This is a genomic window from Fervidobacterium pennivorans (assembly GCF_001644665.1).
Taxonomy (GTDB): domain Bacteria; phylum Thermotogota; class Thermotogae; order Thermotogales; family Fervidobacteriaceae; genus Fervidobacterium; species Fervidobacterium ngatamarikiense.
In genome coordinates this window covers 228,117-285,787 of sequence record NZ_CP011393.1, presented here as the reverse complement: position 1 = coordinate 285,787, position 57,671 = coordinate 228,117, and the positions used below count along the sequence as shown (strand labels likewise).

51 protein-coding genes, 2 tRNA genes, 1 pseudogene and 1 riboswitch (2 of these 55 cut by a window edge) are annotated in these 57,671 nt (G+C 39.5%); of the genes and pseudogenes, 26 read left to right on the top strand and 28 right to left on the bottom strand.

Annotated elements, in window-relative coordinates; translation table 11 throughout:
* The 10 genes and pseudogenes from rsxE to nth form a co-directional block, all read left to right on the top strand.
* Positions 1-328: the end of an electron transport complex subunit RsxE gene (gene rsxE / locus JM64_RS01340; protein WP_064011170.1), read on the top strand. The gene continues 353 nt to the left of window position 1, outside the view; 328 of the gene's 681 nt are visible here — the last part of the coding sequence; its start codon lies off the left edge, out of view; the stop codon is at positions 326-328.
* Positions 325-897: an electron transport complex protein RnfA gene (locus JM64_RS01335; RefSeq protein ID WP_064011169.1), complete on the top strand. Its 573-nt coding sequence runs from the start codon at positions 325-327 to the stop codon at positions 895-897. Before rsxE ends, JM64_RS01335 begins: the two co-directional genes overlap by 4 nt.
* Positions 898-1,064: 167 nt before the next feature.
* On the top strand, positions 1,065-3,149 hold the full coding sequence (locus JM64_RS01330) for a polyribonucleotide nucleotidyltransferase (RefSeq protein WP_064011168.1): 2,085 nt from the start codon (positions 1,065-1,067) through the stop codon (positions 3,147-3,149).
* Positions 3,139-4,374: a M16 family metallopeptidase gene (locus JM64_RS01325; RefSeq protein ID WP_231882414.1), complete on the top strand. Its 1,236-nt coding sequence runs from the start codon at positions 3,139-3,141 to the stop codon at positions 4,372-4,374. Before JM64_RS01330 ends, JM64_RS01325 begins: the two co-directional genes overlap by 11 nt.
* A gap of 24 nt (positions 4,375-4,398) precedes the next feature.
* Positions 4,399-5,799: an ATP-dependent protease ATPase subunit HslU gene (gene hslU / locus JM64_RS01320; RefSeq protein ID WP_064011166.1), complete on the top strand. Its 1,401-nt coding sequence runs from the start codon at positions 4,399-4,401 to the stop codon at positions 5,797-5,799.
* A gap of 42 nt (positions 5,800-5,841) precedes the next feature.
* Positions 5,842-7,156, top strand: a pseudogene (locus tag JM64_RS01315) (carbohydrate ABC transporter permease).
* A 21-nt stretch (positions 7,157-7,177) separates the two neighbouring features.
* Positions 7,178-9,337, top strand: coding sequence for a carbohydrate ABC transporter permease (locus JM64_RS01310; protein ID WP_082868231.1), 2,160 nt, complete (start codon positions 7,178-7,180; stop codon positions 9,335-9,337).
* Between the two features lie 139 nt (positions 9,338-9,476).
* On the top strand, positions 9,477-10,814 hold the full coding sequence (locus tag JM64_RS01305; RefSeq protein WP_231882411.1) for an MFS transporter: 1,338 nt from the start codon (positions 9,477-9,479) through the stop codon (positions 10,812-10,814).
* A gap of 31 nt (positions 10,815-10,845) precedes the next feature.
* On the top strand, positions 10,846-11,784 hold the full coding sequence (gene ribF / locus JM64_RS01300; protein ID WP_064011165.1) for a riboflavin biosynthesis protein RibF: 939 nt from the start codon (positions 10,846-10,848) through the stop codon (positions 11,782-11,784).
* Positions 11,747-12,409, top strand: coding sequence for an endonuclease III (gene nth, locus JM64_RS01295; protein WP_064011164.1), 663 nt, complete (start codon positions 11,747-11,749; stop codon positions 12,407-12,409). Before ribF ends, nth begins: the two co-directional genes overlap by 38 nt.
* Position 12,410: 1 nt before the next feature.
* Here nth and fliD read toward each other — a convergent pair whose 3' ends face one another.
* From fliD to JM64_RS01230, 13 genes are read right to left on the bottom strand one after another with little or no spacing between them, the layout of a single operon-like run.
* Positions 12,411-14,201, bottom strand: coding sequence for a flagellar filament capping protein FliD (gene fliD / locus JM64_RS01290; RefSeq protein WP_064011163.1), 1,791 nt, complete (start codon positions 14,199-14,201; stop codon positions 12,411-12,413).
* A 4-nt stretch (positions 14,202-14,205) separates the two neighbouring features.
* Positions 14,206-14,592, bottom strand: coding sequence for a flagellar protein FlaG (locus tag JM64_RS01285; RefSeq protein WP_064011162.1), 387 nt, complete (start codon positions 14,590-14,592; stop codon positions 14,206-14,208).
* A gap of 37 nt (positions 14,593-14,629) precedes the next feature.
* Complete coding sequence (rbfA, locus tag JM64_RS01280) at positions 14,630-15,007, bottom strand: 30S ribosome-binding factor RbfA (RefSeq protein WP_064011161.1); 378 nt, start codon at positions 15,005-15,007, stop codon at positions 14,630-14,632.
* On the bottom strand, positions 14,985-15,854 hold the full coding sequence (locus JM64_RS01275; RefSeq protein ID WP_064011160.1) for an HDOD domain-containing protein: 870 nt from the start codon (positions 15,852-15,854) through the stop codon (positions 14,985-14,987). The genes rbfA and JM64_RS01275 overlap by 23 nt, the downstream gene beginning before the upstream one ends.
* Before the next feature lie 33 nt (positions 15,855-15,887).
* Complete coding sequence (locus tag JM64_RS01270) at positions 15,888-17,294, bottom strand: sensor histidine kinase (protein WP_064011159.1); 1,407 nt, start codon at positions 17,292-17,294, stop codon at positions 15,888-15,890.
* 48 nt (positions 17,295-17,342) lie between these two features.
* Positions 17,343-18,971: an arginine--tRNA ligase gene (argS, locus tag JM64_RS01265; protein WP_064011158.1), complete on the bottom strand. Its 1,629-nt coding sequence runs from the start codon at positions 18,969-18,971 to the stop codon at positions 17,343-17,345.
* Positions 18,972-19,009: 38 nt separating this feature from the next.
* A complete protein-coding gene (gene yihA / locus JM64_RS01260; RefSeq protein WP_409417948.1) occupies positions 19,010-19,639 on the bottom strand; it encodes a ribosome biogenesis GTP-binding protein YihA/YsxC in 630 nt (209 codons plus the stop codon).
* Positions 19,554-22,022, bottom strand: a complete 2,469-nt coding sequence (gene lon / locus JM64_RS01255) for an endopeptidase La (protein WP_064011157.1) — start codon at positions 22,020-22,022, stop codon at positions 19,554-19,556. Before lon ends, yihA begins: the two co-directional genes overlap by 86 nt.
* Entirely contained in the window at positions 22,015-22,497 is a 483-nt protein-coding gene (tsaE, locus tag JM64_RS01250; protein ID WP_064011156.1) for a tRNA (adenosine(37)-N6)-threonylcarbamoyltransferase complex ATPase subunit type 1 TsaE, read from the bottom strand. Before tsaE ends, lon begins: the two co-directional genes overlap by 8 nt.
* Positions 22,455-23,900 (bottom strand): glycerol kinase GlpK, encoded by a 1,446-nt coding sequence (gene glpK / locus JM64_RS01245; RefSeq protein ID WP_064011155.1) that lies wholly within the window; start codon positions 23,898-23,900, stop codon positions 22,455-22,457. Before glpK ends, tsaE begins: the two co-directional genes overlap by 43 nt.
* 42 nt (positions 23,901-23,942) lie before the next feature.
* The gene (locus JM64_RS01240) at positions 23,943-24,101 is read right to left on the bottom strand and encodes a DUF2905 domain-containing protein (RefSeq protein ID WP_231882404.1); all 159 of its coding nucleotides are present in this window, start codon (positions 24,099-24,101) and stop codon (positions 23,943-23,945) included.
* Positions 24,076-24,972 carry a PSP1 domain-containing protein gene (locus JM64_RS01235; RefSeq protein ID WP_064011154.1) on the bottom strand — a complete coding sequence of 299 codons (897 nt, stop codon included), beginning with the start codon at positions 24,970-24,972 and terminating at the stop codon, positions 24,076-24,078. The genes JM64_RS01240 and JM64_RS01235 overlap by 26 nt, the downstream gene beginning before the upstream one ends.
* Positions 24,969-25,805, bottom strand: a complete 837-nt coding sequence (locus JM64_RS01230) for a hypothetical protein (protein WP_064011153.1) — start codon at positions 25,803-25,805, stop codon at positions 24,969-24,971. The genes JM64_RS01235 and JM64_RS01230 overlap by 4 nt, the downstream gene beginning before the upstream one ends.
* A 218-nt stretch (positions 25,806-26,023) precedes the next feature.
* Here JM64_RS01230 and JM64_RS01225 point away from each other — a divergent pair, with 218 nt between their 5' ends.
* Genes JM64_RS01225 through JM64_RS01215 form a run of 3 tightly spaced genes read left to right on the top strand, consistent with a single transcriptional unit; the run spans position 26,024 to position 29,903 of the window.
* Positions 26,024-27,106 (top strand): polyprenyl synthetase family protein, encoded by a 1,083-nt coding sequence (locus JM64_RS01225; protein WP_064011152.1) that lies wholly within the window; start codon positions 26,024-26,026, stop codon positions 27,104-27,106.
* Between the two features lie 22 nt (positions 27,107-27,128).
* Complete coding sequence (gene glgX / locus JM64_RS01220; protein ID WP_064011151.1) at positions 27,129-29,291, top strand: glycogen debranching protein GlgX; 2,163 nt, start codon at positions 27,129-27,131, stop codon at positions 29,289-29,291.
* 33 nt (positions 29,292-29,324) lie between these two features.
* Positions 29,325-29,903 (top strand): hypothetical protein, encoded by a 579-nt coding sequence (locus JM64_RS01215; protein WP_064011150.1) that lies wholly within the window; start codon positions 29,325-29,327, stop codon positions 29,901-29,903.
* A gap of 3 nt (positions 29,904-29,906) precedes the next feature.
* On the opposite strand, the gene JM64_RS01210 is transcribed toward JM64_RS01215, so the two are convergent.
* The 3 genes from JM64_RS01210 to JM64_RS01200 all read right to left on the bottom strand — a co-directional run bounded on the left by JM64_RS01210 (position 29,907) and on the right by JM64_RS01200 (position 32,389).
* The gene (locus JM64_RS01210) at positions 29,907-30,290 is read right to left on the bottom strand and encodes a Rid family detoxifying hydrolase (protein ID WP_064011149.1); all 384 of its coding nucleotides are present in this window, start codon (positions 30,288-30,290) and stop codon (positions 29,907-29,909) included.
* Between the two features lie 16 nt (positions 30,291-30,306).
* Positions 30,307-31,011, bottom strand: a complete 705-nt coding sequence (locus JM64_RS01205) for an energy-coupling factor ABC transporter ATP-binding protein (protein WP_082868230.1) — start codon at positions 31,009-31,011, stop codon at positions 30,307-30,309.
* A gap of 229 nt (positions 31,012-31,240) precedes the next feature.
* Entirely contained in the window at positions 31,241-32,389 is a 1,149-nt protein-coding gene (locus JM64_RS01200; RefSeq protein WP_011994508.1) for an IS110 family RNA-guided transposase, read from the bottom strand.
* 239 nt (positions 32,390-32,628) lie between these two features.
* On the opposite strand from JM64_RS01200, the gene JM64_RS01195 reads away from it, so the two are divergent.
* Positions 32,629-33,513: a YitT family protein gene (locus tag JM64_RS01195; protein ID WP_082868229.1), complete on the top strand. Its 885-nt coding sequence runs from the start codon at positions 32,629-32,631 to the stop codon at positions 33,511-33,513.
* A gap of 64 nt (positions 33,514-33,577) precedes the next feature.
* On the opposite strand, the gene JM64_RS01190 is transcribed toward JM64_RS01195, so the two are convergent.
* Positions 33,578-35,563 carry a methyl-accepting chemotaxis protein gene (locus tag JM64_RS01190; RefSeq protein WP_064011148.1) on the bottom strand — a complete coding sequence of 662 codons (1,986 nt, stop codon included), beginning with the start codon at positions 35,561-35,563 and terminating at the stop codon, positions 33,578-33,580.
* Between the two features lie 347 nt (positions 35,564-35,910).
* Between JM64_RS01190 and JM64_RS01185 the strand changes: the two genes are divergently transcribed.
* Both JM64_RS01185 and JM64_RS01180 read left to right on the top strand, forming a co-directional pair.
* The gene (locus JM64_RS01185; RefSeq protein ID WP_064011147.1) at positions 35,911-37,113 is read left to right on the top strand and encodes an acetyl-CoA C-acetyltransferase; all 1,203 of its coding nucleotides are present in this window, start codon (positions 35,911-35,913) and stop codon (positions 37,111-37,113) included.
* 26 nt (positions 37,114-37,139) lie between these two features.
* Complete coding sequence (locus JM64_RS01180) at positions 37,140-37,859, top strand: beta-ketoacyl-ACP reductase (protein ID WP_064011146.1); 720 nt, start codon at positions 37,140-37,142, stop codon at positions 37,857-37,859.
* A 71-nt stretch (positions 37,860-37,930) separates the two neighbouring features.
* Here the strand turns inward: JM64_RS01180 and JM64_RS01175 are convergent, their stop codons facing one another.
* Both JM64_RS01175 and JM64_RS01170 read right to left on the bottom strand, forming a co-directional pair.
* Positions 37,931-38,656 carry a substrate-binding periplasmic protein gene (locus JM64_RS01175; protein WP_064011145.1) on the bottom strand — a complete coding sequence of 242 codons (726 nt, stop codon included), beginning with the start codon at positions 38,654-38,656 and terminating at the stop codon, positions 37,931-37,933.
* 194 nt (positions 38,657-38,850) lie between these two features.
* Complete coding sequence (locus JM64_RS01170) at positions 38,851-39,834, bottom strand: thiamine ABC transporter substrate-binding protein (RefSeq protein WP_082868228.1); 984 nt, start codon at positions 39,832-39,834, stop codon at positions 38,851-38,853.
* A 125-nt stretch (positions 39,835-39,959) separates the two neighbouring features.
* On the opposite strand from JM64_RS01170, the gene JM64_RS09905 reads away from it, so the two are divergent.
* From JM64_RS09905 to JM64_RS01155, 3 genes are all read left to right on the top strand, one after another.
* On the top strand, positions 39,960-40,910 hold the full coding sequence (locus tag JM64_RS09905; protein ID WP_064011144.1) for a DDE-type integrase/transposase/recombinase: 951 nt from the start codon (positions 39,960-39,962) through the stop codon (positions 40,908-40,910).
* Between the two features lie 103 nt (positions 40,911-41,013).
* A riboswitch (TPP riboswitch) is annotated at positions 41,014-41,125 on the bottom strand.
* Positions 41,126-41,242: 117 nt separating this feature from the next.
* Positions 41,243-41,812: a polysaccharide deacetylase family protein gene (locus JM64_RS01160; protein WP_082868227.1), complete on the top strand. Its 570-nt coding sequence runs from the start codon at positions 41,243-41,245 to the stop codon at positions 41,810-41,812.
* A gap of 32 nt (positions 41,813-41,844) precedes the next feature.
* Positions 41,845-43,044 (top strand): MFS transporter, encoded by a 1,200-nt coding sequence (locus JM64_RS01155; protein ID WP_064011142.1) that lies wholly within the window; start codon positions 41,845-41,847, stop codon positions 43,042-43,044.
* On the opposite strand, the gene JM64_RS01150 is transcribed toward JM64_RS01155, so the two are convergent.
* Both JM64_RS01150 and JM64_RS01145 read right to left on the bottom strand, forming a co-directional pair.
* Positions 43,037-44,440 (bottom strand): MATE family efflux transporter, encoded by a 1,404-nt coding sequence (locus JM64_RS01150; protein ID WP_231882402.1) that lies wholly within the window; start codon positions 44,438-44,440, stop codon positions 43,037-43,039. The two genes, JM64_RS01155 and JM64_RS01150, sit on opposite strands and share 8 nt — an antisense overlap.
* Before the next feature lie 33 nt (positions 44,441-44,473).
* Positions 44,474-45,679 (bottom strand): MFS transporter, encoded by a 1,206-nt coding sequence (locus JM64_RS01145; protein WP_064011141.1) that lies wholly within the window; start codon positions 45,677-45,679, stop codon positions 44,474-44,476.
* Between the two features lie 244 nt (positions 45,680-45,923).
* Here JM64_RS01145 and JM64_RS01140 point away from each other — a divergent pair, with 244 nt between their 5' ends.
* From JM64_RS01140 to JM64_RS01110, 7 genes are all read left to right on the top strand, one after another.
* The gene (locus tag JM64_RS01140; RefSeq protein ID WP_064011140.1) at positions 45,924-48,143 is read left to right on the top strand and encodes an ATP-dependent Clp protease ATP-binding subunit; all 2,220 of its coding nucleotides are present in this window, start codon (positions 45,924-45,926) and stop codon (positions 48,141-48,143) included.
* A gap of 149 nt (positions 48,144-48,292) precedes the next feature.
* Positions 48,293-48,369, top strand: a tRNA-Cys gene (locus JM64_RS01135).
* Positions 48,370-48,376: 7 nt separating this feature from the next.
* Positions 48,377-48,452: transfer RNA gene (locus JM64_RS01130), tRNA-Ile, on the top strand.
* A 131-nt stretch (positions 48,453-48,583) separates the two neighbouring features.
* Positions 48,584-48,973, top strand: a complete 390-nt coding sequence (rpsF, locus tag JM64_RS01125; RefSeq protein ID WP_064011139.1) for a 30S ribosomal protein S6 — start codon at positions 48,584-48,586, stop codon at positions 48,971-48,973.
* Positions 48,973-49,383 carry a single-stranded DNA-binding protein gene (locus JM64_RS01120; protein WP_064011138.1) on the top strand — a complete coding sequence of 137 codons (411 nt, stop codon included), beginning with the start codon at positions 48,973-48,975 and terminating at the stop codon, positions 49,381-49,383. Before rpsF ends, JM64_RS01120 begins: the two co-directional genes overlap by 1 nt.
* Positions 49,384-49,420: 37 nt before the next feature.
* Positions 49,421-49,651 (top strand): 30S ribosomal protein S18, encoded by a 231-nt coding sequence (rpsR, locus tag JM64_RS01115; protein ID WP_064011137.1) that lies wholly within the window; start codon positions 49,421-49,423, stop codon positions 49,649-49,651.
* An 86-nt stretch (positions 49,652-49,737) separates the two neighbouring features.
* Complete coding sequence (locus JM64_RS01110) at positions 49,738-50,646, top strand: endo alpha-1,4 polygalactosaminidase (RefSeq protein ID WP_064011136.1); 909 nt, start codon at positions 49,738-49,740, stop codon at positions 50,644-50,646.
* 12 nt (positions 50,647-50,658) lie between these two features.
* Here JM64_RS01110 and era read toward each other — a convergent pair whose 3' ends face one another.
* The 7 genes in view from era to JM64_RS01075 are tightly spaced (at most 52 nt apart) and all read right to left on the bottom strand, a layout consistent with a single transcriptional unit that may run on beyond the window.
* Positions 50,659-51,555, bottom strand: a complete 897-nt coding sequence (era, locus tag JM64_RS01105; protein ID WP_064011135.1) for a GTPase Era — start codon at positions 51,553-51,555, stop codon at positions 50,659-50,661.
* A 52-nt stretch (positions 51,556-51,607) separates the two neighbouring features.
* On the bottom strand, positions 51,608-52,624 hold the full coding sequence (locus JM64_RS01100) for a DNA polymerase III subunit delta (RefSeq protein ID WP_064011134.1): 1,017 nt from the start codon (positions 52,622-52,624) through the stop codon (positions 51,608-51,610).
* Between the two features lie 21 nt (positions 52,625-52,645).
* Complete coding sequence (locus JM64_RS01095) at positions 52,646-53,362, bottom strand: ABC transporter ATP-binding protein (protein ID WP_156487871.1); 717 nt, start codon at positions 53,360-53,362, stop codon at positions 52,646-52,648.
* Positions 53,363-53,371: 9 nt separating this feature from the next.
* Positions 53,372-53,857: a pantetheine-phosphate adenylyltransferase gene (gene coaD, locus JM64_RS01090; protein WP_064011133.1), complete on the bottom strand. Its 486-nt coding sequence runs from the start codon at positions 53,855-53,857 to the stop codon at positions 53,372-53,374.
* Positions 53,858-53,900: 43 nt separating this feature from the next.
* Positions 53,901-55,247, bottom strand: a complete 1,347-nt coding sequence (dnaB, locus tag JM64_RS01085) for a replicative DNA helicase (protein ID WP_064011132.1) — start codon at positions 55,245-55,247, stop codon at positions 53,901-53,903.
* Positions 55,248-55,298: 51 nt separating this feature from the next.
* Entirely contained in the window at positions 55,299-56,774 is a 1,476-nt protein-coding gene (gene lnt, locus JM64_RS01080; protein WP_064011131.1) for an apolipoprotein N-acyltransferase, read from the bottom strand.
* A gap of 28 nt (positions 56,775-56,802) precedes the next feature.
* Positions 56,803-57,671, bottom strand: partial view of a DegT/DnrJ/EryC1/StrS family aminotransferase gene (locus tag JM64_RS01075; RefSeq protein WP_064011130.1) — the 3' portion only. The gene runs 292 nt beyond the window's last position; 869 of the gene's 1,161 nt are visible here — the last part of the coding sequence; the start codon falls outside the window, past its right edge — the gene reads right to left on this strand; its stop codon occupies positions 56,803-56,805.

Genomic DNA, 57,671 nt, shown 5'->3' with positions numbered 1-57,671 from the left:
CGCTTCCAAACACTCAGTTGTTGATTCTTTGCTCGATGGCTTGGGTATGGGGGTTGGTTTCACACTTAGCCTCACGCTTCTTGGCAGTATAAGGGAACTTTTTGGGAACGGGACGATTTTTGATATCAAAGTCTGGGGCAAGGCGTTCAATATGTTCGTTATGATTCTTCCACCAGGTGCTTATCTGACTCTCGGACTCTTAGCAGCACTCTTTGCCGCAATTTCAATTAATCGCCAAGAAAAGGCAAAGAAAATAGCCCAAGCACAACAATCACAACAAACTCAACAGGTTCAACAGACTCAGCAAAGGGTGGGTGAGGCGAAATGAAATTATTCTTGATTTTGCTATCCGCAATGCTTGTCAATAATTACGTGTTTGTTAGGTTCTTAGGGATTTGTCCATTCTTAGGTGTTTCGAAGAAAACCTCAACTGCCATTGGAATGGGACTTGCAGTTATATTCGTATTGGTTATGTCTTCCGCTATTTCTTGGGGACTCGATTTGTTACTCATAAAACTCCAATTGGAGTTTCTAAGGACTATAGTTTTCATACTTGTTATTGCAACGTTTGTTCAGTTCGTTGAAGCGTTCCTGAAAAAGAATAACCCTTCACTTTACGAAGCATTGGGTATTTACCTACCTTTGATAACAACAAACTGTATCATCTTGGGTATCGCAATAGTGAATAGCTTGTCAAAATATACTTTCTTTGAGGCTATTTTTAACGCACTTGGAGCAGGTCTTGGATTTTTGCTGGCGCTGGTTATCTTTTCAGGTATCAGGGAAAGACTAGAACTTTACGATGTGCCAAGGCCGTTCCTTAATCTTCCGATATCGATGATAACAGCTTCTCTACTTTCACTTGCTTTTATGGGATTCCAAGGTATGATAAAATAAAAACAACTTTGAAATTGAGTAACAAAGAAAGAAGTTCCGGTTTCACGGGACTTCTTTCTTTTGTTTGGGTGTGTTTTATGATTCAAAAATTTTTAAATCTGTGATAAAATAATATGATTGAAAGAAAAATTGAAAATATGAATAGAGAAAAAACCGGAGGTGGAGCTATGTCAGTTCGAGAGTGGCGAAAGGTATTATTTGGAAAGGAGTGGGTGTTTCAACACGGAAAGGTAGCGAAGCAATCAGCAGGTTCAATTTGGGCAAGATTTGGTGATAGTGTTGTCCTTGCAACAGCAAACGTTTCGGACAACGTAGTTGAAGGTATCGATTTTGTCCCGTTAACAGTAGAGTATATGGAGAAGTTCTACGCAGCAGGTAAGATTCCTGGTGGTTTTATCAAACGAGAAGGTAAACCTTCGGAAAGCGGGATACTTTCCTCAAGACTTATAGACAGACCAATAAGACCCCTCTTCCCAAAAACGCTAAGAAATGAAGTTCAAGTTATTGTGACGGTGCTTTCGGTAGACCCGGATTGTCCAACTGATGTGCTTGGTATATCTGCTGCGTCGTTGGCTTTGAATATTTCAAAAATACCGTTCGATGGCATTGTTGCAGGTGTCCAGGTTGGTTACGTGGATGGGCAGTTCATTGTCTTTCCAACAGCTGAACAACTTGAAAGAAGTAAGATAGATATAGTTGTTGCGGGTACAAAAGACGCGATTACCATGGTCGAAGGTGAAGCGAAAGAAGTTACCGAAGATGAGATGCTACAAGCTCTCATGGTTGCCCATGAAGCTATCAAAGAAATTGTAGCGTTCCAGGAAGAAATTATCAAGGAATTCAATGTGGAGAAAATGCCTTTACCAGAGCCAAAGTACAATGTTGAACTTGTTGAAAAATTTGCGGAATATGTGGATATGAACGAATTAGAAAAGAGGATTTTCGCACGTGGTAAGCAAGAACGTGTGGAGTTGGCTGATGAATACTATGAAAGCATCGTGCAAAAATTCTTTGAGGAGAACAACATAAGCGAGGAAGAACAAGAAGAATACAAACTGCCGTTGAAGGAAAAATATGATGAGCTATCCAAAAAGCTTATGAGAAAGATAATAATCGAGCGTGGTCTTAGGGCTGATGGAAGAGGACCAAAGGATATAAGACCCATCAGTTGTGAGGTAGGGCTACTTCCAAGAACACACGGTTCCGCACTCTTCACAAGGGGTGAGACCCAAAGCCTTGGTATTGTGACACTCGGTTCGCCAGCGGAAGAACAAATAATTGACACTTTGATTGAAGAAGGCACGAAGAGGTTTATGCTGCATTATAACTTCCCACCGTTTTCCACAGGTGAAGTGAAACCGTTGAGACTGAGCAGAAGAGAAATAGGTCACGGGCACCTTGCAGAAAGGGCGGTTAAAGCTGTTATACCTTCGGAAGACGAATTTCCGTACGTTATAAGGGTTGTTTCGGAAATCCTTGAATCCAACGGCTCTTCGTCGATGGCAACAGTATGTTCTGCTTCGCTTGCCTTGATGGATGCCGGGGTTCCTATCAAAAAGCACGTTGCAGGTGTTGCGATGGGTTTGATTCTTGAAGGAGATAAATCGGTCATATTAACAGATATTATAGGACTTGAGGACCACTGGGGTGATATGGACTTCAAGGTCGCAGGAACAAGAGATGGAATAACGGCATTCCAAATGGATTGTAAGGTTTCCGGCGTTAGCGAAGACTTACTTAGAGCAGCACTTTACCAGGCAAAAGAGGCAAGGATGTTCATACTTGATAAGCTATACGAGACGATTTCTGAACCACGAAAAGAACTCTCACCTTATGCACCAAGGATTAAATGGTTCTACATTGACCCAACCAGGAGTGGTGAACTTATAGGACCTGGTGGAAAAGTGATTAAGTCCATTATAAAGATGTTCGATGTTGAGATATCTATAGATGATGAAACAGGAAAGGTCACAGTCAGCGGTGTAGATCCAGAAAAGGTGCAGGGAGCAATTGATTACATCCAAAATATGTTCCGTGATATCTCGGTTGGGGATATTTACGATGGTAAGATAACAAGAGTTGAGAATTACGGCATCTTCGTAGAAATCGCACCAGGTAAGATAGGTTTGGCACATGCCTCTAAATTGGGGAATGTGAAGCCTACATCTTTCAAAGTTGGAGATAGGGTGAAAGTAGAAGTTATAAGCATAGACGAAATTGGAAGGTTCCAACTTAGGAGGGTTGAAGAATAGGCATATGGTTAAACTCGGAGAAAACATCTACTATTACGAAATACCAGGTGTTAGGTCAGCGACAATTGCTTTTATCGTTGGAAGTGGTCCGGTCTATGAACCGGACCATTTACTCGGAATTTCCCATTTTATTGAACATACGGTCTTCCGTAAGACAAAGAAAAGGACATTAAAAGAAATAAAATTCCCCATAGAGCAGGTTGGCGGGCTGTTAAATGCCTGGACTGACAAAGAGGATACGGTTTATTATGCAAAGGTTCCTTCTTCATTTTTCAAAACCGCATTCAATATACTAAGGGAAATTGTTTTTGAACCGGAGTTCACAGAGAGAAACGTTGAACTTGAAAGAAAGATAATCCTTCAGGAATACTACTCCGACTTGGAAATACCAGAACAGAGGTTGTTTAACAAATTCTTCGAAGAACTTATCGATGGTCCGCATTCTAAATCTATAATTGGAACGGAAGAAACGATAAAGAATATCAAAAAGGAAGACTTGGAACAGTTTCACGCGGAGATGTATTCACCGTACAATGTGAAACTTGTCATTGCTGGTCATGTTGACGAAAAGGATTTAAAAGTTGTTAAAGGGATGAATTTAGTAGAAGGCTTCAAGACAGCAAAGCAAAGTTCAAAGCTCAAAACAGGTATTGTTTGTGACAAATTCAAAGAAACGCAGCAAGTTCATCTTCTATTTGCTCACGATGGGATACCATTGGTCGATGAGGAGAATATTTACGCATCGATGGTTCTTAAGACATTACTTGGTAGCGGTATGAGTTCTGTTTTGTTTGAACAAATAAGAGAAAGAAAGGCTCTTGTTTATGATATCAGCGTATCGCATTTGCAGGGCAAAGAATGGGGAGTTTTCTTGATATATGCAGCGACTTCTTTTGAGAATGTTCTAAGACTAGTTGATGAACTCTACTCACTCTTTAAGAATTTCAAACTCACGAAAAAGGTTTTTGACTATGGGAAAAAGCGTTTACTTGGATATCTTGAACTTTTGACTGAGAGCACGTCATCACTTATCTCACTTTACACCCAGTATTTGGCAAATGACATTCCAGTTAAGAGTGTAGATGAAATTATAGAACGTGTAAGGGCAGTTAGTGAGAAAGACGTGGAGCGAGTTTTCGAAAAGATGATTTCAGGTCAATGGTCACTTGCGTATGTAACCCCTGAAGAGGAATTGGAAGTTGAACTACAAAACATTTATGTTTAATCACTATCATTGGAGGTGCTTTCAATGAGCAACTTTTCAAATCAGACAAGTTTTGACAATCTGACGCCCCGCCAAATTGTTGCAGAACTTGATAAGTACATCATAGGACAGTATGAAGCAAAAAAGGCAGTTGCTATAGCAATAAGAAACAGAATTAGAAGACAAAAGTTACCTGAAGAATGGAGAAAGGAGGTAATACCAAAAAATATCTTGCTCATAGGACCAACAGGTGTTGGTAAGACAGAGATTGCAAGAAGGTTAGCACAATTATCTGGTTCACCGTTTTTAAAAGTCGAAGCGACAAAGTTCACGGAAGTTGGTTACGTTGGTAAGAACGTAGATTCAATGATAAGGGATTTGGTCGAAATAGCTGTTAATATGGTCAAACAGGAAAAGATAAAAGAAGTTGAACCAAAGGTGAAAGATTTGGTTGAGGAGCGGATATTGGAAGCTTTGGTTCCGAGTAAAAAACAAAATATACCCTTTGCAAATATATTCGGTTTTCAAGCGGCATTCCAAGGTCAGCAAGAACAACCGGAAGAAGTTGATATTCGCAGAAAGCGAGCAGAATTAAGGGAAAAGCTTAGAAACGGTGAATTGGAAGACATGGAAATAGAAATAGACGTTGAGGTCAGCCAGCCAGGTGTTGGGTTTATCGGCATGCCAGATATGGAGGACATGGGTATCGATTTTTCTCAGATTCTTGGAAACATACTACCAAAGCAGAAGAAAAAGAGAAGAATGAAGATTTCAGAAGCAAGAAGAATACTCACCCCTATAGAATCCGAAAAACTCATCGATATGGATGAGGTCATTCAAAAAGCACTCACGTTGGCGCAAGAAAGAGGAATCATATTCATCGACGAACTTGATAAGATAGCGGCAACAGGCCAAGGGCACGGACCAGATGTATCAAGGCAAGGGGTTCAAAGAGACTTACTTCCAATTGTTGAGGGAACAACTGTTACAACAAGGTACGGACCAGTTAGAACGGATTACATTCTTTTCATAGGTGCTGGTGCGTTTCATATGTCCAAACCTTCAGATTTGATTCCTGAACTTCAGGGTAGGTTCCCGATAAGGGTAGAACTGGAACCTCTCAAAGAAGAAGATTTCGTAAGAATACTCACAGAGCCAGAAAACGCTCTATTAAAACAATATAAAGCGCTTCTTTATACGGAAGGAGTAGAGCTTGATTTTACTGACGATGCAATAAGTGAGATTGCAAAGATAGCATACAAACTGAACGAGAAGATGGAGAATATAGGAGCAAGAAGGCTTTACACGGTAGTTGAAAAGCTTTTGGAAGATATCATGTTTGAAGCACCTGAAGTAGAAAAGAGGATAGTCATAGACAAAGATTACGTTACCAAAAAGCTTGGAAGTATAGTGGAAGACGAAAACGCAGCTGCGTACATTCTCTAATGCTAAATTTAGATATTTGAGGGGTGGAGTTTGATGGTGCGTGTGAAACCAAGCCGTGTTAGGGAGAGTTTGTTAGCGTATTTATTTTTACTACCCTCGCTGATAGTGCTAAGTATCTTCACGTTCTGGCCCATCGGTTTTTCTTTTGTCTTAAGCTTTTTTAAGTGGGACTTTAGGAACATGAAGAACCCATACTTTTATGGACTTGGCAACTACAAGGAGATTTTGAAATTCGATTATCCCGTGAAGTTCCCATTTTACAAAGGGGTGATTTACAGTGCACTTTACATTTTATTATCTGTCCTGTTGTTACTTGTAATATTTACTATAGCTGAGATGTTGGGAAAAAGGAAACTGGACCGGAAAAAAGTGATTTTCGTTGCTGTGTATGGAATATTGCTTGTTGCTTATGGAATTTCAAAGGCTGATCTTAATATGGGTAAATTGTTGATTTTTCTTTTAGTCTCAGCTGGACTTCTTACTTGGGTCTGGCGCGGTAAGATAGTTAGTTCTAAGTTGCTATCAGACCACGCATGGCTTGGCTTTGCCATATGGCTTGTTACTTATGTTCTTTTTGAATTTAGATTCACAGCGGGGGTTAATGGTCAAAGCTATGGAATTGTTGATTTTCTCATCGATGCGTCGGAGAAGAATTTGTTCTTTAAAGCTTTAGTGAACACTACTTACTACGTGATTCTCACGGTTCCTATTGGTTTGAGTCTGGCTCTGCTTATCGCACTTCTTTTGAACAGTATAGAGAAGTTCAAAGCTTTCTTCAGAACGGTTTTTTTCATACCATTTGTCACCTCAGTTGTTGCAGTCTCACTTATCTGGAAATGGATTTTTAACGATGAGGTGGGGTTACTCAATTACATACTTGTCTCTATGGGCTTACAACCCGTAAAGTGGTTAAAAGATGCGAAATGGACAATACCAACGGTTAGTATAGTCTCAATATGGCGACATGTCGGATACAATGCCATGATTTTTTTTGGCTGGTTTACAGAATATCGATACGTTCTATTATGAAGCTGCGGAAGTTGATGGGGCGAACAGTATGCAAAAGTTCTTGAAGATTACTTGGCCACTGCTCTCGCCAACAACATTCTTCCTGTTGATAGTTTCTGTCATAGGTGCGTTCAAGGTCTTCCAAGAGGTCTTCACTTTGTACGATGGATTACCTGGACCATACGGAAACAGTGGTATGACGATGGTTTATTACGTCTTCGATTTGTTCTATCGTCAACAAAGGATGGGTATCGCAAGTGCGGCGGCATATCTGTTATTCTTGGTAATTCTGGTCTTCACATTCATCCAATACAGAGTCGGCGACAAGGTCGTCGAATACGTTAGTTGACGCGATGAGGGGGAGCAGAATATGAAAGAATTGAAAAAGCTCTTAATTTACGTGCTTTTAGCGATTGGCTCAATTATCATGATAGCTCCGTTTGCATGGATGATAGTAACTTCTTTTAAATTACCGTCGGAAGTTAATTCGTGGCCCCCGAAGTGGACTACCAGGTCCTTTGCATTTAGTAGAGATGTAAAGGTTATTCCTTCAACTGGAACTGTATCGACCGTGAAAGGCTTGAGTTTAAGGGAAGCTTTAGCATTCATTGCAAAGAAGAGCGCAGGATTGAATTTAAACGTTAACGATGACCCGTTTTACAGAGGGACCTTGACGATTCCGTTTAAGGGTGCGAAGTATTCAAAAGGAGTATCTCAAGAGGAATTTAGTAGTTTCCTTTCGCAGGTATCAATTCCAAGTGATTTCAATGCTGATACAAGTAACCCTGAGCAGTTTTTTGAAAATGTCTTTTTGTTTTATAAAACCGGTGCTAATCCGTTCTTTAGGAGAGATGTTTTTGTCGAAGGTCTGGTAGGTTCACTTGAATCACTATCTGATACAATAGACACGATTTCTACCTTTGGAATTGACAGAATTACTGACGAAACCGAAAAATCAACATTTGAAAAGTTCTTAGAGGATGTTGTGAAGAATATCGAGATGGTTAAGGCAGAGATTAACAAATATAAGGCAGGGACAGAAATAGTTCTTAGTGATGAGGAAATTAACGCGATAAGAGACATTTTGAGCAGATACAACTTTGTTTATTCTGGGACTAATGAGGTAAGTGAGAATTACAATACCACTGTTAAGAACACCATAGGAAAATACTTAGAAAACATAGATTTCTATGTGAAAGTTAAGGCGTACTTTTCCGAAATTCAAGATGAGCAAGCTGAAACTGACATAGTTGCCGTTCCTCTTAGTAAGCAAGAGCGTATTAATTTGCTGATAAACCGCGTTCAGGACTTTAAAGATAAAGATTTGCTTGTCGAAATAGTAAAGAACACATCGTTAAAGGACGTTGTGGAAGAATTTGCTAAGAGGCTTGATGATGAAGTCGTAAAGAAATTCAAGATAAATACACAGGATTTGGCATCTCTTAAGACACTTCTGGGCAACTTGATAAATATCGCTGGAGAAAACGGCTTGGATTCACAAACTTTGCTAAATGATTCTTACGACGCTTTCATCAAAGCAATAGAGTCCAAAGTAGGCTTTAACCTTTCTTATTCAGCTACAAGGTCAAAGCTTGATGCGTATGCCGAAGAAATTCAAAATGCTAAAGAAGTTTTCAGAACGATTGCACTTAACTCTCTAGAATTACAATCTTTGAGAGCTATATATGAACAGACAGTTTATGCTTGGCGGGTTGTATCAGCTCCAAGTTTTGTTAAAGACGTGTTGGTGAAGGAAGGTAAGACGATAGAAATCCTTCTTGAGGATGTTCACCCAGTGTACTTTGTTGACGATGGAATCAAAACTGTTCATGTTAAGTTCAGCACTGGTGATGTGTTCAAAAATGTATTTCAGAATTACGTGAATGCTTGGAACGCTGCTCCGTTTGGAAGGTACTACTTCAACACTGTTTTTATTGCAACAGTAACGACCATTTTGGAAATCGTAATTTCTGCAATGGCAGCGTATGCGTTTTCTTGGATGAACTTTCCAGGAAAAGGTCTGTTATTTAGTATATTCCTTGCAACGATGATGGTGCCAGGTGAAGTCTTGCTTGTTCCAAACTTTATCACGATAACAAAATTTGGATGGATAGATACATACTACGCACTTATAGTTCCGTGGGTCGTTAGTGTCTTTTCGATATTCTTGATGCGGCAACATTTCATGAGTATACCATCGGAACTATTTGATGCTGCGAAAATCGATGGCTCATCACATTGGAGATTTTTGTGGCAGATAGTTGTTCCTCTCAGCAAACCTGTGATTATAACAAGTGCCCTCTTAAAATTTGTTGGTAGCTGGAACGCGTTTTTGTGGGTACTAATTGTTACGAACAGCCCGAAGTACAGAACACTCACAGTTGGATTGCAATCGTTCAGCTCGGAAGTTGGAACACTCTACAACTTACTTATGGCAGCAGCAACGTTCAGTATACTCCCAGTTGTGATTATATTCCTCTTTGCACAAAAATACTTCGTCAGAGGTATTGCAAGAACCGGTTTAAAATAATTTTCAGGCAAACAAAAATAATCGAAAATTCAAAAACAACAAACATGCCCCAGGTGTAAGCTGCCTGGGGCGTATTTTAAAATGGATAGTTCAAAAAGCGAACAAATCGTGGTAGGATTTTATGAAAGGATGTGGTTAGGTGTTTTCAGAAGGAGGAGTAGTTGGTTATATGTCGTCAGGTAATTTGAGTAGTATGAGTAGTTCAAAGAAGGACTATACAAGAACGATGAGATTATCAGTTATAGAAGGTGCGCTTTACACACTTGCGTTTAATGCAACGCAGGGTTTTGTTTACTCTACACTTGCACTATATTTTAATTTTGACCCGGTTCTTGTATCGGTTCTTGCAGTCTTGCCTGCTTCCTCTCAATTGGTTCAGTTTTTCTCCCCAGTGATTTACAAAATCATTCCTTCGAGAAAAAAGGCAATATTTTGGATCGCGTTTATTGCAAGGGCAAGTTTTGTGATTATTCCACTTTCACTAGTAACGGGTGCTAAGAACAAGTTTATTGTAGCGATACCGTTCATAGTCTTTAGTATTCTCAACAGTTTGGTTGGCAGTCTTTGGACGTCAGCGATGAAAGACATCGTTCCTGAAGATAGAAGAAATAAATATTTCGGAATGAGAAACACAGTAGCTACATTTGCAGGTCTTATTGCATGGGTTTCTTATTCAATGATTCTTCAATACCTTGACCGCGTAACGGCTCTTTTGCTTATTTACCTTATCTGTTCTTTGGTTTTTATCTATACTGCATATTTACTTTATTTGCACGATATCCCAGAGACAAAAGTCGTCGAATACGGATTAACGACGCCATTTAGAACTCTGAAGAATAAGAAGTTCAGGAATTTTGTATTATTCGTCTTCATTTGGAACTTTGCCATACAGTTTGCTGGTCCGTTCTTCAGTTACTTTGAAGTATCGCAACTTAAAGTTCCGTACTCATTCCTTGGAATACTGAACATTATAAACTCGCTGCTTGCGATGTTTTTCTACACGTTTTACGGGAAAGTTGCCGAGCGTGTTGGGGAAAAGAATATGATTAGATACGGGATTACTTTGGCGCTAGCTATCCCATTTCTTTATTCAATGATGACGCCAAATAATTATAGATATCTACTTATTATCGACGTAGTTATAGCAGCGATGGCGTGGAGTGCTATAAACCTTGCGTATTTTACTTTACTTTTGAAGATTGTCGAAGAACCAAGCGAAATATACATCTCCATCCACGCACTTGTCGCTGGAATTTCTTCACTGCTCGCATCATACGCAGGTGGAGTTACTTTAAATGCAATTAAGGATTGGCGGTTCTTTGGACTTACGGGATATAACGTCATGTTCATGATTGCCTTTGCTTTAAGGATAGGTGCTTTGATTTCATTTACAAAGCTAGATTTTGGCACAGAGGGACATAGGCCTTTGAAATTTGTGGAGATTGGTCAAATATTGTTGAAAAGGTCAAGGGATTAATGCAAAAAGCAATTGCAAGAGGTGGAATGATATGACATACTTAGAAGGTTCAAAAGGTATTGAGTATGTTGACAGTGTATTCATTACAATCGGTGTCTTTGATGGCGTGCATAAGGGCCACACAAAGATTCTTTCAAAACTTTTACAACTTTCTGAGGAGAATAACGGTCAAGCAAGAATCTACACTATCTTGTATCCCATGGATTATTATTTGGGAGAGTTTGATGGTTTGATTACATCCGTTGAAGATAGATTAGATTTGCTTTCTGTCTATGGAGATGTAAAGATACTCGAGCTACCACAAATCAAAAACCTAACGGCCGAGGAATTTTTCGAGTGGATTTCCAAAGGGGTAAGAGGTATTGTTGTTGGTCACGATTTCAAATTTGGCAAGGGTGGAACCGGTGATGTTCACTTGCTTGAAAAGCTTTGCGAACGAAAGGGTATAAAGCTCGAGGTAGTTCCACCTGTTGTCGTGGATGGTATTAGAGTGAGCAGTAGTCATATCAGAAAGATGATAAAAAACGGTCAAGTGAAGGATGTAAAGAGATTTTTAGGTAGGAACTATTCTATACATGGTGTAGTTTACAAAGATAAACAGATTGGAAGAAAATTAGGTTTCCCCACTGCCAATGTGAAAAGGCCTGACCTTTACCTTGTTGAACCAGCTACTGGTGTGTATTTTGTAAAGGTCTATACACCGAAACAGTACTATGGATTGATGAACGTGGGATTTCGTCCAACGATAGAACACTCGCGAAAGATAAAATACGAAGTTTATATAATTGACTTCTCAGGGGATTTGTATGGCAAAGAGATACGTGTAGAGTTCCTTGAATACCTAAGACCTGAAATTAAATTCGATACTATAACTCAATTGGTAGAACAAATGAACGATGATTTGAAAAACGCAAGGAGGTTAATTGAAGAGTATGAGAAATTCGAGCCGAAAGACTCAAAACAGATCTGAAGTAAATTGCGATAATATTAATGAGCTCGCTAGAATGATAGTAGAAAAGTTTCCACGTGAACACGAGGAAAAAGACCCTTTCAAAGTACTTATCACCACAATTCTCAGCCAAAGAAGTCGCGATGAGAACACGGAAGTATCTGCAAGAAATCTTTTTAATGTCTATGAAAATGCCGAGCAATTAGCTCGTGCAAAACCAGAAGAATTATACGAGTTGATTAAACCATCTGGACTTTACAAAGAGAAAGCTGAGAGGATAATCGCTGTTTCGAAAATAATATTAGAAAAGTACGGGGGGAAGGTTCCGAGTAACTTGGAGGAACTTCTTTCATTACCTGGTGTAGGTCGCAAAACCGCAAATATTGTTTTGCATGTGAGTTTCGGGCAGCAAGCACTTGCGGTAGATACACACGTTCACAGGATATCGAATAGATTGGGGTGGGTAAATACGAAAACTCCGGAACAAACGGAAGAAGAATTGAAAAAAATACTGGACCCCAACCTTTGGGGTCCAGTCAACGGTTCTATGGTTGAATTCGGAAAACAGATTTGCCGTCCAATTTCGCCTAAATGTGAGACGTGCTTTTTAACAGCATGCTGCAAGTACTTTAAAGAGAAGAGATAAACTATTTCTTTTGCACAAATGCTTGAGCCATAAATGCACCTTGAGCTTGTAATTTTGCCAAGGCACTTTCGAGAGCCGAATACTTTGCCCAGAGCTGTTGTTCTTTCTTTTGGAGATACTCCATCATTGTGACCATGCGTTTTGAAAGAATCCGTTTTTCTCTCTCAAGTCTTCCGTTTACCCCGGCAACCGTGTCGATTTCACCGTTGAACTTTGTTAAGTTCCAGCTATATTCCTTGATTTGAATTGCTAATCCTTTATAGGATTCACTGTTTCCGAAGAATTCCCACACCGCGTTAGGACCGTTGTCATCTATGAATTTTCTTAGTCTGTCTTCGTCTAAAGTAATCTTGCCTTTCATCGTGTTTTGGAAACCTCTACCTGTTTCACCGGAAGAAATACCTAAATCTCCTAGAGTTTTTCCATTCACATTTGCTGTCAAGAAACTTCTAAATCTATCAAAGATACGTCTTAAGAATGCATCATTTTTCAACAAACCTTGGAGCTTCTCATCTTCGTTCATCTGGTCTTCTGACTTGCCTTTGACTTTATCTTCAGTTAGTTTTTTATAGAGAAAATCGGTAATTTCGTTCCATTTGTTAACAAAATCTTTTACACGTTCAACGATTTTGTCTCTATCAGTTCCAACTGTAACGACGGCACTACCTAAAGCTGAAAGGTTCAAAGTAAGACCGTTATAGGTCAATGTGTTAGTTTTTGATGACATTTCTTCAGTAACACCGTTGAATGTCACCCTAACTTGAGCCAACTCTCCAAGGACAAAAGTGGAATTAGCATTATCAAGCCTTAAAGAAGTCAATACCGCGTTATCTCCCTCAACCGATATGATGTTATCTCCCGTCGTTTTGCTTGTGAGCACAATTTGACCTGATTTGTCATCGTACTTTGCGTACACATCACTGACGGTGCTGTTAATTTTTTGAATCATACTTTGTAGCGTGTCAGAAGTTTTAAGGGCGATTTCTTTTCCGTTTATTTTTATTGTAGTATCTGAACTGATACCAAGACTCGATAGCGTTTTGAATGTTGAGTAAACACCGATATCTCCTGAGCTTTCAAGTGTAAAGGTCGTACTTGACTGTTTTAAACTCGCATCATTTAGCCTGAAGACAAATGTGAAGTTACCCGAGACGTTTGAGATTTGGAATGCTTTGTTCGACTCAATTTTCATTTTACCATTTTGGAACGTTATATTGGCAGTCACTCCTAAATCTGTAAACGCTTGCTGTAGTTTTGATATAATATCGTTTATTGTGTCGCTATGAGATACGGTGATTTGCTGTTCTTGCGAACCGATCTTGATTTTCACTGTTGAATTATCGACAGGAGTGTATCGCGTATCGAGACTCGCATACGTATCAGTTGTCTGAATTTCTCTTCCAAGTTTGCCACTTTTAAAAACGCTGTTTGTTGCAAGAGTTAGTACATCAATGTTGTAAGTGCCGTCAAGTGCCGATGGTGCAGCACTTACCGAGAGCACGTTGGTAGCTGATGAAGTTGCTGTCTTTGGTATTAGGGTTGCTTGTAGGGAAAAGTTGCTAATGTAATCGTAAAAGTCTCTTATCTTTTCTGAGACCTTTTTGTACGCTTTTTGGAGGTTTGTGTATTGCGTATACTTATCGTTTAGTCTCTGGAGGGGTAGAGACTCGATTTCCAAAAGCTTTTCTATGATACTCTGCGTATCAAGACCACTTACGGCACCACCAATCTGCATTCTTGACGATTGTTGGTACCGGTAATTGATGTTGTTAGCTATGTTGGAAAGGTCCATAGCATCACACCCTTTCGTCCATCAATACCCCCAGAAGCTCTTGGATGTTCTTGGCAAGTTTAATTGCAAGCTCTGGAGGTATCTGTCTGATAACCTCCCCTGTTTCAGGGTCCTTAATCTTAATAACTATCATTTTTGTATCTTTATCAATACGGAACTCGGCCTCTCCTCTAAATATTTTCTTTAGCTTCTCGAAGTTTTCCTTAAATATTTCCAGGTCTTCATCTTTCTGTTTGCCCAAAATATTTTTCAGTTCACCGTTTACCGAAGACTGTTCTCTTACAACGTTTTCAACGGGACCACCTTGTTCGTTTTGTGCTAAATGACTTTTGTTGAGTAATTCTGGTTCAACGACATCGCTTTTGATTCCAATACCTTTCACTCCGTCCATGGCTACCCCTCCATGAAAAGTCGGATTAGACCTATCCTTATTTATTATCGTCACTTTTTTCTTTTTCTTTAATTGAATCCAATAACTGAGCTATTCTTACGGTAGCCTCAATACCTTTGTCTTCCTTAAACCTAAGTTCAGGTGCGACGTACATTCTTATGTTCTTGGCAACGTAAGTCCTAAAATACCCCTTCTTTGATTCCAAATATTCAACGACCTCTTTTCTTTTGTTTTCGTCACCAAGAACACTAACAAAGATGTCGGCGTATCTTTTATCCTTTGAAACTTCCACCCTTGAAAATGTGATGAGCGACCTTACCGTATCTATGTAAGGGTCCTTCATCTCCATTAATGCTTCAGCTAAAACTTTTCTTAGTTCGGATTCGAGCATCTTAAGTTTGTATTCCTGCTTCATCTTTAACACCTCCATAAATCATATCTTTTGATTTTTCAAACACTCTTTCGAGTTCGTGGAACAGTATTTTCAAGTTACTAGGTTTAATCCCGAGAACACTGAAAACCAAAGGATCCAAGTAAGGTGGACCATAAGACAAAGAATAACCGGGCAAAAAGATATTTGAAAAAACATTCGCCAAATGAACAATAGAAATCATCTCTATATGTTGTGAATCGGGGTTGAGTGAAGGTTTCTCATGATACCGGGCAACAGAAACGTATTCGTCGGGAAACTTCCATAGTTTTAAAAGCTCACCGCCTAACTCCATATGGTCTTCGACTTGACATTTGTATTCGATTAAAAACATTGGTATTTGTTTTTCCTCGCTAAATTTTGCAAGTTCATACATGTACGTTGGAAAAACCAAATCTATCGCTATTTTTCCAACATCGTGCATCATCCCTGCAAGAAAAACTTCTTCTCTGTTCATGAATCCGATATTCTTTGCAATATGTTCTGCGAAAATAGCGGTTGTCATAAAGTGGGACCACAGTTTGTCGTGGTCAATAAATGTATGTTTTGCATGTAACGCAGAATACGTAAAAACGCTGAGCGCAAGATTACGCACAGTTTTGAAACCAACTATAACGATGGCTTCACTCAATTTTGTAATTTTTCTTGGCAAACCATAGTATGCTGAATTGACAAGGCGAAGTATCTTTGTCGAAAGTCCAACATCCAAAGAAATGACCTTTTCAAGGTCCTTTGCACTCGCATTTGGATTTGATGCAGTTGAAATAATTTGTTGAACAACAATATCTGGAGTTGGTATTTCAGAAATCGTTCCGAGCAGTTCTTTCATCATTTACACTCTCTCCAGTGTAGAATTTCACCGATTTTAAACATTTTTTCTTTTTGGAAGAGTTATCTCAAAGATACTTCCTTGACCGACTTCTGATTTAACTTGAATTTCTCCGCCGTGCATTTCCACAATTTCTTTTACTATTGCCAAGCCAAGTCCTGTACCTGGTATTGCGTAAGTCAGTTCGTTATCTACGCGATAGAACTTGTCAAATATCTTGTCAAGTTTATCCTCTGGGATGCCTATACCGTTGTCTTCAACGGCTATCCTAATTTTCTCTCCTTCATCTGTTACTGTGACTCTGACGTATTTGCTGTCTTTCTGCGGATCAGAAAATTTTATTGCGTTGCTTAAAAGATTTACAATCACCTGCTCAATTCTCCGATGGTCACATTCAATTGTAGTTGGTAAGCATTCACTCTCAATCTTCACTTTCTTTTCTTCGGCAAATGCTTGAACTGCACTTACTGCACGTTCAATGATGTCGCAAATATCGGAGGGTTCTACTACTATGCGCATGGTTCCAGATTCCAGCTGAGAGAAGTCGAGCAAATCGTTTAAGAGCTGTTCAAGTCTTAAGGATTGCTCGTGAACTATATTGAGAAATTCTTGTATTTCTTCGTAACTCATATGCATACTCAGTATCGTTTCAACGTACGCCTTTATCGCAGCGAGTGGTGTTCTTAATTCGTGAGAGATGTTTGCAATGAAGTTCGTCTTTATTTTATCTACTTCTTTTAACTTCTGAATCTCTTTCTCGGTGGTGATATTTCTAACATTTACAAGTATCCTATCTTCACCGAAAAGTTTAATTTCTTTGAGCGATACACTAAAGAAAGAGTTCGCTTCCTCGAACTCAAAAAACTCCGTCCCGTTTTCTATATTTTTCAAAATCTCATCCAATAATCTGTTGTGCTCGTTGAGTATTTGCTCTGCTTTTATGTTTTTGAACTCAACCTCGTGGTCTTTAAAGACAATAATGCCATCGTTTGAAACATTTATTATGGTTTCATAGTACTGGCGAGAATCGTCAACAATCTTAAATAGCCTCAGGTTTTCAAGCGTGATGCCTGAAAGATAGGCGATCAGTTGTAGATAGTCTATAACCTCAGCAGTGGGTTCGTTAGTTGTTAGAATTACTATAAGTGATAGTACATTACTCCCTTTGAAAATAGGAATGAGTCCAACGTAAATATCCTCAAAAGGAAGAAAGGTTGGATGGAGCCTTTCTTCTACCCATGCAAGGTAATCGGCATAGTATTCTTTGGCTATAGTTACGTCCCAAGGTTCTGAATATATGAGCTCTTTATCTTTCAAGACATTTAGAACCTGAAAATCAAGAATACGTTTTAAAATACCAACCAAAGCGCTGTAAAGTTTGTTCTCATCGTCTACCTTTGATATTTCAAGCATGTATTTTGAAAGGAGTTGTTGAATTTCCATCGACAGTCACCTTCTCAATGGATTTGTGTTTTCCAGCTTTAATCGTCTTTACATCTTTTCAGGAGCACTTACACCAAGTAATTTCAAACCTTCTGAAATGATAATCTTAACACCAAGTGCAAGATTGAGACGTGCATTTGAAAGTTCTGGGTTTTCCGTGTCTACTATCTTGTAGTCTGCGTAGTATTTATGGAATGCTGCAGCAAGATTTTCTAGATAGTCAGTTAGATAATGCGGTGAGAGCTTGTCCCTAACACGCTCCAAGACGTCGTCAAATGTAGAAATAAGCTTTATGATTCTCAGTTCAGCTTCATTTTCGAGAAGCTCGATATTGTTAAGAAGCTCAAATTTTAAACCTTTTGCCTGTGCGTTTTCGAAAAGACTCGAGATTCTTGCGTGTGCGTATTGGACGTAATAAACTGGGTTGTCGGTTGTTTGGGCTTTGGCTAATTCAAGGTCAAAGTTGAGGTGTGTATTCACATCAACCATTGCAAAGAAATACCTTGTAGCGTCCTTTCCAACTTCGTCTATCAGCTCGTCCAATGTAACGAATTCACCGGCACGGGTACTCATCTTGACTATCTCATTTCCACGTTTAAGTGTTACGAACTGGTGTAAAACGAAGATGAGGAAATCTTCTGGAATGTCGAGTGCCTTAATTGCTGCGTACATCCTTGGCAAATGTCCATGATGGTCACTACCAAAGATGTCGATTGCAATATCATAGCCCCGTTTGAATTTGTTGTAATGGTATGCGATATCTGTCAAGTAGTACGTGTAACTTCCGTCACTTTTGATTAGGACCTTATCGTTATCGTTTTCAAATTGGGATACTTTAAACCAAATAGCGCCCTCGTGTTCGTATACCAAGTCTTTGCTTTTCAGTATATCAAGCACTTTCTGAACGGTCCCATCATCTATTAAGCTCTTTTCACTTACAACACTATCGAACTTTGCATCGAGCTTTTCCAGCGTTTTTTCAAACATCTTAGTTATTTCTCGGAGTGCATAATCTTTAAAAACTTCTTCTACCTCTTCGTTCCAAACGCGGAAGAATTTGTCGTTGTGGTCTTTCAAAACGAGTTTCGCAATATCTATCACGTATTCTCCACGGTATCCGTCTTCTGGTATAGGTTCCTCATAGCCAAGAAGCTGATTGTACCTTGCCCAGATAGATTTGGCAAGCAGTTTTATCTGCCTTCCTGCGTCATTTAAATACATTTCCTTTGTTACATCGTATCCAATGTATCTGAGGATATTACCAAGCACATCTCCAATAACAATCTGACGACCATGTCCAACAGTCAGAGGACCTGTTGGGTTTGCACTGCCGTATTCGAGAAGAATTTTACCCTTATTTTTGAACTTCCATATGCCTGAAGGATTTCTGAGGAAATTTTCAAGAAAATTTCTGTAAAAAGTCTTGGAAACCTTAAAATTGATGAATCCAGGGCCGGCTATTGTTATTTCTTCAAACATCGGATGTCCATAAAGCTTTTCTACAAAATATTTCGCCACCTCTCTTGGTGGCTTTTTGAAGTGTTTTGCACCAACTAAAGCGATATTTGTTGAAAAATCTCCGAATTGTTCTTCTGGTACCTCAACAACGAAGTCGTATTCGTATCCACTTTCCATCAAAAAACTTTTCAAAAGGCTTTCTATTTCTTTCCGAATCATCTACGCTGTAACCTCCTAGTTTCACAGTTTTTTATATTTCATTCTTTTGATATTTCTTCAATTATAACATTCCATATCCTATCCAGACCTTCCTTTTTGAGTGAGGAACATGGAATGATTTCTCGTATTTTGTAGTTTGATAGCACCTGTTCAAAATACTTAAGTTGCTTGTTTAGTTCTGAGGAACTTAACTTGTCAATTTTGGTCAAAACAACAACAGGGGAAATCCCTAGAACTTCCAACCACTCTAGCAACTGAGCATCAGACTCCATGAGTTCGTGTCTGGAATCTATCAGTGCGAAGAGCGTTTTCATATTCCAAGAACGTTCAGAGAAATATCTTTCGATGACCTTTCGCCATTCTTCCCTGTCTTTTTTGGATGCCCGTGCGTATCCGTAACCCGGAAGGTCAACGAGGTAGAACTTGCTATTTATCAAATAATAGTTAATTGTCCTGGTTTTTCCGGGATTCTTACTGACGAATGCAACTTTTTTCCCAATAAGTGCGTTCAAAAGACTTGATTTTCCAACGTTCGAACGCCCCACAAACGCGAATTCTCCACGGAGAGGGTCCGGGAATTTATCATTTGGTTTCGCTATCACTTTTGCGAGTTCTACGCTTTTTACCTCTATTGGTTTTGTTGGTTTGCTTGTTTGCGTTTGTTTCACACAAAGCCACCTCCAGCACTTCGTCGATTGTTTCAACGAAGATGAAGTTCATGTTTTTCTTAACTTCCTCGGGTATCTTTTCCAGGTCTACTTCGTTTTTCTTGGGCAGTATGACCGTTTTAATACCTTTCCTGTAAGCTGCTAAAACCTTCTCCTTTATACCTCCAACGGGTAGTACCCTTCCTCTTAGCGTAATTTCTCCAGTCATTGCTACATCGTTTCTAATGGGAATGTCTTTTACTACCGAAACTAAAGCCGTTGTAATAGTGACACCTGCGCTCGGACCATCTTTTGGAACAGCACCTTCAGGCACGTGGATATGTATATCGTATTTTGTGAATTTTTCCGAATAATTTTCTCCACACAGTTTTCTTGCCAAGCTCAAAGCGATTCGGACGGATTCTTTCATGACATCACCGAGCTGGCCGGTGATTATCAGTTGCCCATTTCCAGGAATCAAAGCGCTCTCTATGTAAAGTGTTGTTCCTCCGTTAGGAGTCCAAGCAAGTCCCGTTGCAATGCCAACGAGTGGTTCCTCCAAAGAATCTTCCTCTCTTATTTTCTCAGGTCCCAAGTATTCAGCTACTTTTTCAGGGGTTATCACAACGGTCTTGTTAGTCTTTGTGAATTCAAGTGTTGCCTTTCTCACAACGCTTCTCAGTTGTCTTTCCAGTTCACGAACACCAGGTTCCAATGTGTATTCATGGATTATTTTTTTTATCGCTGAGTCTTTGAAAACAAAAATCTTTGTCTTTTTCTCCGTAAATTCTTCGTATATCTTTGGTATTATGTAGTTCTTGGCTATATAGAACTTTTCAACATCGGTGTAGCTTGAAATCTCAATAACTTCCATACGGTCTCTTAGTGCGGGTGGTATTGTGTATAATACATTCGCTGTTGTAATGAAAAGAACCTCAGATAGGTCGAATGGTAACTCTATGTAGTGGTCTACGAAATCTTTGTTTTGCTCAGGGTCAAGAACTTCAAGCAGTGCGGAAGCTGGGTCACCTTGGAAACTTATTCCCATTTTATCTATCTCATCAAGTAGTATCACAGGGTTTTTAACTCCCAATTTCCTTATCAGTTGAATGATTCTACCGGGCATTGCACCTACGTATGTTCTTCTGTGACCACGGATTTCGGCTTCGTCCCTTAGACCACCAAGTGACATGCGCCCGAATTTTCTGTTCATTGCACGGGCTATAGACTTCGCCAGAGATGTTTTACCGACCCCCGGGGGGCCGACGAAACAGATTATAGGTGCTTTGGTCTTGTCGGAAAGTTTTCTTGTCGCAAGGTATTCCAGTATTCTCTGCTTTGGTTCCTCCAAACCGTAGTGGTCTTCATTTAGAACTTTTTCAGCGTACTCTATATCAACAGTATCTTCTGTTTTTTCATACCATGGTAAATTGAGAATCCAGTCAAGGTAAGTCCTTATCACACTCGCTTCGGGTGCGTATGGGGACATCTTTTCTAATCTCTGCAGTTCGGCCTGTGCCTTTTCTTTAACGTGTTCTGGATAATTTCCTTTCTCTATCTTTTCTCTTATTTCCTTTATCTCAACATCTTCTTCTCCGCCGAGCTCATCGCGAATAACACGTAACTTCTCTCTCAGGTAATATTCCCTCTGGCTCTTTTCAATTCTTTCTTTGACCTTTTGGTCCAGTTGCTGTTCTATCTCCAGTAATTCAGTTTCCCGAGCTAATATGTCTAAGATTTTTTCAAGACGATTGGCAGGATGAACTGTTTCGAGCAGTTCCTGCTTTTCTTCAATACTTCCCGGACACAAAGATGCCGCTATATCTGCGAAAACATCAGCATTATCAACATCTTCTAACAACATTAACGTCTCAGGTGGTATTTTCCTTGAATACTGGACATATTTATGGAGTTCTTCTTTGACCATTCGCATTAAGGCAATTAGACGTTTTGATTTGCCATAGCGTGCTCTGAGTATTTCAAGTTCAAACTCAAAGAACTTCTCACCAACATTTTTTATCCATTTCGCCCGTGCAATTCCCTCAACGAGCACTTTAAAAGTGTTATCGGGTAATTTGCCGACCTGAATAATTCGAACAATTGTCCCTACTTTGTAAAGGTCGCTTTCCTTTGGGTCTTCAATTGCTGGGTCTTTTTGGTTCACCACAAAGACCAAGTTGTTTGTGTGTTCCATTGCGTGTTCGAGAGCCATTAGGGATTTTTCCCTACCTACGTAGAACGGAACAACGGTGTTGGGGAAAATCACCATGTTGCTACGCATCGCTATTGCAGGCAGTGTATTTGGAATAGATATTCTTTCTTCTCTACTCTTTTTAGCTTCTTTTTCCAGCTTTGCAAATCTTTTCTGATTATTTTGGTTGTTCTTTTTTTCGGTCTTATCCAATGTGCATGCACCTCCTTATTAGTTCGATTTTTTCACTGTCCGCTGTGATACTTACTTTTCTGTGAGTTTCGTCAACATGCTCAAAGACAATAGTTATGAAATCTTCTAAGAAAAACTCCTTTACCAGTTCTCCCCATTCGATTACAAATATCCCATCCTTTTCTTCTATTTCCCCTTCAAGCACGTAAAATACCTCTTCCAAGTTGTTAAGACGGTAAGCGTCTATATGATAGACCGTTTTTATACAGGAATAAATGTTCATCAATGTGAATGTTGGACTTGTGACAATGTGTTCACTACAACCAAGTCCTGTAACCAAACCACGAACAAATGTGGTCTTTCCACTTCCGATTTCACCAGACAGAATCAGTATATCGCCGTCTGAAAGACAATTTGCAAGCTTTTTAGCTACACTTTTCAGTTCCTCTTCATTCAAGATTCCCAATTCAATGCGCGGTTGACTGCTTGTTTCCACTTGTTGAATTCCTCCTCACGAGATTGTTTTGGGGTAAATATCCTATCTATCTTCCTAATTTCCTGAAGCTTTTCTTTTGTAACTAGGCCTAAAGCAATTGCAGCCAGGCTGGCTGCACCGAGGGCTGTTGTTTCCCTGTTAACTGGTCTTTCAACCACTGTGTTCACCACATCGGCGAGGATTTGCATAATAAGGTTGTTTTTGGATACTCCGCCGTCTACTTTCAAAGTGTTAATCTTTATATTACTTTCTTTTTCCATCAACATGACTAATTGTCCGACGGAAAATGCGATACCCTCGAATGCAGCGTAGATGATATGTCTTTTGTCAGTTCCGGGGGTGAGCCCGATTATCAATCCCCTTGCGTATGGGTCCCAGTAAGGAGCGCCAAGTCCTGTGAGTGCTGGAACGAAGTAGATTCCTCCATTGTTGCCAACCTGGAGTGCTAGCTCAGTTAATTCCAAGCTATCTTTTGCGAAACCAAGGTTTTTGATGAGATAATTTACCAACGTGCCCGTTATGAACACACTACCTTCGAGTGCGTAGACAAGCTCATCCTTAATCTTCCATCCAACGGTGCTTAACAAGTTATGTTCTGAATAGATTTTTTCATTTCCTGTGTTCATTAAAATAAAGCTGCCAGTCCCGAGCGTGCATTTTACATCTCCTTTTTGGAACGCCGTTTGACCAAAGAGTGCCGCCTGTTGGTCACCAACTAAAGATGCCACAGGAATACCGTCGTCTGTGTAACCTATGAACTGTGCTGTATCAACAACTTCAGGTAAGAATTCCCTCTTGATGCCGAACAATTCCAAAAGTTCGTCGTCCCAATCGAGAGTGTTTATATTAAATATCATAGTTCTTGATGCGTTTGAATAATCTGTCACGTGCCTGCCTGTCAATTTCCAAGCAAGGAAACTATCTATCGTTCCGAACCTCAACGTCCCTTTGTTATAAGCTTTTTGTACTTCTGGCACATTTTGAATAAGCCATTCCATTTTAGTTGCTGAAAAGTACGGGTCTACAACTAATCCTGTTTTCTCTTTTATCACACGTCCGTATTCTTTTCTCAGATAACTTGATCTCTCCGCCGTTCTACGACACTGCCAAACTATGGCGTTGTGTAGAACTTCTTTTGTTTCTGCATCCCAAGCAACAACTGTCTCTCTTTGGTTCGTTATACCGATGACATCTATCTTCTTCCCCTTTGAAGTTGCAACTCGTTTGCATTCTTCAAGAACCTCAACAACGGTTTGCCAGATGTCTTCCGGATTATGTTCGACCCATCCTTCTTTCGGGTATATCTGACGGAATTCCCTACGTGCCTCGTGAACCATGGAAAAATCATCGTCAAATAAAATTGCCCTTGTGCTTGTAGTTCCTTGGTCCAAACCAATGAACATAATTTTTCCCTCCCTATCCCCTGACTGGTTTAGGTCTTCTCGTCATTTGAAAAACCTGCTTATGATGTTCAGCACTATTGTAAGTATCACACTCAATATAATCATCGTTGTTATTGGGAAGATGAAAACAAAATTCTTTCTTTTGATAACGATATCTCCAGGAAGCCAGTTAAGGTCACTCATCTTCGATATCAGAAACATCGTCAAGCCCATCGTAATGGTTATTAGTCCGAGCATGATCAATAATTTTCCAATTTCCCGCATTTTCTCCCTCCTTGAAGTAGGAGAATGGAAGTGCGACCATCTCGCCATCGTCGGTCTGTAGTGTTACCCTTGAGAGAAATACGTTTACTGTAATCACTTTCGCAATTTTTCCATCGTAGTAAATTGTGGAACCTTCATCGGGAATGTTTTTCAATGCTTCAACATAAAAATCGTGCTCAAACGTTAAACAACAAAGCAATCTACCACACGGCCCTGTAATTTTAGAAGTGTTTATCATCATCTGTTGTTGTTTTGCATGTTTCAGAGTCACACTATCGAATTCTCTCAAAAAATAGGAACAACAGCTCTTTCGACCACAAAGTCCCAATCCTTTGATGAATTTCATCTCGTCTCTCGCACCGACTTGTCTTAACTCAATACGCGTTTTGAACTCTTTTGCAATATCTTTTACAAGTTCTCTAAAGTCCACCCTTGTTTTTGAGCTAAAGTAAATTACTAACTTGCTCCGGTCAAATATATATTTAGATTGCAAAACCTTCATTGGAAGGTTGTGTTTTTTGACGAGCTCGATGGTCACTTCTCGCGCCTTCTTTGCAATTTCTTCGTTTTCTTGAATAATCCCCAAATCTTCTTTTGTTGCTTTTCTGATAATGGCTTTGAGTTCATAATTGACATCATCTATGCTTATGTTCTTTGGACCCAACAAAACTTTGCCATAATCTGTTCCAAATTCGCTTAGGATGATTGCGTAATCACCATAGTTAAATGTTTCACCATTATCTAAGTAATAAACAATTTTCCCCAGTGGCATCAGTTCAACACCATAAACGGTAGCCTCTAAACTCACAGATTATCACCTCTTAATCCAAGTAGTAGTGTATAATACGTTAGTTGGTAGTTGAAGTTCGCAATCTTAGACCTAAGAATCTCATCACATATGCGCAGATATTTTATCTTCAGATTTGGAGGAAGTGAATCATTTTTGTAAATCAGCCAAGAAACAACTTTTGAAACAATTCTTAGAAACTCTATGTTATTCTTTTTAGCTAACTGTGAAACAAAATTCGCATAAGTTGCCAGGTCTTTGTTTAAATATTGCTCGAGAAGATGTTTTAAAGACATGATAACATCGGGCTCTTGGCTTGGTTCATCGATTTCGTCTATAGCTTCGAGAAATTCTTCTTCGGAAAGGATTGAATAGGCCTTTTCCTTAATTGGTTCAAGGAAATCGTAATTCCAATACACCAGATATCTCTCAAATTCGTCCAATCCTGGTTCGATAGGTAATTGTACTTGTAGCTTTTGTAATCTGCTTCTTATCGTCGGCAAAAGTGAAAACCATCTTGAAGTAACGAGAATCAATATCGCATATGACGGAGGCTCTTCAAGAGTTTTTAGAAACGCATTTGCAGCTTCTTGTGTCATTTTGTCAGCATCGTAGAGAATAACCTTTTTTATTTCGCCTTTTGGGGCGAAGTCAAGAAACTCGATAACGGTTCTAACCTCATCGATGCCAATGTTTGTATCTGGTTCGATTATCATGGTGTCCTGTACGTTGGAAGTCCGTATTAAAGCTTTTAGCAGCGCTTTTGCATAAGCCTTGTTTGGGACAACTAAACCATACGATTTTCCGCTTTCCAAATGTTTAGATATTTTATCTCTAATTTCCTCAAACGTCATTGTTGTCACCACCGAGACTCCTGATATGTTCTTCAAGTGTTTGTATAACATGTAGCTGTAATAATTCAATTCTTTCCGAGTACGTTCGGAACTTAGAAATTTTTACTTGCATTTTAATTATATCACAAACAACGGATTTAGACTATTGCTTTCCGTTGTGGTATAATCATTGAAATGGCTAGTATTTCGATGCTCGAATAAGGAGAGAGTAAACTACTATGGGTGAGGAAAGAGCAGTTAAAAGGTTTGATACCCAGTATTTGACAGAGAGAGTAAATGAGACAATTCAGTCTTTATTGAAAGAATTAATTGAAAACACGCCAGATACGTTGAAGGTATACTCTCAGGAGTTTGCTAAGTTTACCTTGAGGCCAGGCAAGCGAATTAGACCTCTTCTGTTGTTGTTGACATATTATGGATACCTCATCTCAACAGATGACGAGAGTGATAAAAGGGCCTACATGCTAGCCGGGATATTAGAGATAATGCACGCGTTTTTGCTTGTGCATGATGATGTTATCGATGAGTCTTCACTTAGACGAGGTGAACCTACACTCCACAAGATTTATGAACAACTAACTGGTAGTGAAAAAATAGGGAAAGACCTTGCAATCGTCGTTGGTGATATAGCAAGTTTTTACTATTTTGGAAAGCTCTCAGATTTAGTTGGTTTTGGTATCGAAAAAGAACCGTTCCAAAAGCTTTTAAAACTCTTCGCTGACTGTTACGTGAGAACTGGGTACGGTCAATTGCTCGACATCCTTTTCACAGGAAATGTGACTGAGAGTGCTCTAAGAGATGATATTCCGACCCACATTAGTCTCTACAAAACCGCTTACTATACCTTCGTCTATCCTATGCTCTTTGGTTATTATTTGGCAAGTGGACAGGAAACAGAAGAGACTCGAAAACTTCAACAAATAGGTGAAAAGGTAGGTATTGCGTTCCAGTATAGGGATGATATACTTGGCACGTTCGGTGGTGATACGAAAAGCGCTAACGACATCCTCGAAGGGAAAGCAACCATCCTTGTTAAGAGAACGATGGACAAACTTGCGGAAGATGAGAAAGAAAAATTCTTAGGTCTGATAAACAAAAAGGATAAGTCTGAAAGTGATATCGAAATGATAAAATTGTATATGCTCAAATCTGGTGCTTTAAATGAGACAATTAAAGATGTGACAAAACTAGTAACGGAAGCGCTTTCAATATTGGCTGTTCTCAAGATGGATACGTACTACAAAGCTGAGATAGAGAAGATTTTCAGAAAGGTTTTGGATATCCCAAAAGTTGCGTTTTAAATGCTAACCGTTGGTGGTAAGTATGGCGGATTATCCACTTCAGTATAAAAATCCTGGACCTGATGTTGTTTTGAAGACCAAACGCGGTTATCCAAGACTTGGTGCAACTCCAGATGAAACAGGTGTGAATTTTGCAATATTCTCACGCCACGCAACGAGGGTTATTTTAGAACTTTACCAAAATTACTACGATGATAAACCATCGCACGTTTTTGAACTGGACCCTGTGAAGAACAAAACCGGGGACATATGGCATATCTATGTTTATGGTGTTGGACATGGACAGTACTACGGCTGGAGGATAGATGGTCCTTATGACCCTATCAACGGGAAGCGATTTAATGTCAATAAATTGTTGATAGACCCTTATGCAAAGGCTATTACAACGTTTTTTGATTGGAACGATGACGCGGTTTACGGTTACGACAGAAACTCACCAATGGGCGACCTTTCGTTCTCAACACTGGACTCGGCTAAGAGTATGATAAGGTCCATAGTTATAGACGATTCTAAATACGACTGGGAAGATGACAGACAACTCCATATACCGTGGAACGAAACCATCATTTACGAGATGCATGTAAGGCTTTTTACTATAAGCCCTACTTCGAACGTAAAATTCCCAGGTACGTTTTTGGGGATAATCGAAAAGTTGGACCACTTGAAAGAACTCGGGGTAACAACGATAGAACTGATGCCCATTTTTGAGTTCAACCTTAATTCCAATCCAAACATAAATCCGCTGACAGGTGAACGCTTAAAAGATGTCTGGGGCTACAATCCTCTGAACTTTTTTGCTGTTACCGGAAACTACTCAGTTAGTTTGAAACTTGGGGAACAGGTTTTTCTCTTCAAAGACTTTGTAAAGTTGATGCACAAGAACGGGTTCGAGGTTATTCTTGACGTAGTTTACAATCATACTGGCGAAGGTGGAGAAAGAGGTCCCACGATTTGTTTTAGAGGCATCGATAACGAAATATACTACATGCTTGACCCAAAGAACAAAAGGTATTATTTGAATTACTCAGGTTGTGGTAACACGCTAAATTGCAATCATCCTGTAGTCAAAGAGATGATAATAGACAGTCTTCGCTACTGGGCGACGGAGATGCACGTGGATGGGTTCAGATTCGACCTTGCATCCATACTTGGCCGAACGCCAGATGGACGTTGGATTGGGGATTTCTCATTACTTAAAGATATCGCAGAAGACCCGATAGTTGGAAAACTGAAGCTCATAGCTGAAGGTTGGGATGCAGCGGGCGGTTATTACCTTGGACAATTCCCGGAAGGTTGGGCGGAGTGGAATGGTAAGTACCGCGATTGTGTAAGACGTTTTGTGCGTGGTGATAATGGGACTATCCAGGAACTTATGCTCCGTATTGCAGGAAGCCCGGATTTATACGCAAATAGACAACCACATGCCAGCATCAATTTTATAACCTGCCACGATGGTTTTACTATGCGTGATTTGGTTTCCTACAATCAAAAACACAACGAAGCAAACGGCGAGAATAACAAAGATGGTGCCGATGAGAACTTCAGTTACAACTACGGTGTTGAAGGCGATACCGACGATGAGAATATAATTAAGATAAGAAAGCAACAGATAAAGAACTTCTTTGCTATCCTTATGGTTTCACATGGCACTCCCATGATATTGATGGGTGACGAGATGTTCCGGACGCAGAAGGGTAACAACAACGCTTATTGTATAGATGACGAAACCACATGGGTAGATTGGACACTAAAAGAGAAACACAAAGATTTGTTCGAGTTTGTGAAGAAAATTATACACTGCAGAAAATTGCATAACGCATTGAAAAGAGAATGCTTTTATCAAAGATACGACAAGTTTGGAAACCTTGTGACAGACATAACCTGGCATGGTGTAAACCCATTTGAACCAGATACAAGCTATCATTCACATTCGATAGCATTCATGATTTCAGGATTTGACCCTGTGAAAGGTGTGAGGATAGATAACGATATCTATGTTATTCTGAACCAGTGGGTTGAACCTTTGAAATTTGTCTTGCCACCACTTTACGGACAATTCTGGTATAGAGTTGTTGATACTGCTCAAGAATATCCAAGAGACTTTCTTGACGTGCCTGAAAAGATAGATGGATACTACATTGCACAACCACGCAGCACGGTCATATTTATCTCAGATGCCCAGTAAATAGAACATGGCTTGAAACAGGGAGGTAGATTCATGGAAAGATTTAACGTTCTTTTGGAGTTAATCGGATTCACTGCGTTTTTCGCAGGTCTCATTTTGAACATCAAAGTGAAGAATACTTTGCTATCGAAAGTGATACTTTTGCTGACTCTTTTAGGTATTGGTTTTTTTGTTAAGAACCCATATTTAATTGTCTTAATGACGATAATTTTAATACCCTCACGTTATTTCTATACCCCTGTTGGAAAAGATGTGATTCATGATTTAAAGAGTTATCTATTCAACAGAACTATGCTTAGAAGCAAAACTTATTTAATGCTCGCATTGACAGGAAGTGTTTTCCTGGGGTTTGCGCTCCCTTCTGTTAAGAACTATCCGGTGACTATAAGCATTATTACACTGATTATGGTTTTGTTGTTGTGGATTGTTGATATTTCTAATATGAAAAGCTTCGAGGAAAAAATAAAGAGGGCCACCGAAAAAAGTGGTGACCCTATCGAAGCTTTGAGGTATGCTTATAAACTTATGAACCCATTTTCGAACGAGGAAACTGATGAAATTATAAAAAACAGAATAGAACTTTTTAAAAACGTACAAGAAAAAAAGAGATGAAGTTTAAACTTGTACGATAAACTCCATCTCTACTAACGCACCCTTCGGGAGACTTGCAACTCCAACGGTACTTCTTGCCGGGAAGTCTTTGGTAAAGTTTTCAAAATATTTTTGGTAAACTTCGTTGATTTTTGAAAACTCTTCCAATTTCACAGTGAAGATGGTTGTTTTCACAACGTTTTTCAAAGATAAACCAATTTCAGAGAGCATAGTGCTCAAATTTTTCAATATTTGCTCCGTTGCATTTTCAACAGTATCATTCACAAGTTCACCGGTTTCCGTATTAATCGGCAAAATCCCAGAGAAAAAGATAAGGTTTCCAACTTTCACAGCAGATGAATACGGTCCTACCGCCTTGGGACCTTTTTCAAATTTCAACACTTCCATACCGAACACCTCCGTTTTACAAGTTTATAGCCTTTGTAGTGAACTCTCTGTGAACTTTCTCGCGATAAAGCTTTATTCCATCGTTGGGATTACCGTCGAAAACAACAGTTCCACCGTCTATATAAATACACCGGTCTGCATAGGGGCTGAAAAGGTTCAGTTCATGTGTTGCGATAATTATACCTTTGCCAGCTTCTTTCAATTTCACAACGGCTTCAACAACCTCGCGTTTCCCGTTTTTATCGAGCATTGCTGTAACCTCGTCGAGCAATAAAAACTCAGGCTGGAGAGCCAGTACCGATGCAATTGCAAGCCTTTGCTTTTGCCCACCAGACAGATAGTAGGGGTCTACATCTTTCAACTCTGCGAGTTCCAAAAGATTTAAAACATAGTTTGCCCTTGTTTCCATTTCCTTTCTGTCGAGGCCTATGTTTTCCAATCCAAATATCACGTCTTCCCAAACGGTTGAACCGATGATTTGGGTCTCAGGGTTTTGGAAAACGTACCCCGTGATTTCAGATACATCGTTTATCCCTTCAGGAAGAATGATTTCACCATTGTAATCTATTAGTCCGGCGAGAACTTTCAGCAAAGTTGATTTCCCAGAGCCGTTTGCTCCTATTATCATGACAATTTCTCCAGTTTCGAAAGATGTTGAAATATTCTTCAGTGTTTGCTTACTTGCGTAAGATACGTTGATGTTTTTTAATTTTAAGACCAACTTAGCCTCTCCTTTTGATAAATTTGAACTTTTAGGTTGTTCTGATATAATCATATCACGGAAAATGCAGAAGTAAAAAGGAAAAAACAAAAAATATGGCAAGGAAGATTTCCGGTAATAAGTCAAGAGGAGAAAAAATAGAAAAATAAAAAACCTAGTCAACACTTTGACTTTCAATAACTTAATATTTCACTTTCATTCTTCACATACTTGATTTCGTTCTTTTTACCTATTTCATCGGTACATACGGTACGTTGTTCTTTAGTAAATAATACACTAAATTTACTAATTTCCTTGCAGTTAATATTAGCGCTCTCATGTGTTTGTGTGTTGTTGCTTCTGCGTACTTTTTGCGATAATATTCTTTGTATACAGGATCGTATGTCTTTACTCCGTTCGCTGCCATTACTAGGTATGTTCTTAGATACTTGTTCCCTTTTTTCGTTAGTTGGTTGTTTTCTGATTTGTAATTTCCACTTTGATTGATTGTCCATACAAGCCCTGCGTATGATGCTAACGCTGAGGCTTTTTCGAAACGATTGATGTCTCCTATTTCGGCTATAATTCCAGCTGCAGTTATTTCTCCTATCCCTTTGACTGTTGTTAGTGTGTTCGAAATTACTTTAAGTAATTTACTTATTTCTTTCTTTACTAGTTCGATTTGTTTTTCATAGTGCTGTATCAAATCGATAGTGGAAACAATAGATATTCTCAGAGTGTTTGAAGGATTAACAGACAACCTCAAGGCATCTTTAGCAAGAGTTTGGAGTTTTTCTGCTAAGACTTGTGAAGAGACATTGTGTCTGGAAATTTTCGCAATATATTCAAATAACTCTTCAATTGGCATGTTTGCGATTTCTTCGATTGTATAATCTTTAAGCAGGCATTCGAAAGTCTTATTTAGTTTAAAGTCAAGTTTAGGGAAATAAAGAGAAACATACGAATAGAGCCTAAGTTTCAATCGAGCGATATCTTCGTTGAACTTTAAATAAAGTCTGGTGAGATTACGAAGCTCAGAGATGATATATGAGTTATTGACAAAAGGGACTAAAGACTCAGGAAATTTAGAAGCGATAGAGAAAATAAGTTCAGCATCGATTTTGTCAGTTTTAGGACGATTGAGAATTTTGCGATAGAGCTTAATGTTATCAGTTTTAACCCAAAAGACAGGTACGTTGTTTTGAAAGAAGAAGTTAGCGACATTAAAAGAAAAAACACCAGTTGATTCAAGGACAAGAGAAAAATCGGAAGAAGAAGCAAAAGCTTTGTTAAAAAGTTCAACAATACCTTGAGGAGAGTTCTCAACAGTCCCACTACCGATGAAATCAGAAAAGAAAGAAAGATAGTTCTTTGAGACATCAATAGCTAAAATAGCCAAAGGAATCACCTCCGGATTGAGTACAGCCTTACAACCTCGCGGTACATAAGAAAACGAGGCAAAACATTTTCCGGCAAGTAAAAAGCTGTACTCTAGTTAGGCAATCTTATTTAAGAGAACAAAGTCTCAAGGAGGGGCAACCTGAAACTATTTTACCAGAGGTGTTAAAAAATATGCATTCAATTTTCAAAGACCAATTTTAATTTTTACCGAACTTATTATACGAGGAGGGAAAGGATATGGTTAAGTTTTCGAAAGATTTCGATTTGAAAGAACAGATAAAAGAGTATGTGCTTTCTACGGTAGGTGTTATGTTAACCGCGCTTGGACTAGTGATATTCTTCATTCCAAACAACATCGCAGCAGGTGGCGCGAGTGGTATGGCAATGATTCTGCACAAGTTGATTTCCACCGTTCCTGTGGGCATTTGGATGTACATCATTAACGTTGTCCTCTTCGTGTTAGGCTTTTTACTTGTTGGTAAAGATTTCAGTTTCAAGACGATATACTCAACGTTTGCTTTGAACTTCTTTGTCGATTTGTTTGACAGAATAATAAATATTCCGAAATATACTGGTGAAGATTTAATGCTTGCTGTGTTTTTTGGTAACGTATTAGCATCCATCGGTATGGCTATAGCGTTTGCGAACAACTCATCAACGGGTGGCACGGATATTATAGCAAAGATAATTTCGAAATATTTCCACACGCCGATAGGGACAACGCTACTTATGGTTGATTTCGCTATAGGTATATTTGCAGGATTTGCGTTCAACGCGAGAATCGCCATGTATGCGTTGCTTGCGATAATTATAAATGGTATCACCATTGACTTTGTGCTCAAAGGCCTTGAACTCTCCGTAACGATGATGATTATCTCAAAAAAAGTGGATGAGATTAAAAGATACATCCTTGAGAAAATGGAACGCGGTGCAACGATACTCAAAGCGCAGGGCGCTTACTCGGGTAGAGATATCGACGTGCTCTACGTAGCACTAAAGCGCAGAGAACTTGGTGAAGTGCTGAACGTAATTCGTCATATCGACCCTGAAGCGTTCGTTATCGTCACAGAAGCGAGGTATGTTCTCGGTGAAGGCTTTAGGAGGATAGATAAGGTGGTTTGAACAACGGACAAGATAAAATTAAAGGGCTCCCAATAATACCGGGAGCCCTTTTGAATTTTAGCTATTAAATTTTAAATCTTCTCACCGTTTCAACAAGTTTTTCCGCAACAGCGTCAAGGTTCTCGGCAGTCCTTGCAACATTTGATATAGCATCCGCTTGTTGTTTTATTGCCATTGTGACTTCGTTCATCTGTTCAACCACACTGACCATCGATTTACTTGCACTATCCATAGCACTGCTCATTTCTTCTGCCGCCGCACTCTGCTCTTGTGCGCTGGCTGCAAGGTTCTCCGTCATTTGTGACATACGTACGATACTTTGAAGAATCTGCTCGAATTGTGATTTCACCAAGTCTGATTCATTGTATGCCTTGTTGACAATTTCAACAGTTTCCTTTGTTGCGTCGCTTGCCTTCATACTATTATCAACGATACCTCGGAGTATGTTTGCGATATTTTGAGTTGCCTGTTTACTTTCTTCTGCAAGTTTTCTAATTTCATCCGCAACGACTGCAAAACCTCTACCGGCTTCTCCTGCCCTTGCAGCTTCTATCGCTGCGTTCAAAGCAAGTAGGTTGGTTTGTTCAGCAATGGAATTTATCGTATCAACAATCTCACCTATGTTCTTTGCACTCTCACTGAGTTTTTCTACAATTTGGAACGTAACATCGGCTTTTTCTCTTGTTTGAACGATAACATCTGCGATTGAAAGGATTGCTTTTTGACCTTCGCTCGCAAGTTGCGAGACTTTTTGCGCTTCTTCACTGAGCTTTTGAGAAGCGTGGGCAACATTCTGCGCACTTGCTGCAACTTCTTCTATTCCACTTGTCATCTCTTCTATCGCAGCAGATGCGTTGTTAACATTTGAATTGACACTATCAACCTGTGCTGTGAGTTCTTCGATTGTTGCACTAACTTCTTCAGATATAACAGCAACTTGCGAAGCTTCTTGTTTAACTGTCTGAGAATCCCTTTCAATGGTCGTTGCTATTTCCCTAAGTGCCAAAACCATCTTGTCTAATGCTGCAGCAAGTTTTCCAATCTCGTCTTTAGATGAATAATCAATTCTGACTGTAAGGTCACCGTTAGCTATTTTTTCTGCTTTATCAACAATAAAATTAATAGGTTTAACAACAAACACTCGACTTATGAAGAGTGCTACAATAACACCTAATACAATAGCCACAATTGTTATGGAGACGTTGATTAGCGTTTGCAAATTGACTTCTTTCATCAAATCTTTCTCAAGAACAAACGTTGCATAAATCCATCCGTTTGGAAGTTTCTTGTAACCTGTGATTCTTTTTGCGTTGTTGAACGTGTATCCGAACACCCCACTATCCGGACCGGAGACCCATTTCTGGAAGAATTCTGTGTCTTTTACGTTCTTGCCAATCAACGTCTTGTCAGAATGCATTATGATGTTACCTTCAGCAGATACTATTGCATTTAGGTATCCTAATTCTTTACCCTTCGATAGAAGAGCATCGGTAAGCTTTGATATATCAAAGACGAGTGCAACTACTCCAACGATACCCTCATCGGTTTGGATGGTTTTTGCTATTGTTACAACGAGTTTTCCTGTTGATGCATTCGCATATGGCTCAGTTATGATTATCTGACCTGGCTTTGCCACAGCTGCTTGATACCACGGTCTTGAGGTTGGGTCGTATCCTTCTGGGAGCGTTTCTTCAGGTACTAAATACATGCGTTTATCTTTCAATCCCACGTAGACATACATGACATCGGGATAGCTTTTAACAACGCTGTAAAACAGCTTTTTCATCCAAACATCTTCTTGGTATTCATTCTTGTAAACGCCCATAACGTTTGCATCTTTGGAGAGCAGGTCGATTAGTTTGGAATGTTGTTCAATAAAATTCCAAAAGTTTTCCCCACTGTTTTCCGCCAACGCTTGAAGGTTTTGTTTTGTTTTTTCGGTAATGTTAGAACGTAAAGAAAGCACCGAATAAATACCAATAACAACCATACCGATGGCGAGCACAGCCACTATGACCAAAATTTTCTGGAAAATACTCATGTTTCGCATAGTGGTCCCTCCTTCTTTAATAGAATTTTTTGTTGAGAATTCACAAAAGCTGAAAATTAGTAGACACTCTTAATACCTTGATAGTTGACATGTATAAATTATACCACAACTGTAAGATATCAGAGTAGCAATTTTCGTAGCAATTTTCTTAAAAAAGGGAATTTAAACTCAACTAAGGTTAGCAACACCTTTTTTTGATATAATGCATTGAATTTCAGCTCTTATCGCAGGAACGTATCCTTTGACATCGCAATGTTAAAAATGGTCTAATTGAGATAGATAATGTGACAGGTGATTCATGTATTACTATCATGTATTTTCATATTTGAGGTGGAGGTGGTCCTTGTATGGTTTACATCCTTGGTGCAAAACGGACGGCTATTGGAAGTTTTGGAGGCTCTTTGAAAGATATTCCTGCACCACAGCTTGGTGCAATTGCAGCAAAGGCGGCGATAGAGCAAGCTGGAATACCAGTTGAGGATTTTGACGAAACTATTGTAGGTTGTATTCTAACGGCAGGGCAAGGTATGGGACCGGGTAGACAGGTAGGTATCTATGCGGGCATTCCTGTTGAGAAGCCAGGTTACACTGTCAATATGCTGTGCGGTAGTGGGATGAAGGCGGTCATGATAGGTGCTAGTGACATCGAGCTTGGTGAGGCTGATGTAGTGCTCGCAGGTGGAATTGAGAATATGTCACAAGCTCCATTTTTGCTCTCTTATCGTGCAAGGTTCGGTCTGAGGTTTGGAAGCCAAGAATTGCAAGACCACATGATACTCGATGGACTTACGGATGTTTTCAATAAAGTGCACATGGGGCTTACCGCTGAAGCACTTGCCGAAGAATTCAACATATCTCGTGAAGCACAGGACGAATTTGCTTACAACAGTCAGATGAAGGCAAAGGCAGCTATCGAGGCAGGTAAGTTCAAAGACGAAATTGTGCCAGTTGAAGTTCCAGACAAAAAGGGTGTAAAAATTTTTGATACGGACGAATACCCGCGTTTCGATACAACACTTGAATCGCTGGCGAAGTTAAAACCCGCATTTAAGCCCAATGGAACGATTACAGCAGGTAACGCAAGTGGAATAAACGATGGAGGAAGTGCTATAGTTCTTGCAAGTGAAAGGTATGTTGAAAAGAAAGGACTTAAGCCGCTGGGCAGGATTGTTGCATGGGCTCAGGCTGGTGTAGACCCGATGAGGATGGGTTTTGGACCTGTTCCAGCAACGGAGAAAGTACTTAAAAAAGCAGGTTTGTCATTCCAGGATATAGAACTCATCGAACTTAACGAAGCGTTTGCTGCGCAAAGCCTTGCGGTTATAAAAGGCTGGGAGAAAGCGTTTGGAGTTTCGAAAGATTGGATACTTGAGCGCACGAACGTCAATGGTGGGGCGATAGCACTCGGTCATCCAATCGGTGCTAGTGGGAACAGGATTATAGTAACGTTGCTCTATGAAATGAAGAAAAGGCATGCAAAGTATGGTTTGGCTACACTTTGTATCGGTGGAGGAATGGGTACGGCAGTAATTGTTGAAAATATCGAGTAATATTCTAAAAATAAGGGGGTTAGATGATGAGATTAGAAGGCAAAGTGTGTATTATTACCGGTGCAGGTAGTGGGATTGGACGAGCAGCTGCTGAATTGTTTGCAAAGGAAGGAGCAATAGTTATCGCGTGTGACGTAAGTGAAGCAACATATGAACATCCGAATATACATTTCTACAAGCTTGATGTAACAGACAGAAACAGAATAGCAGAGGTAGTGAAGGATGTTGTTGAAAAATTTGGAAAGATAGATGTGCTTGTCAACAACGCAGGTATTACACGTGACGCGTTGATTCAAAACATGACCGAGGAAGATTGGGATAAGGTTATCAATGTGAACTTAAAAGGTGTTTTCAATATGACACAAGCCGTTGTCCCATACATGTTGGAGGCAGGCAAGGGTAGTATAATCAACACATCATCTGTTGTTGGGGTTTACGGAAACATAGGTCAGACAAATTATGCGGCAACAAAAGCAGGTGTCATTGGTATGACGAAAACCTGGGCAAAAGAATTTGCGAGAAAGGGTGCGCAAATCAGGGTTAACGCCGTTGCACCAGGCTTTATCAAAACGCCGATGACAGAAAAGGTTCCAGAAAAGATTCTGACTATGATGGCAGAAAGAGCGGCACTTAAACGCCTTGGAGAACCAATCGAAGTTGCTTACGTGTATTTGTTCCTAGCTTCAGATGAATCATCATATATCACAGGGCAAGTTATTGGTGTAGATGGAGGACTAATACTCTAATAGATAAATGTAACCAATAAAGCGAATAAAGCAAAAATGCCCCTGGTTCGCCGGGGGCATTTTGTATACTTTTAAAAGGCTCCAATGTATGATGCAAGTATGCGCTTTATCGTTCCAACTGATTCAAGTTTAGATATTGCATCATTTAGTTTCTTCTCTAAAGAAATGTTTAGCACAACCGCACCTATGTTGATGGAGTAAATCAAATCTTTGTGAACCTGGAACCCATATTTTTTCGATAGGTACAAAGCGTTGATATAATCAAAGAATGCACCATCTATTTTTTTGATGAGGAGGTTAGTTACAATTTCCTCGTTTGATACAAAGGTCGAGTATTTTATCTTCTTGCCGGATTTGACCCAATCTTGGACAATTTTCTCACCGGTAGCGCCTTTCTTCACTCCAAAAGTGATTTTTTCGATATCTCCATCCCATTTAACGTCTTTTCTGATCACTATCGCAAGTCCTGAATTAATGTACGGCTGGGTAAATTTGAAGACTTTTTTTCTTTCATCGGTCATATGGATACCACCAGCGATTACGTCTAAACCGAGTTTTGGAGCTAGCGAAACGTCAAGTACAGAGAACGGGAGCACGTAGAACTCCACATTCATGTTCAATTCAACTCCGATAACCCGCCAAATGTCGTATTCTATTCCAGAAAGCTTAGTTGAGCTCCAATACGCGTATGGTTCACCTAATAAAAGTCCTACTTTTAGAAACTGACCGAAAGTATATGGAAAGATTAGCAGTGTCGCTATAAGTAAGGAAACGAAAAGAAGATTCCTCGCTGGCATTTACACACCTCCAATGATAAGTTGACTGATATGGCTGTTCTACAAGTTTAGACCAACTTACTAGCATTTTTGTTCAACTTTCAAAGCTTTAATCATTTCCTTTCTGAGAAGTTCTTCAAAATTTAAAGCCTCTGGGGCGGTTCGCACTCCAGAGGCTTTTTAATTTTTTAATTATGTTATTTTTTATTTTTTTGTTATCCAATAACTGCTTTTTCCCATTTTTTCAGTATCTCATCCAACCTATCATTAATACTTGGGTCAAGCCTTAGTATCTTCTTTACAGCTGGTACATATTTGTATACGTCCGGTAGCTGGACATCGATAACTGGGAACATCCACTGGTTCAGTGGTACTTCCTTTTGAAAATCTGGGGTGAGCATGAACTCTATGAAAGCCCTTGCGAGTGCTAAGTTCTTTGCACCCTTTACGATAGCTGCATATTCCTCGAGTACGTATGCACCTTCCTCGAAGATTATGGGCATGTATTTGATAGAACCATATTTATACATGCTGTAAGCACCGTCTGTTGCATAACTTACTATCATGTCTGCCTCGCCTGTTTCAAGCATTTTGAATGCTGCACTCCATCCACTTGTAAATGTCAATACATTTTTCTTGACTTCTTTCCAAAATTCCATTGCACCGTCTTCTCCGAGTGCAGCAATGGTCCACATCAGGAATGTTAGACCTGTACTGGAGGTTCTTGGGTCGATAAGGACAAACTTGCCTTTGTATTCAGGTTTCAAAAGGTCTTTGAAAGATTTTGGAGGATTCTTTATCTTTTCGATGTTGTAAATCATCGCTAAAGCACCGTAATCGTAAACTGTTCCGTAGTCATTAACAAAGCCTTTGTAGACAAGGTTTTTCGAATTGGTGGCACGGTACTTTTGCAACAAGTTTTCTTTTATCGCTTTTTGAAGTTGTTGAGGATTTAAACCGATAACAACATCAGCCTTAGGTGCGTTCTTTTCGGCGATGAGTCTTGCCAAAACGTCTCCCATAGAACCAAAACTTACCACTTTAACTTTACACTTATACATCTGCTCGAATTTTGGAACGACAACCTTTGCAATTCCACCTGCAAAACTGTCAGATGTGTAAATCACTAGCTCTGCGGAATAAACAAAGACCGTTGCTATTAGCAAAAAGAATACAGCTAGCTTGAGCAATCGTTTCATGTTAGACCCTCCTTCTCAAAATGGGATAATGTTAACTAAAAGTATTGAAACTTTCCAAAAACCGTATTATCCTTATAAATAGGGGACACCCCCCAACCATCTCTTGACAAAGCAGGTTCCCCGATATGAACAACTCAACACTCTCTTGTCCAAAATGCGGTTCCACCAACTTATACAAAAACGGTCACGACAAATACGGTAACCAACAATTCCTTTGCAAACTCTGCCATCATTCTTTCAAACTCTCCCATTCTCACAAACGCAAAAACTTCTCTTTCCCATATCCCAAATGCTCTTCTTGTGGTAAAGCTATGGAAATTCACAAAGTCCGTCGCTCTTTCGTTGTCTTCCGTTGTAGAGCTTGTCGTACAAAAGATAGAGTTCCTTTTAACCTTCCTGAACCAGTCTCACTTATTCCTGAGAAATTTAAATATTTCCGCTTCCCTATCTACTTCATCTTAAAAGCTTTCGTTTTGTATATGAAACACAATATGTCTTATCGCTCTCTTGCTCATTCTCTTAATATCAAAGTATCTCATTTCACCATATACAAATGGGTTATTAGATTGTGTACTTTATTCTCTGTACTTTTCCCAACATTTACCATCGAAAATGTTTTCTCAGTTCATGCTGATGAAACTGTTCTTGTGTTCAAAGAACAAAAGTACTATGTTTGGCTATTAGTTGATCACGAAACTAACTTAATTCTTTGTTGGCATGTCTCAAAGTACCGTGATATGGGACAAGTCAAAGTATTGCTCGAGAAGTTCTTTGGTAATTTAGAACCTAAAAGCATTGAACTTATTACTGATGGACTTGGTGCATATGAAAGTGCAGTAAAGCTGTTGTTCAGAAATATCAATCACGTAGTGGTACCGCTCGGTAAAAACAATCAATGTGAATCTAAGTTTTCATTGTTGAAAGACTTTTTCCGACTCAAGCGAGGGCTGAAGAATACGAAGAATTTAGCAAAATACATTCAAGGCTTTTGTGTAGTGAAGAATCTTTGGAAAACGCACAATGGCAATATCAATCGCATTCTTTCACAATTACACTCTTTCATCACTACAAGTTAACACTATCTCAAAATGTGAGTGTTCTTGAAATAAAAAATCCCTCCGCTTTTGCATTTTCAACTAAGCGGAGGGAAGGTTTAAAAGGCTTTTTATTATTTATTCCGTTACCCTGGTTCCTGGTCCCTCCGCCGGTATTACCCGGATCAGGTTCGAAGGGTCGGGAACTTGGCGTTCCCCTCTCAGCCCCGCATTCAGGAGCTCCCCTCCAGGATATAGGAAATATGTTTCCACATTTATTGTAACATGCTTTTAAGTTTTCGTCAATGCAATATAATTATTGATTCCGAAGTCTTGGATATAATTATAGTGAAGTGTAGTACTAATTTAGGGAGATTGGTAATACGAAAAAGAGAGGTTATACTGAAGAGATTCTGGATTTCTTGAAAAAGTATAACATCAAAGCTATATTCTTTGTTTCTGGTGATACAGTGAAAGGTTATGCCAACGTGTTAAAGAGGCAGTACGAAGAGGGACATGAAATAGGTTCCCATACTTATTGCCATCGAAGTTTTTATAAACTGGAGAAAACATCAAGTTTGGAAGAGATGAAGCAAACGTTAATTAGTGACCTTGATAAAACCGAGGAAAATGTAAAAGATATAATTCCTGAAGCTAAGATAAGATTTCTTAGAATGCCGGAGGGCTACTACACAGATTGGGTTGGAGAAATAGCAATGAAATACGGATATGTGACTATGAATTGGAGTGTTGCAGGAGATTGGTTTGACAAACCTGATGAGGAGATTATTAAGATGTTTAAATCCGCAATTAAACCTGGCGCTATAATATTGTTGCACAACGGGCGTAACAGAGGGAAAAGAGCATTGAAAATCCTCGAAGAAATTGTGCCTTACATTCTTTCTCAAGGGTACTCATTCGCGGATCCGAAGGAATTCTTCTAACAGTATCTTTTTTTAGATGGAGGGTGCAAAAAGTGCGCAGGCAGAAAATTTTCCACAAGTATCATTTTCTTTCTTTTGTAATCTCTGTTCAAGCATACCTTTATAGCACTTACATAAACTCAACTGCTGCAAAATTGGGTTTTTCTTTTACTCAGATAGGTCTTGTTAACCTTATTTTATCTATAGCCTACGCAATGGCAAGTGTGACACTGGGACACGTTGGAACAAGATACGGGTACAAAAGGACAATTTCTTTTTTAGCTGTATATCTTTTCATTGTCTCAATGTTCGGGCTTTTTGCTAACAACCCCGAAGGTTTAGTTATTTTTGCAGTTTTACAAGGTATCTTCTTTGGGGCATTCTTTCCACAAGTTGAAGGCTTGATTGCTAAGTCTGAAAGCTTACTGAGGATAGACCCACCATCGATAACAGGCAGATTCACGTTGTCCTGGAGTACGGGAAATATAATTGGCGTTGCGTTTGGTCCTTTTCTTACCGTAAGAGCGCCAGGTGTTATATTTGTTTTAGGTTTGATAATCTCGGGTATGACAAGTCTACTTGTTTCTTTAGACTACCAAAAGTTCGGAGATACTATTACATTTACCCCTTACAGAAAACTTCTAGAGCATTCTCAAAACGCATCCGTAGTGACGAACAAAAACGCGATGAGAAAACTCAGGCTGGAATACAGAATTATCCTATTCCTTGGTGGTTTGATTTACACATCTGTTCTGGCTAGTTTCCCTAAGTTGATGATGCTTGCTGGGCTGAAGCTGGAAAATGCAGGTTTCTTGACTGTGGGGGCAAATATAGGAGTTTTGCTCACTTTTGTTATCTTGCAATCTTGGAAAGGTTGGGTAGGAAACGAATATTTTTGTGGCATACTTTTGTCGGTTGTTCCAATGACAGGAATTATAGCCTTTTTTGCCAAAAATCCTCTAATGTTTTTCCTTACAGCATTGTTTGCCGGTTTCACTTACGCAGTTCCGTACACGTTCGCCATATTTTACGGACTTTTGTCGGAGGAAGAAGAACACGGCAAACAAGGGGCTTTGCATGAAATGGTCATCGGGCTTTTATTTGGTGTTGGTCCGCTTGTTGGAGGAATGTTGTTTGATAAGCTCGGAGGAAATCTAGGCCTGTTAGTTTATGCGCTTTCAATAAGTGTTGTTATATACCTTATTCAACTACTTTTTAACTTCGCTGTCCAACAACAAAACCAAGCTAAATAACACGTTTTTTGTACCAGTTAGACTTAACAAATGCAATAGACATAACTGAAACTTCAACAAATTCCGTTACAGGAAATGCCAGCCACAGTCCGATAGGTCCTAAACGGAGCACAAATGTGGAAATCAAAACGAATGGAACCATAACACCCCATCGACTTAAAATCCCCGCTATCATGGGAATTGATGTCTTTCCCGAACCAAAGAATGCACTGGAAAGTCCTGCGCTGAAGGATATCATAAATAACGCAAAGACAACGTATGGAATGCTTTTTGCACCAATTTCTATTACGTTTTCATTTGATGTGAAAAGAACAAAAACGGATTCTCGGAATAATAGTAAAGGCACGAGCAAAAGAGAAACAATGATAACGCTGTAAAACGTTGCCAGAATCGTTGCCTTCTTGGCACCTTTTTCATTGTTCTTCCCCAGCTGGAAGCCTACCAGTGTGCTTGCCCCCATAGATAAACCAAATATTGGGATAACGGCAAACCCAAACATGCGTTCAATGATGCCAAAAACCGTTACGTACTCTGAACCGAAAAGTGAGGAAATTTTGATTAATACAGTGTAAGAAAGATTCCGAAGTAGCATTTCAACACCGGATGGTAAACCTATGGTGATAAGTTTTGTATCTATTTTCTTATCTAACGATAAGAGCCCCTTTATGGAAATCTTTACGCCCTCTATTCCTCGGAAAAGTAGATACAATCCCCAGACAAGGGGAATAAACGTAGAAATCACTGTCGCCCACGCAGCACCTGAAACACCAAGACCAAAGCCTGTGATGTTGAGGAATGGAATCTTTTCAAATATAAATATTGGGTCCAACACTATGTTCACGATAGTTCCTGCTGCCATAGTGAGTGTTGCAAGTGATGCACGACCTATATTTCTTAGTGCCGTGAATGTGGAGTAGGTCATAAAAAATACAGGCATGAAAAATATGCGGATGTATCCATAGTGAATTGCCGAGTTAATAACATCTGTGTCCGAAGAGAAGAAGCTAACAATAGGTTTGAAAAACAACAACAGTAACCCTGAAGCAATGAGTGCGACTATAGCTTTAAAGATAAGCGTTTGTTCTATTATTAGTGACGTTAGCTTCAAATTTCCTTTCCCATAAGCTTGCGAAATCAACGAAACGGAAGAAGTGCCTATGATTTCGTTGAGTATTTCGACTAACCAAAATATTGTAGAGAATATGACGATTCCTGCAATGGCTTTGTAGGAAATCTTTCCAATCCAAAACATATCCACGATATCGTACAAAGACTGTATAGCGAAACCAAGCATTGTGGGAAGGGATAATCTAAATAATTCTCTGGTGAGAAGCTTGGTACTTTCATTTTCGTCGATATGTTTTTTGCCATTTGACCATTCGTCAAATGTTTTCACTGTATCTCCCCCAATTTGTATAAACTAGAATTCTTACTCTGAAATGTGTTTGTACATTCTAATCATAACATAAGCGTTCAAAAAGTAGAAAATCGAGCTTACAACAAAAATGAGTGTGTATCCGTTGCTGTATTTGGTGAGTATGGAAAATAGGTCTGCTGAGAGAGCACGTGCAACGTTGTTTATAAACGAGTTCATACCATTAATTGAAGAAAGAAGACTTGGTGGAATGTTAGAAAATACTAAAGCGGTTAAAAGAGGACCGACCATATTCATTACCGCAAAGCGGAGTATATACACAGAGGTAAAGGTTATCGGTTCTCTTATAAAGCTGAGCAATACAATTAGTATGGGTACAAAGACATACGAAAAGATTAAGACGTTCATCTCACCGAACCTTTTCCCTAACTTGTAAGAAAACACAGCACCAATACTCGTAGCTAACTGAGCCAATGCCAGAATGAGTCCTATCAACGATGGTTTCATATGGAATATATCGTAGAATATAACATTACCAAAAGTTACAAACAACCCGGCACCAAATCCAACACTCATTGTTGAAAGAAAATAATAAAGAGTTACTTTCGTCGCACGCCTATCTAAGTTATTAAGTACGCTAAAGAATTTAAACGCATTGGTGTCTCCACCCTTTTTGCCTTCGTATTTTGGTTCGTATAACCTCAATTTCCAGATAGGAACGAGTGCGACGATTCTCGATAAACTCGCTACAATTAATACGTTCCTAATTGGGAAGGCATCCCCTAACACCCCACCTAATACGTTTCCCAAAACTCCAGTGAACATACCTATTCCAAAGTTAAGACCCAGTACCTTACTACGGCTTTCTCTTGCAGTTTTTATTATCAAAAGTGTGGAAAGAACAATAGATGTTGCTGTTGAAAAACCACCGAAGAGAAAAGAAGAGATGCCAAGATGAATAAGTGAAGGAGAAATGGCCCTGTACGTTCCAAAGAATATACTCAAAAGATGAGTGGTGACCATTAATTGTTTTTTGTTAATCTTATCTGCAATGATACCAAACACAAGTCCAAGTAACGCACTACCCCAGAGGAAGAATGAAGTAATACGCCCAACTTGCGAAGTTGGCATGCCTGAAGTGCGGAGCATCAGATTGAAAATAGTTCCGTATATACCTTGTGCAAGCCCATCTATGAACGTAAAAATAGTAATTAAGCGAGTTGCAGAATCGATTGAATATGAACTGGGTCGATAGGACATGGTTTTGAGTAAAAACCCCCTTGATTGGTCTAAAAATAAGTTAGCATATCGAACAATCACCAATTAAATTCTAACATTACAATTTTCAAAATCAAGTCAGAAAAATTTATGTTTTTGAATCACTTTCGCGTGACAAATTTTAAACTTTTTGATTAGCACTCTTGACATTTGAGTGATAATATGTTATACTATCATCGGAAACGCAAATTAAACAAAATAGAAAGAAAAGAAAGGAGTGGTTGATATGACATTCAACCTTGAGGAATTCACAGAAAACGCTCAGGAGATATTGCAATCTGTAACGGATGTGTTAAATCGTTACAGGCAAAACCAAATGGCGCCTGAGCACATACTTTTGACCATGTTGGAGAACTCGAAAAACGCAGCTTACGATATTCTGAGCCATCTCAATGTAGATATCGACGGATTGAGAAGGGATGTGGAACGTGCTATCACATCCAAAGGAAGTTATTACTACTCTTCTGGTGGCACAGGACAAATCTACGTCACACCAGATACTACAAAGGTCATCAACGAGGCGAAACGTGAAGCCAGACGCATGGGTGACGAAAAGGTCGGAACGGACCACTTACTCCTTGCTATGGCAATAGTTCCAGAAACGACTGTCTACAGGTTGTTGGCAAGATATGGAATCACACAAGACAAGCTCTATACAGCTATCAAAGAACTCAGAATGAAGAGAACATACTCTGAAGAGGAAAACATCGACGTTCTTGCCAAATTTACTGAGAATTTAACCGAAATGGCAAAGAACGGTCAGTTGATGCCTGTCATAGGCAGAGATAACGAAGTCAACAGGATGATAGAAATTCTTGGTAGAAAGATCAAGAATAACCCAGTTCTCATAGGAGACCCAGGTGTTGGTAAGACAGCAATTGTTGAAGGGCTCGCTCAAAGAATAGTATCTGGAAATGTTCCAGATTTCTTGAAGAACAAGACAATTCTTAAACTTGACCTCGCAAGGTTAGTTGCTGGAACGAAGTTCAGAGGAGAATTCGAAGAAAGGCTCAAGAAACTTATAGACGTGCTCAAGAAAAGAACTGATGTTATTCTGTTCATCGACGAGCTTCACACAGTTGTTGGAGCTGGCGCTGCTGAAGGTGCACTGGATGCCGGTAACATTCTGAAGCCAGAGCTGGCAAGAGGCACACTTAGGGTAATTGGAGCAACTACCGTTGAGGAATACAGGAAGCATGTAGAAAAAGACAAAGCTCTTGCGAGAAGGTTCCAGGTCATATTCGTCTCAGAACCTTCGGTCGAAGAAACGATTGAGATTTTGAAAGGGCTCAGACCAAAATTCGAAGAGTTCCACGGAGTTAAGATTAGCGACAAGGCTATTGAAACATCTGCAAAGTTAGCTTCAAAGTACATTACAGACAGGTTTATGCCGGATAAGGCTGTGGACTTAGTAGATGAGGCTGCAGCTCGTGCGAAAATAGATGGTAAACAGGAAGTAACTGATGAAGATATTGCAAAAGTCGTTGAACGCTGGACAGGAATACCTGTTGGTAAGATTATGGGTGACGAAAAGGAAAAAATCAAGAACCTTGAAAAGCTCATCCACGAAAAGTTCGTAGACCAAGAAGAAGCAGTAAGAGTTGTGGCAAATGCTATAAAGATGTCACGTGCAGGTATCAGAAATCCAAAACGACCACTCGGTGTGTTCCTGTTTTTAGGTCCAACAGGTGTCGGTAAAACAGAACTTGCAAAGAGATTAGCCGACGTGCTGTTTGGTAGTGAAAAGGCACTAATCAGAATCGATATGAGTGAGTACATGGAAAAGCACTCAGTTGCTAGGTTAATCGGTGCGCCTCCGGGATACGTTGGCTACGAAGAAGGAGGACAACTCACGGAACAGGTGAGAAGAAGACCATACAGTGTCGTGCTCTTCGACGAAATCGAAAAGGCGCATCCAGAAGTCTTCAACGTGTTGCTACAACTCTTCGATGATGGAAGACTTACCGATGGTAAGGGTACGACGGTTGATTTCAGGAACACGATAATCATAATGACAAGTAACATAGGGTCAGACATAATAATCCAGGATATTGAAGATGGTTTGGAAAGTGCTATACCAAAGCATATCGAAGAGGAAATGCGCAGGTATTTCAGACCAGAGTTAATTAACAGAATCGATGCAGCAGTTGTTTTCAAACCACTAAAGAAAGAACACATTAAGCAAATAATCGATATCTATCTCAAGGAACTCAACGAAAGGCTTGCTGATAGGAACATCATCGTGGAGCTTGATGAATCAATGAAGGAGTACTTGGCAACGGAAGGTTACGTACCAACAATGGGAGCAAGACCTCTTAGAAGGTTATTTGAAAACACAATAGAGTTCAAGCTCGCTGAACTGATAATTGATGAACAAGTCAAGGAAGGTCAAAAGGTGAAATTCTACTGGAAAGATGAAGGACTATACTGGGAGATACAAGGATAACAAATAAAATAGGCATTACAGGACCCTCCTCAGGATAGAAATTTTGAGGAGGGTTCTTTTTTGCATTTTTAACACATAATATGCTTTTTGAAGCTTACCTACCCTGTTGACAGGTGAAAGGTTATGTGATAGAATGTAACACGCAACGGGGCGACGTAGCCAAGGGGTCTAAGGCGGAGGTCTGCAAAATCTCTATTCGAGGGTTCAAATCCCTCCGTCGCCTCCAGGTTTGTGGGCTCGTAGCTCAGTTGGCAGAGCATCCGGCTCATAACCGGACGGTCGGGGGTTCGATCCCCTCCGAGCCCACCAGAGAGCAAAGATGCAGCGGGCATATGCCCGTCTTTGTTTTATGTTTTAGGTAAGATGAAATTTAAATTCAAAAAATCCCGCTCTGCTTAAAAATAAGCAGGGCCGCATAAGACCGAGGGAGGAGGTGCTTTATGAGGATTTACGAAACGATGTTCATCATCAAACCAGATGTACCAGAGGAAGAAAGGAACAAGTTGGTTGAAGGTGTTAAGAAGTTCTTGGAAGAAAGGCTCGGAGCACAGGTTGAGAACGTTGACAGATGGGGCATTAGAAAACTTGCGTACAAGATTGGAAAGTACTTCGAAGGTGACTACACAGTTCTTTACTTCAGGTCAAACGGTCAAGGACTTGAACAACTTGAGAACTATTTCAAAGTGCACCCAGATTTCATGAGATGGCAAACGTTCAGAAGAGAAGACCTTGAGAAGAAAGAGAGAAAAGCAGCAAGAGCCAAGAAAGAAACAGAAGGTTCTAACCAGGAAGTCCAGCAGGAGGGTGCTTCTGAAGAGAAGGTGGAATAATGTCGTATAACAAAGTTGTTCTTGTTGGTAGATTAACACGAGACCCTGAGACAAGGCAAACAATCGACGGAAATCTGGTAACCACGTTTACAATTGCGGTAAACCGTGGAGCAAATGGTGATGAAGCCGATTTTATAAGGATTGTAGCATTCAGAAAGTTGGCAGAGCTGGCACACAATTATCTCCAAAAAGGTAGAATGGTCTTGGTTGATGGCAAGTTAAGAATTAATAAATGGAAAACAAACGATGGACAAACCAGGTCAACCGTCGAAATATGGGCAGACAATATCGTGTTTGTTGACTCAAGAAAGAGTGAGAAAGAAATACCAGAAGAGATACCGTACGAAGAAGTTTTTGGCGAAGATATTGAAGAAGAGGACATTCCAAACGATGACGAACCACCATTTTGATGAGTAGTGAATAATACGTCAATAGGAGGGAAGTAGGATGCCAAGAGTAAGGCAGAGAAGAAGAAAAATAAAGGCATGTAAGTTGTGTGAAATGAATGTTGAATACGTTGACTATAAAGATACAAAATTGCTTAAAGATTTCCTAAACGAAAAAGGTAAGATACTTCCAAGAAGACTTACGGGAAACTGTGCGAAACACCAAAGAATGGTAAAGACAGCAATCAAAAGAGCAAGACAGATGGCGTTATTACCATATCTAAAATACTAATAAGTTAAAAAAAGAAGTCGCCAGTCATCGATTGGCGACTTCCTTTTTCTTTTTCGGTCTATATTGAAAACTAAGAGGTGTCAAAAATGACAAACGATTTTGTTTCAAAGATAGCTTTAACAACAATTTTCTTTGTTTTGTTATTCCCTATTTTTTTAAGTCTTTTTGCTACCGACGTTCCACAAGACTGGATTCTTTACACAAATGGTCCTAAGTTAGAAGAACTTATGTTGGTGAAGGCAGATTTGGTAGTGATTGATTATTCAGCAGATGGAACAGATAAAAAGGCTTTCAAGAAGGAAGATATAACACCTTTACAATCTCGAGGAAAAAAGGTATTTTCTTACTTGAACTTCGCTGTTGCTGAAAACTGGAGGTTCTATTGGAATTCTTTAAACAAAGCCATCGTGCTTGGGGCTCTGGATAATTGGCCCGGGGAATATTACGTTAAATACTGGTACTCAGAATGGTATGACGTGGTAAAGGAATACATGAAGAGAATCTCATCAGCCGGGTTCAATGGGGTTGCTTTGGATTGGATAAATATCTATCAACATACAAAACTTCAAAAACTTTCTGGAAAAAACGCAGAAGCATTAAAAAACGCTATGGTCGAAAATCTCAGAAAACTAACAAACGATTTTCCAAAGTTTGAATACGCACTGGTAAATGGAGAAGACATCCTACTTGAATTTCCAGATTTGAGAGAAAGAGCAAAGTATGTTATCGTTGAGAGCCTGTTTTTTTCTAAGGGACAACTTGTAACGAATACCGAAGAATTTGTTCGCAGAGTTAATAAACTTACTCAGCTTATGAAGAATGGGATTACCATTCTTTCAGTTGAATACATTGACAATGGTAATCCCTTCGACAGTACAAATGCCGAGCGTATAAAAACATACGTGAGTTTGGCGAGAAAGTACGGATTCAAGTATTACATTGCACGCGTGGACATGAAGTTAAATGTTGTTAACATTCCCAGGATATCAAAGTAGCAATAATTGATTTCAATCCAAATCATCACGCATGCCGACTTCGTTCAATATTATAAAGTCCTTGTTTCTCCAGTCTTTCTTGACTTTTACATGGAGGTCCAAATAAACTTTTGAGCCCAAGAAGTATTCTATATCTTTTCTTGCACTTTCTCCAATTTTCTTTATCATTCTTCCTTCTTGACCAATGATTATACCCTTTTGACTTTCCCTTTCGACGTAGATGTTTGCCCTAATGTACACAACACCATTTGGCCTTTCTTTGACTTCTTCGACAATAACGGCAACGGAATGAGGGATTTCTTCGTACGTGAAATGGAATATCTTCTCCCTTATCAGTTCAGAAGCGATAAATGAAAGGGGTCTGTCGACTATAATATTTTCAGGATATAGTTGAGGACCTTCAGGCAGATGTTGCTTAATCTTCTCGACGAGTTCGTTTAACCCCTCGCCAGTCACAGCAGATGTGCGCACTACATCAAGAAGATTGTTCACATGGCTTCTTATTTGCTCTTCTATTAAATCTGCACGGTCGTTGTCCACAAGGTCTATTTTATTGATTACTCCAATTGTTGGTGTTCCAGACTGGTTTATGTAGTTTGATATGTGTTCTTCTGGTGTTTCAAAACCTTCTTTTGCATCGATTGTAAAAAGCAACAAATCAACGTTTTTTAACGCTTGGACAGCGGCCTTAACCATGTATTCACCAAGTCTGTGCAATGGTTTGTGTATACCCGGCGTGTCAACGAAAATGATTTGCGCGTCTGCGTCCGTGTATATAACATTTATTCTGTTTCTAGTTGTCTGTGGTTTATCCGATACAATGACAACTTTTTTCTTCATTATCGCATTGATTATCGATGACTTACCTACGTTGGGTTTTCCAACAAACGAGACAAATCCACTCTTCACCTAGTTTCCCTCCCATCAAATCGTATAATGATTTCTCTGGATTCTTATATCCTTAATCTTCCACTTGCTGTTGCTTATCCTGTTCTTCGAAAGTCTTATCGAATTCTCCTGATTCGAGTTTACTTATAAACAGTCCCATCAAAATCTTTATGTCATCGCTAAGTTTGACCCTTCTATCGACGAAGTAAAGATATTCTATAATGTTTTTTAGCACCTTTGGAGAATAAATCAACACATGGTTTACAGGCTTGTATTTTGAATCTTTGAATGTGAATCCTAAAAACCTTGCAACCCTTGGTGAAAGAATTCCAAGTTCTTTGGAAAGCTGAGCTACATCAGGCCATTTGTACTCACGTTTTTTTGGAGCATGAACTATGATGCTGAATAGTTCTATAAAGTGCTTTGAAACGGTATACGATATAATTATCGGTTCGTAATCATTGCAGATTTCGTGCAGCATGTTTTTGGCAATTGAGTAATTTTGTTCTGATAAAGCAAAGCAGAATTCGTCTAATTTGCTGATAGTTCTTTTAAAAACAATTTGTTCAACATCTTGTGTTGTTGGGTGCTCACCTGCGTAAATTTGGAGTTTCTCAAGTTCTGCAAGTATCGCGTATTCCTCCGGTCCTGTGAATTTAAATATGCTTTTCGCGACTTCTTCATCGCAGATTACACCTATTTTTCTTGCCACATCTTTCACAAAGTTCAACCATTTGTCTTCTTCCCATTCTTTGGGTTTTTCGAACGTCAGGATTTCTATTTTACCTGGAATCTTTGTAACCTCTTTTCCTACCTTTTCCGTTCGGACAAAGACTGTAACCCAACTTCCGGATAAATCAATCAACTGAAATTGGTTTTTTTCACTCTTGGACCATTCGTCAAAGTCTACTAAATCGTAAACTTTAGCGCTTGAAAACAGCCCTAAACTTACACCGGCGTTCTTTAATTCTTCAATCTTCCCGTCATCATCTGCGAATATTTTATGATATTCCACGTCCTTGCCTTTCAAATATTCTTTTATGTAAAGTTCTTTACTGAGCTCGGAATCACCAACAAGGTAAATAACCATATTCGACCGGTCTTCTCCTCCTTAACCTATAACTTCAACTATTCTACCGCTTTCCATTCTCATGATTCTGTTTGCGATTTGGGCAACGCTTTGGTCGTGCGTTACTATAACAAAAGTTGTTCCGAATTCTCTGTTAAGCTCGATTATCAGCTTTTTGATTTGCTCTCCATTTTTCACATCGAGTGCACCTGTTGGTTCGTCAGCCCAGATGATTTTTGGTGTTGTCGAGAGTGCACGAGCAATGGAAACTCTCTGTTGTTCACCACCTGATAACTGTGAAGGATAAGCATCTTTTCTATGAGAGATTCCCATAAGTTCGAGAAGCTCCAAAGCTCTTTTCCGTGCATCTACGACGGGAACCTTATTGAGAAGTAGTGGGAGTTCCACATTTTCAACAGCGGTTAAAACAGGTATTAGGTTGAAAAATTGAAATATGAACCCCATATTCTTAGCTCTGAATTTCGCTTTTTCTTCTTCGGACATTTTCGTTATTTCTTGTCCATCTATGACTATCGTGCCCGAAGTTGGAACATCAAGACCTGCCAGTAAGTTCAGTAAAGTGGTCTTTCCAGAGCCAGAAGGACCAAGTATTGCGACGATTTCCCCTTTGTATATCTCTAGGTTCACCGAATCGAGTGCAACGACTTTTGAACTACCAGAACCGTATATTTTGGAAAGATTTTCGGCTTTTACTATAATTTCTTTCATCTCATTAGGACCATTAAGCTTTTTTTCCATCTTTTCACCTCATCTTAAGTTCTTAAACTTTTCTCGCAATTTTCTCTCTACAAACTCCGGCACCCATTGGGAAACTTGTCCACCAAACGATGCAACTTCTTTTACAAGGCTTGAAGAGAGAAATGAGTAATTCTTATCAGTCATAAGAAATACGGTCTCAACACCGTTACATATCTCTTTGTTGGCAAGTGCCATCTGGAGTTCGTATTCGAAATCTGTGACTGCTCTTAAACCTCTGATGACCACATTTATGTTGTTTTTTGTTGTATATTCAACCAAGAGTCCTGAAAATGTATCGACACGTACATTAGGTAGGTCTTTAAGACACTCTTTCACCATTTCTACACGTTCTTCTATCGTGAACGTATAGTTCTTTCTCTTGTTTTCCATAACCACCACGTAAAGCTCATCGAATAGTTCGGCAGCTCTTTTCGCAATGTCTATATGACCATACGTTATTGGGTCAAAGGAACCTGGGTAGATGGCTCTAACCATATTCTTTCGCTCCTTTTAAGTCAGTGTTGTTTATTAGGTTATTTTAAACTTCCGAATGGAACACATCAGGTTCAAAGAAGTTTGTGAACGATGGATTGAACATCAACGTGATTGTTCCGATGGGGCCGTTTCTTTGCTTACCAATAATTATCTCTGTTTCGTGTGGTAAGTCGACGTGTTGTTTTTTATAGTATTCCTCTCTGTAAAGGAATATTACAACATCTGCGTCTTGTTCGATAGCACCTGATTCTCTGAGGTCGCTAAGACGTGGACGTTTATCTTCCCTTTGTTCGACCGCTCTTGACAGCTGTGACAGTGCAATGATTGAAACATCAAGTTCTCTTGCCAGTAACTTCAGTGAACGGGAGATTTCAGAGATTTCCTGCTGACGACTGTCTCTCCTGCCGTCACCCAAGTCCATAAGCTGTAAATAATCTATGAATATAGCATCTATGTTGTATTCTTTTTTCATCCTTCTCGCCTTTGCTCTCAAAACACGTGGTTCAAGGTTGGACTCATCATCTATTATTATATTCGCCTTCATCAATCTTGACGCACCCTGGACTAGTCGTTTCCATTCTTCATCGCTCAACCAACCTCTTCTAACTTTTTGAAGGTCTACAAGAGATTCCATACACAAAAGTCTTTGAATGAGTTGCTCTTTACTCATCTCCAAGCTGAAAATTCCTACAGAGGCTTCCCCAACAGTTGCCATGTTCTTCGCTAAGTTCAGTGCGAAAGCTGTTTTACCCACACTGGGACGTGCCGCTATGATTATTAAATCGGACTTGTGGAATCCGGAAGTCATTTCATCGAGTTTTTTGAACCCGGTCGGGATACCTGTCACTAAACCCGTAAGCCCTTTTAAATGCTTTGACCTTAATTCTTCAAGGTGTTCAAAAACCTCGGTCAAGGCGCTTCGTATATCTACGTATGTTTTTGTTGCACGTGACTCTGCAATTCTAAAGACCAATCGTTCCGCTTCGTCGAGTACTTCATCGACATTTAGTGCTTCGTCGTAGGCTTTTTCAACTATAAGGCTACCTGCAGCGATTAATTCTCTCAGTATCGCTTTGTCTCGCACTATATGGGCGTACATTTCCGCATGTGCTGAAGTTGGAACGTTATCTGCAAGTTGCGCAACGTATAGCTCTCCACCTATCTTATCAAGAACTCCCATCACTTTTAGTCTATCACACACAGAGATAATGTCGATAGGTAGACCTTCGTCGTGCAGTTGTTCTATTGCAGCAAATATATGACGATGCTTTGGGTCATAAAAATCAGAAGAGCTGACTATAGAAACTATGTTATCAACCTTTTCTGGCTCAATTAATATACTCCCTATCAACGCTTGTTCAGCCTCAATGCTAGCAGGCACATTCTTCACAATTCCATCCTCCCTGTATAGTCAAAAAAACATGAAAGAAATATCCATTGGTTAATCAAAAATCGTTCTTCTTTTTTTGGCAGTAAGTCCTACAATTATAGTCAAAATAAGTGATATGATAACCATGTAATCGCCGTATTTAGCATAAAATGTTACATCATTGTTGGATTTGACGTAAAAAATGCTCCAAGTTGTTTGGTTTTCAGGCAAAGCAAAGAAGTTACCATACTCGTCTACAACTCCACTGATTCCTGTGTTCGAAACTTGAACAACTGTTCTGTGCGTTTCTACAGCCCTAAAAATTGCTTGGGTAAAGTGTTGGATTAATGGAATTTTTGAATTATACCATCCGTCATTTGTTATTACTACCAAGAAACCAGCATCTTTTGAAAGTCTTCTTGATATGTATGGGAAGAACGATTCAAAGCAAATTTGGAATCCTACTTTCCCATATCCTTTTATATCAAAAACTTTCAACTCACCAGGACTGAAGTAATACATGCCCCTTAGAAAAGAAAGACGCCCAAATATTTCTTTGTAAGGAAGGTTTTCTACAAATGGGAAAAGTTGAACTTTATCGTATTTATCAAAAAATGCCCCATCAGAATAAATTACTGCACTGTTGAATGCGTCGTTGCCTACTAATGTGGGAAAACCGATTACAAGTGTTCGGTTTTTAAATGATTCGAGTAGCCTTTTCTCAATATCTGAGTTTCTTATGTCTGTTCCCGGGAAGACCCCCTCAGGGAATATCGTCAACAAATCTGGGGAGTTTGAAAAATTCTTTATAAGGTAATCGGCGATAGTGTTTGAGTCGTATGAGTATTTCACTTTCTGTGGCATGTTTGTCTGGGCTAAGATAATAGGTTTGACCCCAACAGTCTTTGGTATGAAAGATTCTATTGTGCCGTTTACAAAGAGAACCAGAGCAATCAGTGCTAAAAAGAAAACGTAGTTGTTCTTATTCGCACGTAAGAGTTTGTAACCTTCATAATTGACTATCACTATGAGAAAAACGAGTCCAAGGGTTCCTGTGAATGGGAGTAACTGAAGCAAACCTTTGAAATTGTAAAGAGCATCACTTAATCGCCCACCTGTGAAACCTAACTCTCCTATACCTCTCAAGTAATCAGAGATAACGTAGAGAGAAGCGACAAAAATAGGTTCTAAAACGCGGAATCTGACCTTCTCAGTCCAAAGTCCGTAGAGAAATCCAAAAAGCAAAAATGGTAAAGCTTCAAGAATACAAAAAAGGATGAAAACCAAAAAACCCGCCGTGGCGTTGAAACGCCCGAACAATTCAGGTAGACCAGTTGTTAGAGTGTTTATTAAATAGTGAAAATTCACAAAAGAGAAAGTGAAAAAATATAGAAAAGCCACTATCGCTGAAAGGATTGGTCCTTTCTTTTCTAAAGCGAAGAATAGAGGAATAAGAGAGAAAAACACTATCCCTCCAAAGAGATAACCTGGCATTGATAACGTTGTAAGAAGAGAAGACATTACTATGTTCAGAACTGTTTGAACCATGAAGCCCCTTCCCCCTACATGCGTATTTTTACTTTAGAAACGTTTCTAATACTATGCGTAGTTTCTGTGCTACATATTCTTGGTCTTCTTGCTCCATATCCGTGTAGAACGGGATAGCTATTGTTCTTTGGGAGATGTCTTCTGTGACAGGTAACATTCCTTCTTTCCAACCGAGTTCTCTGTAAGGTTTTTGCAAGTGCACAGGTGAGAAATAGTTTCTACATTGGACACCTTCGTTCTCAAGCTTTTGAATGATCTTATCTCTAACTGCACTTGGTGTTCCTTGTGGTAGTCTGACAACGTATACGAACCACGACATTTTGGTGACATAATCCATAACGACAGGAACCTCTAAGGGTAAATCTTTTAAGAGAGCTTTATATCTCTCAGCTACCTTTGCACGTTTTTCTATAATCTCATCTAACCTCTGCATTTGTGACCAACCAAGTGCAGCTGACATCTCATCTATTCTGTAGTTGTAACCAACGTAATTGTGAGAGAGCCAGCCTTGACCTTCTCCACGCCCTTGGTTTCTCAATGAAACCGATAGTTTGTATATCTTTTCACTGTTTGTAACAACAACTCCACCCTCACCAGTTGTTATCTGTTTGTTCGGATAGAACGCAAACGCTCCCGCTACGCCAAAAGTTCCCACTTTCTTTCCTTTATACTCACTGCCAAGCGCTTCGCATGAATCTTCGACAACCGTAACATCGTATTTTTCCGCGAATATATTTACTTTGTCCCAATCTAAGGGATGACCGAATATATCTACAGCCATCAGGAATATTCTGCGGAATTTGCTGAAATTTTCTTCAACTATCGTCTTAAAGTGTTCAATGTCCATGTTCATTGTAATTGGGTCAATATCAACAAATGTGACACTCCCGTTTTCAT

Bases quoted from the DNA above. Each gene is read 5' to 3' on its own strand.
- JM64_RS01335 (WP_064011169.1), top strand. From the start codon at position 325: ATGAAATTATTCTTGATTTTGCTATCCGCAATGCTTGTCAATAATTAC.
- JM64_RS01330 (WP_064011168.1), top strand. From the start codon at position 1,065: ATGTCAGTTCGAGAGTGGCGAAAGGTATTATTTGGAAAGGAGTGGGTG.
- hslU (WP_064011166.1), top strand. From the start codon at position 4,399: ATGAGCAACTTTTCAAATCAGACAAGTTTTGACAATCTGACGCCCCGC.
- JM64_RS01310 (WP_082868231.1), top strand. From the start codon at position 7,178: ATGAAAGAATTGAAAAAGCTCTTAATTTACGTGCTTTTAGCGATTGGC.
- ribF (WP_064011165.1), top strand. From the start codon at position 10,846: ATGACATACTTAGAAGGTTCAAAAGGTATTGAGTATGTTGACAGTGTA.
- nth (WP_064011164.1), top strand. From the start codon at position 11,747: ATGAGAAATTCGAGCCGAAAGACTCAAAACAGATCTGAAGTAAATTGC.
- fliD (WP_064011163.1), bottom strand. From the start codon at position 14,201: ATGGACCTTTCCAACATAGCTAACAACATCAATTACCGGTACCAACAA.
- JM64_RS01285 (WP_064011162.1), bottom strand. From the start codon at position 14,592: ATGGACGGAGTGAAAGGTATTGGAATCAAAAGCGATGTCGTTGAACCA.
- rbfA (WP_064011161.1), bottom strand. From the start codon at position 15,007: ATGAAGCAGGAATACAAACTTAAGATGCTCGAATCCGAACTAAGAAAA.
- JM64_RS01275 (WP_064011160.1), bottom strand. From the start codon at position 15,854: ATGATGAAAGAACTGCTCGGAACGATTTCTGAAATACCAACTCCAGAT.
- JM64_RS01270 (WP_064011159.1), bottom strand. From the start codon at position 17,294: ATGGAAATTCAACAACTCCTTTCAAAATACATGCTTGAAATATCAAAG.
- argS (WP_064011158.1), bottom strand. From the start codon at position 18,971: ATGATTCGGAAAGAAATAGAAAGCCTTTTGAAAAGTTTTTTGATGGAA.
- glpK (WP_064011155.1), bottom strand. From the start codon at position 23,900: ATGTTCATTGGTTTGGACCAAGGAACTACAAGCACAAGGGCAATTTTA.
- JM64_RS01240 (WP_231882404.1), bottom strand. From the start codon at position 24,101: ATGTTTCTGATATCGAAGATGAGTGACCTTAACTGGCTTCCTGGAGAT.
- JM64_RS01230 (WP_064011153.1), bottom strand. From the start codon at position 25,805: ATGACGTTTGAGGAAATTAGAGATAAAATATCTAAACATTTGGAAAGC.
- JM64_RS01225 (WP_064011152.1), top strand. From the start codon at position 26,024: ATGGGTGAGGAAAGAGCAGTTAAAAGGTTTGATACCCAGTATTTGACA.
- glgX (WP_064011151.1), top strand. From the start codon at position 27,129: ATGGCGGATTATCCACTTCAGTATAAAAATCCTGGACCTGATGTTGTT.
- JM64_RS01215 (WP_064011150.1), top strand. From the start codon at position 29,325: ATGGAAAGATTTAACGTTCTTTTGGAGTTAATCGGATTCACTGCGTTT.
- JM64_RS01210 (WP_064011149.1), bottom strand. From the start codon at position 30,290: ATGGAAGTGTTGAAATTTGAAAAAGGTCCCAAGGCGGTAGGACCGTAT.
- JM64_RS01195 (WP_082868229.1), top strand. From the start codon at position 32,629: ATGGTTAAGTTTTCGAAAGATTTCGATTTGAAAGAACAGATAAAAGAG.
- JM64_RS01190 (WP_064011148.1), bottom strand. From the start codon at position 35,563: ATGCGAAACATGAGTATTTTCCAGAAAATTTTGGTCATAGTGGCTGTG.
- JM64_RS01185 (WP_064011147.1), top strand. From the start codon at position 35,911: ATGGTTTACATCCTTGGTGCAAAACGGACGGCTATTGGAAGTTTTGGA.
- JM64_RS01180 (WP_064011146.1), top strand. From the start codon at position 37,140: ATGAGATTAGAAGGCAAAGTGTGTATTATTACCGGTGCAGGTAGTGGG.
- JM64_RS01175 (WP_064011145.1), bottom strand. From the start codon at position 38,656: ATGCCAGCGAGGAATCTTCTTTTCGTTTCCTTACTTATAGCGACACTG.
- JM64_RS01170 (WP_082868228.1), bottom strand. From the start codon at position 39,834: ATGAAACGATTGCTCAAGCTAGCTGTATTCTTTTTGCTAATAGCAACG.
- JM64_RS09905 (WP_064011144.1), top strand. From the start codon at position 39,960: ATGAACAACTCAACACTCTCTTGTCCAAAATGCGGTTCCACCAACTTA.
- JM64_RS01145 (WP_064011141.1), bottom strand. From the start codon at position 45,679: ATGTCCTATCGACCCAGTTCATATTCAATCGATTCTGCAACTCGCTTA.
- JM64_RS01140 (WP_064011140.1), top strand. From the start codon at position 45,924: ATGACATTCAACCTTGAGGAATTCACAGAAAACGCTCAGGAGATATTG.
- rpsF (WP_064011139.1), top strand. From the start codon at position 48,584: ATGAGGATTTACGAAACGATGTTCATCATCAAACCAGATGTACCAGAG.
- JM64_RS01120 (WP_064011138.1), top strand. From the start codon at position 48,973: ATGTCGTATAACAAAGTTGTTCTTGTTGGTAGATTAACACGAGACCCT.
- rpsR (WP_064011137.1), top strand. From the start codon at position 49,421: ATGCCAAGAGTAAGGCAGAGAAGAAGAAAAATAAAGGCATGTAAGTTG.
- JM64_RS01110 (WP_064011136.1), top strand. From the start codon at position 49,738: ATGACAAACGATTTTGTTTCAAAGATAGCTTTAACAACAATTTTCTTT.
- JM64_RS01100 (WP_064011134.1), bottom strand. From the start codon at position 52,624: ATGGTTATTTACCTTGTTGGTGATTCCGAGCTCAGTAAAGAACTTTAC.
- JM64_RS01095 (WP_156487871.1), bottom strand. From the start codon at position 53,362: ATGGAAAAAAAGCTTAATGGTCCTAATGAGATGAAAGAAATTATAGTA.
- coaD (WP_064011133.1), bottom strand. From the start codon at position 53,857: ATGGTTAGAGCCATCTACCCAGGTTCCTTTGACCCAATAACGTATGGT.
- lnt (WP_064011131.1), bottom strand. From the start codon at position 56,774: ATGGTTCAAACAGTTCTGAACATAGTAATGTCTTCTCTTCTTACAACG.